The 56,058-nt window shown below is 62.1% G+C and carries 55 protein-coding genes and 1 pseudogene (2 of these 56 running past the window's edge); 27 read left to right on the forward strand and 29 right to left on the reverse strand.

Annotated features, from left to right (window positions below; translation table 11 throughout):
* The 3 genes from FFS09_RS31490 to FFS09_RS03545 all read left to right on the forward strand — a co-directional run.
* Nucleotides 1-189, forward strand: the end of a protein-coding gene (locus tag FFS09_RS31490; RefSeq protein WP_354595863.1) for an IS66 family transposase. Its footprint begins 309 nt before the window's first position; the window shows 189 of its 498 coding nt (coding positions 310-498); its start codon lies off the left edge, out of view; the stop codon is at nucleotides 187-189.
* 767 nt (nucleotides 190-956) lie between these two features.
* Nucleotides 957-2,081, forward strand: a complete 1,125-nt coding sequence (locus tag FFS09_RS03540) for a tyrosine-type recombinase/integrase (protein ID WP_137917480.1) — start codon at nucleotides 957-959, stop codon at nucleotides 2,079-2,081.
* 287 nt (nucleotides 2,082-2,368) lie between these two features.
* Complete coding sequence (locus FFS09_RS03545) at nucleotides 2,369-3,742, forward strand: tyrosine-type recombinase/integrase (protein ID WP_137917481.1); 1,374 nt, start codon at nucleotides 2,369-2,371, stop codon at nucleotides 3,740-3,742.
* Between the two features lie 28 nt (nucleotides 3,743-3,770).
* Here the strand turns inward: FFS09_RS03545 and FFS09_RS03550 are convergent, their stop codons facing one another.
* The 9 genes from FFS09_RS03550 to FFS09_RS03590 all read right to left on the reverse strand — a co-directional run bounded on the left by FFS09_RS03550 (nucleotide 3,771) and on the right by FFS09_RS03590 (nucleotide 13,521).
* Complete coding sequence (locus FFS09_RS03550) at nucleotides 3,771-4,178, reverse strand: hypothetical protein (RefSeq protein ID WP_212745046.1); 408 nt, start codon at nucleotides 4,176-4,178, stop codon at nucleotides 3,771-3,773.
* Nucleotides 4,160-5,269 (reverse strand): hypothetical protein, encoded by a 1,110-nt coding sequence (locus tag FFS09_RS03555; protein ID WP_137917482.1) that lies wholly within the window; start codon nucleotides 5,267-5,269, stop codon nucleotides 4,160-4,162. Before FFS09_RS03555 ends, FFS09_RS03550 begins: the two co-directional genes overlap by 19 nt.
* 173 nt (nucleotides 5,270-5,442) lie before the next feature.
* Nucleotides 5,443-6,177, reverse strand: a complete 735-nt coding sequence (locus FFS09_RS30540; protein ID WP_171019851.1) for a hypothetical protein — start codon at nucleotides 6,175-6,177, stop codon at nucleotides 5,443-5,445.
* A 20-nt stretch (nucleotides 6,178-6,197) separates the two neighbouring features.
* Entirely contained in the window at nucleotides 6,198-8,252 is a 2,055-nt protein-coding gene (locus FFS09_RS03565; protein ID WP_137917484.1) for a hypothetical protein, read from the reverse strand.
* 3 nt (nucleotides 8,253-8,255) lie between these two features.
* Complete coding sequence (locus FFS09_RS03570) at nucleotides 8,256-9,479, reverse strand: hypothetical protein (protein ID WP_137917486.1); 1,224 nt, start codon at nucleotides 9,477-9,479, stop codon at nucleotides 8,256-8,258.
* A gap of 311 nt (nucleotides 9,480-9,790) precedes the next feature.
* Nucleotides 9,791-10,243, reverse strand: coding sequence for a hypothetical protein (locus FFS09_RS03575; protein ID WP_137917487.1), 453 nt, complete (start codon nucleotides 10,241-10,243; stop codon nucleotides 9,791-9,793).
* Between the two features lie 119 nt (nucleotides 10,244-10,362).
* Nucleotides 10,363-11,868 (reverse strand): AAA family ATPase, encoded by a 1,506-nt coding sequence (locus FFS09_RS03580; RefSeq protein WP_252374216.1) that lies wholly within the window; start codon nucleotides 11,866-11,868, stop codon nucleotides 10,363-10,365.
* Nucleotides 11,869-12,221: 353 nt separating this feature from the next.
* A complete protein-coding gene (gene arsH, locus FFS09_RS03585) occupies nucleotides 12,222-12,938 on the reverse strand; it encodes an arsenical resistance protein ArsH (RefSeq protein WP_137917489.1) in 717 nt (238 codons plus the stop codon).
* On the reverse strand, nucleotides 12,925-13,521 hold the full coding sequence (locus FFS09_RS03590; protein WP_252374217.1) for an arsenic resistance protein: 597 nt from the start codon (nucleotides 13,519-13,521) through the stop codon (nucleotides 12,925-12,927). The genes arsH and FFS09_RS03590 overlap by 14 nt, the downstream gene beginning before the upstream one ends.
* A gap of 224 nt (nucleotides 13,522-13,745) precedes the next feature.
* Here FFS09_RS03590 and istA point away from each other — a divergent pair, with 224 nt between their 5' ends.
* Together istA and istB are read left to right on the forward strand one after the other, a co-directional pair.
* Nucleotides 13,746-15,269: an IS21 family transposase gene (istA, locus tag FFS09_RS03595; RefSeq protein ID WP_137917491.1), complete on the forward strand. Its 1,524-nt coding sequence runs from the start codon at nucleotides 13,746-13,748 to the stop codon at nucleotides 15,267-15,269.
* A gap of 84 nt (nucleotides 15,270-15,353) precedes the next feature.
* Entirely contained in the window at nucleotides 15,354-16,157 is an 804-nt protein-coding gene (gene istB, locus FFS09_RS03600; RefSeq protein WP_008904314.1) for an IS21-like element helper ATPase IstB, read from the forward strand.
* Nucleotides 16,158-16,217: 60 nt separating this feature from the next.
* On the opposite strand, the gene FFS09_RS03605 is transcribed toward istB, so the two are convergent.
* The 5 genes from FFS09_RS03605 to FFS09_RS03625 form a co-directional block, all read right to left on the reverse strand.
* Nucleotides 16,218-16,796, reverse strand: a complete 579-nt coding sequence (locus FFS09_RS03605; RefSeq protein WP_252374218.1) for an arsenic resistance protein — start codon at nucleotides 16,794-16,796, stop codon at nucleotides 16,218-16,220.
* 65 nt (nucleotides 16,797-16,861) lie between these two features.
* On the reverse strand, nucleotides 16,862-17,362 hold the full coding sequence (locus tag FFS09_RS03610; RefSeq protein WP_137917492.1) for an arsenate reductase ArsC: 501 nt from the start codon (nucleotides 17,360-17,362) through the stop codon (nucleotides 16,862-16,864).
* 22 nt (nucleotides 17,363-17,384) lie between these two features.
* A complete protein-coding gene (locus FFS09_RS03615; RefSeq protein ID WP_137917493.1) occupies nucleotides 17,385-17,711 on the reverse strand; it encodes an ArsR/SmtB family transcription factor in 327 nt (108 codons plus the stop codon).
* The gene (gene arsJ, locus FFS09_RS03620; RefSeq protein ID WP_137917494.1) at nucleotides 17,704-18,966 is read right to left on the reverse strand and encodes an organoarsenical effux MFS transporter ArsJ; all 1,263 of its coding nucleotides are present in this window, start codon (nucleotides 18,964-18,966) and stop codon (nucleotides 17,704-17,706) included. The genes FFS09_RS03615 and arsJ overlap by 8 nt, the downstream gene beginning before the upstream one ends.
* A 1-nt stretch (nucleotide 18,967) precedes the next feature.
* A complete protein-coding gene (locus FFS09_RS03625) occupies nucleotides 18,968-20,011 on the reverse strand; it encodes an ArsJ-associated glyceraldehyde-3-phosphate dehydrogenase (protein WP_137917496.1) in 1,044 nt (347 codons plus the stop codon).
* A gap of 182 nt (nucleotides 20,012-20,193) precedes the next feature.
* On the opposite strand from FFS09_RS03625, the gene cueR reads away from it, so the two are divergent.
* Together cueR and FFS09_RS03635 are read left to right on the forward strand one after the other, a co-directional pair.
* On the forward strand, nucleotides 20,194-20,742 hold the full coding sequence (gene cueR, locus FFS09_RS03630; protein ID WP_354595864.1) for a Cu(I)-responsive transcriptional regulator: 549 nt from the start codon (nucleotides 20,194-20,196) through the stop codon (nucleotides 20,740-20,742).
* An 18-nt stretch (nucleotides 20,743-20,760) separates the two neighbouring features.
* The gene (locus FFS09_RS03635; RefSeq protein WP_137917497.1) at nucleotides 20,761-22,962 is read left to right on the forward strand and encodes a copper-transporting P-type ATPase; all 2,202 of its coding nucleotides are present in this window, start codon (nucleotides 20,761-20,763) and stop codon (nucleotides 22,960-22,962) included.
* Between the two features lie 115 nt (nucleotides 22,963-23,077).
* On the opposite strand, the gene FFS09_RS03640 is transcribed toward FFS09_RS03635, so the two are convergent.
* The 5 genes and pseudogenes from FFS09_RS03640 to merT form a co-directional block, all read right to left on the reverse strand.
* Nucleotides 23,078-23,362 (reverse strand): CopK family periplasmic copper-binding protein, encoded by a 285-nt coding sequence (locus tag FFS09_RS03640; RefSeq protein WP_137917498.1) that lies wholly within the window; start codon nucleotides 23,360-23,362, stop codon nucleotides 23,078-23,080.
* Nucleotides 23,359-23,421, reverse strand: a pseudogene (locus FFS09_RS31665) (hypothetical protein); the annotation flags it as partial. The gene FFS09_RS03640 and the pseudogene FFS09_RS31665, both read right to left, overlap by 4 nt.
* Nucleotides 23,422-23,488: 67 nt before the next feature.
* Entirely contained in the window at nucleotides 23,489-23,713 is a 225-nt protein-coding gene (locus FFS09_RS31020) for a GDCCVxC domain-containing (seleno)protein (RefSeq protein ID WP_137917499.1), read from the reverse strand.
* Nucleotides 23,710-23,991, reverse strand: a complete 282-nt coding sequence (gene merP, locus FFS09_RS03650; protein WP_171019862.1) for a mercury resistance system periplasmic binding protein MerP — start codon at nucleotides 23,989-23,991, stop codon at nucleotides 23,710-23,712. The genes FFS09_RS31020 and merP overlap by 4 nt, the downstream gene beginning before the upstream one ends.
* Before the next feature lie 14 nt (nucleotides 23,992-24,005).
* Nucleotides 24,006-24,380 (reverse strand): mercuric ion transporter MerT, encoded by a 375-nt coding sequence (merT, locus tag FFS09_RS03655; protein WP_137917501.1) that lies wholly within the window; start codon nucleotides 24,378-24,380, stop codon nucleotides 24,006-24,008.
* Nucleotides 24,381-24,455: 75 nt separating this feature from the next.
* Between merT and merR the strand changes: the two genes are divergently transcribed.
* A complete protein-coding gene (gene merR, locus FFS09_RS03660) occupies nucleotides 24,456-24,875 on the forward strand; it encodes a mercury resistance transcriptional regulator MerR (protein ID WP_212745047.1) in 420 nt (139 codons plus the stop codon).
* A gap of 115 nt (nucleotides 24,876-24,990) precedes the next feature.
* Here merR and FFS09_RS03665 read toward each other — a convergent pair whose 3' ends face one another.
* Genes FFS09_RS03665 through FFS09_RS03680 form a run of 4 tightly spaced genes read right to left on the reverse strand, consistent with a single transcriptional unit; the run spans nucleotide 24,991 to nucleotide 28,401 of the window.
* Nucleotides 24,991-25,353, reverse strand: coding sequence for a copper-binding protein (locus tag FFS09_RS03665; protein WP_137917503.1), 363 nt, complete (start codon nucleotides 25,351-25,353; stop codon nucleotides 24,991-24,993).
* 35 nt (nucleotides 25,354-25,388) lie between these two features.
* Nucleotides 25,389-25,880 carry a cupredoxin domain-containing protein gene (locus FFS09_RS03670; protein ID WP_137917504.1) on the reverse strand — a complete coding sequence of 164 codons (492 nt, stop codon included), beginning with the start codon at nucleotides 25,878-25,880 and terminating at the stop codon, nucleotides 25,389-25,391.
* A 58-nt stretch (nucleotides 25,881-25,938) separates the two neighbouring features.
* On the reverse strand, nucleotides 25,939-27,327 hold the full coding sequence (locus FFS09_RS03675; protein WP_137917505.1) for a multicopper oxidase family protein: 1,389 nt from the start codon (nucleotides 27,325-27,327) through the stop codon (nucleotides 25,939-25,941).
* Nucleotides 27,328-27,357: 30 nt separating this feature from the next.
* On the reverse strand, nucleotides 27,358-28,401 hold the full coding sequence (locus FFS09_RS03680; protein WP_137917506.1) for a TolC family protein: 1,044 nt from the start codon (nucleotides 28,399-28,401) through the stop codon (nucleotides 27,358-27,360).
* Between the two features lie 208 nt (nucleotides 28,402-28,609).
* Between FFS09_RS03680 and FFS09_RS03685 the strand changes: the two genes are divergently transcribed.
* Nucleotides 28,610-29,293: a heavy metal response regulator transcription factor gene (locus tag FFS09_RS03685; protein WP_137917507.1), complete on the forward strand. Its 684-nt coding sequence runs from the start codon at nucleotides 28,610-28,612 to the stop codon at nucleotides 29,291-29,293.
* Between the two features lie 11 nt (nucleotides 29,294-29,304).
* A complete protein-coding gene (locus FFS09_RS03690) occupies nucleotides 29,305-30,681 on the forward strand; it encodes a heavy metal sensor histidine kinase (protein WP_354595865.1) in 1,377 nt (458 codons plus the stop codon).
* Between the two features lie 71 nt (nucleotides 30,682-30,752).
* On the opposite strand, the gene FFS09_RS03695 is transcribed toward FFS09_RS03690, so the two are convergent.
* Nucleotides 30,753-31,154, reverse strand: coding sequence for a DUF305 domain-containing protein (locus FFS09_RS03695; RefSeq protein WP_137917509.1), 402 nt, complete (start codon nucleotides 31,152-31,154; stop codon nucleotides 30,753-30,755).
* Between the two features lie 336 nt (nucleotides 31,155-31,490).
* Between FFS09_RS03695 and FFS09_RS03700 the strand changes: the two genes are divergently transcribed.
* From FFS09_RS03700 to FFS09_RS03725, 6 genes are all read left to right on the forward strand, one after another.
* Nucleotides 31,491-31,862 (forward strand): hypothetical protein, encoded by a 372-nt coding sequence (locus FFS09_RS03700; protein ID WP_137917510.1) that lies wholly within the window; start codon nucleotides 31,491-31,493, stop codon nucleotides 31,860-31,862.
* A gap of 97 nt (nucleotides 31,863-31,959) precedes the next feature.
* Nucleotides 31,960-33,303 carry a TolC family protein gene (locus tag FFS09_RS03705; protein ID WP_137917511.1) on the forward strand — a complete coding sequence of 448 codons (1,344 nt, stop codon included), beginning with the start codon at nucleotides 31,960-31,962 and terminating at the stop codon, nucleotides 33,301-33,303.
* 4 nt (nucleotides 33,304-33,307) lie between these two features.
* Nucleotides 33,308-34,918, forward strand: coding sequence for an efflux RND transporter periplasmic adaptor subunit (locus tag FFS09_RS03710; protein ID WP_137917512.1), 1,611 nt, complete (start codon nucleotides 33,308-33,310; stop codon nucleotides 34,916-34,918).
* On the forward strand, nucleotides 34,915-38,034 hold the full coding sequence (locus tag FFS09_RS03715) for an efflux RND transporter permease subunit (protein ID WP_137917513.1): 3,120 nt from the start codon (nucleotides 34,915-34,917) through the stop codon (nucleotides 38,032-38,034). Before FFS09_RS03710 ends, FFS09_RS03715 begins: the two co-directional genes overlap by 4 nt.
* A gap of 448 nt (nucleotides 38,035-38,482) precedes the next feature.
* Entirely contained in the window at nucleotides 38,483-38,995 is a 513-nt protein-coding gene (locus tag FFS09_RS03720) for a DUF305 domain-containing protein (RefSeq protein WP_137917514.1), read from the forward strand.
* Nucleotides 38,996-39,203: 208 nt separating this feature from the next.
* A complete protein-coding gene (locus tag FFS09_RS03725) occupies nucleotides 39,204-39,821 on the forward strand; it encodes a cation efflux transmembrane domain-containing protein (protein ID WP_137917515.1) in 618 nt (205 codons plus the stop codon).
* A 226-nt stretch (nucleotides 39,822-40,047) separates the two neighbouring features.
* On the opposite strand, the gene FFS09_RS30545 is transcribed toward FFS09_RS03725, so the two are convergent.
* The gene (locus tag FFS09_RS30545; RefSeq protein ID WP_171019848.1) at nucleotides 40,048-40,323 is read right to left on the reverse strand and encodes a hypothetical protein; all 276 of its coding nucleotides are present in this window, start codon (nucleotides 40,321-40,323) and stop codon (nucleotides 40,048-40,050) included.
* 274 nt (nucleotides 40,324-40,597) lie between these two features.
* Here FFS09_RS30545 and FFS09_RS03730 point away from each other — a divergent pair, with 274 nt between their 5' ends.
* The 7 genes from FFS09_RS03730 to FFS09_RS03760 all read left to right on the forward strand — a co-directional run bounded on the left by FFS09_RS03730 (nucleotide 40,598) and on the right by FFS09_RS03760 (nucleotide 45,563).
* Nucleotides 40,598-42,406, forward strand: coding sequence for a heavy metal translocating P-type ATPase (locus FFS09_RS03730; protein WP_502703716.1), 1,809 nt, complete (start codon nucleotides 40,598-40,600; stop codon nucleotides 42,404-42,406).
* Complete coding sequence (locus FFS09_RS03735) at nucleotides 42,403-42,804, forward strand: DUF3703 domain-containing protein (RefSeq protein WP_252374219.1); 402 nt, start codon at nucleotides 42,403-42,405, stop codon at nucleotides 42,802-42,804. The genes FFS09_RS03730 and FFS09_RS03735 overlap by 4 nt, the downstream gene beginning before the upstream one ends.
* Before the next feature lie 24 nt (nucleotides 42,805-42,828).
* Nucleotides 42,829-43,212 (forward strand): hypothetical protein, encoded by a 384-nt coding sequence (locus FFS09_RS03740; protein WP_137917516.1) that lies wholly within the window; start codon nucleotides 42,829-42,831, stop codon nucleotides 43,210-43,212.
* 112 nt (nucleotides 43,213-43,324) lie between these two features.
* Nucleotides 43,325-43,849 (forward strand): signal peptidase II, encoded by a 525-nt coding sequence (gene lspA, locus FFS09_RS03745; protein WP_171019853.1) that lies wholly within the window; start codon nucleotides 43,325-43,327, stop codon nucleotides 43,847-43,849.
* A complete protein-coding gene (locus tag FFS09_RS03750) occupies nucleotides 43,846-44,262 on the forward strand; it encodes a disulfide bond formation protein B (RefSeq protein WP_137917518.1) in 417 nt (138 codons plus the stop codon). Before lspA ends, FFS09_RS03750 begins: the two co-directional genes overlap by 4 nt.
* Nucleotides 44,259-44,915, forward strand: coding sequence for a DsbA family protein (locus FFS09_RS03755; protein ID WP_137917519.1), 657 nt, complete (start codon nucleotides 44,259-44,261; stop codon nucleotides 44,913-44,915). The genes FFS09_RS03750 and FFS09_RS03755 overlap by 4 nt, the downstream gene beginning before the upstream one ends.
* Before the next feature lie 24 nt (nucleotides 44,916-44,939).
* A complete protein-coding gene (locus tag FFS09_RS03760; RefSeq protein ID WP_502703713.1) occupies nucleotides 44,940-45,563 on the forward strand; it encodes an SCO family protein in 624 nt (207 codons plus the stop codon).
* A gap of 24 nt (nucleotides 45,564-45,587) precedes the next feature.
* Here FFS09_RS03760 and FFS09_RS03765 read toward each other — a convergent pair whose 3' ends face one another.
* On the reverse strand, nucleotides 45,588-46,073 hold the full coding sequence (locus FFS09_RS03765) for a MerR family transcriptional regulator (RefSeq protein ID WP_137917520.1): 486 nt from the start codon (nucleotides 46,071-46,073) through the stop codon (nucleotides 45,588-45,590).
* A 410-nt stretch (nucleotides 46,074-46,483) separates the two neighbouring features.
* On the opposite strand from FFS09_RS03765, the gene FFS09_RS03770 reads away from it, so the two are divergent.
* From FFS09_RS03770 to FFS09_RS03785, 4 genes are all read left to right on the forward strand, one after another.
* A complete protein-coding gene (locus FFS09_RS03770; RefSeq protein ID WP_137917521.1) occupies nucleotides 46,484-46,858 on the forward strand; it encodes a hypothetical protein in 375 nt (124 codons plus the stop codon).
* Between the two features lie 13 nt (nucleotides 46,859-46,871).
* On the forward strand, nucleotides 46,872-49,004 hold the full coding sequence (locus FFS09_RS03775) for a protein-disulfide reductase DsbD family protein (protein WP_252374220.1): 2,133 nt from the start codon (nucleotides 46,872-46,874) through the stop codon (nucleotides 49,002-49,004).
* Nucleotides 49,001-49,648, forward strand: coding sequence for a redoxin domain-containing protein (locus FFS09_RS03780; protein WP_137917522.1), 648 nt, complete (start codon nucleotides 49,001-49,003; stop codon nucleotides 49,646-49,648). Before FFS09_RS03775 ends, FFS09_RS03780 begins: the two co-directional genes overlap by 4 nt.
* 95 nt (nucleotides 49,649-49,743) lie before the next feature.
* Nucleotides 49,744-50,703, forward strand: coding sequence for an arsenic resistance protein (locus FFS09_RS03785; protein ID WP_137917523.1), 960 nt, complete (start codon nucleotides 49,744-49,746; stop codon nucleotides 50,701-50,703).
* 41 nt (nucleotides 50,704-50,744) lie between these two features.
* On the opposite strand, the gene FFS09_RS03790 is transcribed toward FFS09_RS03785, so the two are convergent.
* The 3 genes from FFS09_RS03790 to FFS09_RS03800 form a co-directional block, all read right to left on the reverse strand.
* Entirely contained in the window at nucleotides 50,745-51,467 is a 723-nt protein-coding gene (locus tag FFS09_RS03790) for a heavy metal response regulator transcription factor (RefSeq protein WP_137917524.1), read from the reverse strand.
* Nucleotides 51,468-51,710: 243 nt separating this feature from the next.
* Entirely contained in the window at nucleotides 51,711-54,911 is a 3,201-nt protein-coding gene (locus FFS09_RS03795; RefSeq protein ID WP_137917525.1) for a CusA/CzcA family heavy metal efflux RND transporter, read from the reverse strand.
* A 12-nt stretch (nucleotides 54,912-54,923) separates the two neighbouring features.
* Nucleotides 54,924-56,058 carry the 3' portion of an efflux RND transporter periplasmic adaptor subunit gene (locus FFS09_RS03800; RefSeq protein WP_137917526.1) on the reverse strand. The gene runs 176 nt beyond the window's last position, so only the last 1,135 of its 1,311 coding nucleotides appear in the window; the start codon falls outside the window, past its right edge; its stop codon occupies nucleotides 54,924-54,926.

Genomic DNA, 56,058 nt, shown 5'->3' on the forward strand with positions numbered 1-56,058 from the left:
CCATCCAGCGCGGATCGTCGTTTTGAGTATTGCGGACGGCACTCCTCAGATGACTCACGCCAGCCGTTTCATGGCAAAACACGTCCTGTCGCTTGCCTGGGCCACACGCAGTGGCGTTGTCGCCGAAACCATGAGACGCGGGCCAGCGTGAAACGCGATGGACAGTTGGGGCAGGCGTGCGAGCACTGACAAGCTCCAGCGCGCAGGACTGGTCGTGATCGATTGACCAGGTTCGGTCAGCACAATACATTTCTAGTCACCGTACGACAGTACGTGAAGGCACATGCCTTCCTTCAACTTGAGTTCACTGATTTTTATGAGTGAACTCCGCCCAGATCAGCGTTGTGACAAGTCTCGAATGAAAAGACTGGTCATGGTCGGCTGGTTGATTCTGATCTGACCCAGATGCCCGGGTCGGCGCACGCAAGTGCGTGAAGGCGAAATCCTTCAATCACCGCGAGCTAGCAGCCATTCACGCGCCAGCTTCGCACCGGCCGCCTTCTGCGTAGGCCACACAGGTATTTTCCGTTCCGCTCTTCGCAAAGCGGGCTCTTCATTTTTTTCCTTTTCATCAATTGGGCAAGTTGTCTGTGCCCAGGCTCGGCTTTGCCTCACTGGGGCGCTTGCGTACTGCCGTGCTCTTGACAAGTGACTGACCTATGCAATCTTGATCAGAGAGAACTACACATGAAAGAAAAACCACGGCCCGACTTAGACGATGAGCTCCCTAGGTATTGCATGAACCGCCAACACGCCATTCAAGCACTTTGCGTCAAGCCAAACTACTTCGACACGCACATCAGGCCGCGCCTGAGAACAACAAAGCAAGGCACTTCTCTCCTGTTCCTTTGCGAAGAAGTGAAGGCGATCGCATACGAAATGTTCAATGCACCCGGCACTGAGATCGCTCGCGCCGACGACATGCAGACAAAACCAGAAAAAACGAGTGCAACACCATGGGAAAAAAATCAACCGGCATCTACAAACGGCAAAACGGCAGCTGGGTCGTCGATAAGTTCGTCGAAGGAGTTCGGGTTTACCAAAGCTTTGGATCGTATGAAGACGCAGAAGCGTGGCTCACCCGGGAACTAGAGGCACTACGGCAGACGCGCGTCCATGGTGTCACCCCCCAGATTACCTTTGACCAAGCTGCTGGGCGCTTCATTGAAGAGAATGCGCATATGGCGTCAGTGGAGTCATCTGGCTATCACCTGAAGGCCGTGATGCCCTACATTGGCGACCTTCTGCTTGAGCAAGTTCATTCAGGAACACTGCAGCCTTTCATTGATGCTCGACGCAAGGCAAAGATCTCACACAAATCGATCAATTTGAGCCTGGGCGCGGTGCGTCGAGTCCTCAATCTGGCAGCGGGAACTTGGCGCGATCCCGAGTCGGGCAAACCTTGGCTGGTCTCTGCCCCCCTGATCACCATGTTGCCTTTGACAGGTCATCAGCGTCCTCCACGGCCGATCACTTGGGACGAGCAGGCGCTTTTGCTGAAGGAGTTGCCGAAGCATCTTCACGACATGGCGCTGTTTACTCTGCACAGTGGCGTGCGAGATGATGTGGTTTGCAATCTCCAATGGGCTTGGGAGATCCCAGTGCCGGAGCTCAACATCTCTGTTTTCGAGACCCCGCCAGAAAACGTCAAGGGGCGCCGCACTTCAAAGCTGGTGGTGTGCAACAGCATTTCCCAGGCCGTGATTGAGGAAGCGCGGGGGCACCACCCGACCCACGTTTTCGCGATGTCTTGGCGCCACCGTGAACTTGGACCAATCAAGGCCATGAACAACAGCGCGTGGCAAGCAGCGCGCTCAAGGGCGGGTCTGGGCGATCTGCATGTCCACGACCTTCGCCATACGGTGGGCATGCGACTGCGTGAGGCTGGCGTCAGTGAGTCGACCCGGCGGGACGTCCTGTGGCACAGCAATCGCTCCGTCACGGACCACTACTCCATGGCCCAGATCCGAGAGATTCACGAAGCTCTGGAGAAGATCACAAAGCCGACCAACGGCTGGAACAAGAGCCTCCAGGCGCTGAAAGCGGAGCATGCGCTGCGGAAAGCCGGCACACGGACTTGAGCCTCGGATGCTGATGATCAATTCCGAGTCCCGCAAAAGTCCCGCAGCAAAGAAAAACGGGCTAGCTCTTTTGGAGCTAACCCGTTGTTCTAGAACGATGTTCTGGTGCGGCTGGCAGGAATTGAACCCACGACCCCTTGGTTCGTAGAGAAAGGGCCAGCCATATTCGGAAGTTTCCGATTCGTTTCTTCGGAGCATTTTCCCTCTGTAGTTTGCACTTCGGTCATTTCGGAATCTTTCGTGAGTTCGCGGTATGCTGTTACCCCAACGTTACCCCGGGGAACACCATGGCTGAGAAACTGGACTTCACCATTCGTGCCATTGAGGCGCTGCCGACCCCCTCAGAGGGCCGCAACGAGTACAAAGACGCGCGGGTGCCGGGCCTGTACTTGAGGGTAACAAATCGCGGCGTGAAGACATTCTCGTGCGTTGGGCGCGCCAAAGGGTCAAGCAAGGTAGAGCGGGTCACTCTGGGCAAGTTTCCCGCCGTTAAACCCGAACAGGCTCGCACGAGAGCGCTGGAGATTGCCGGCCAGCAAGCTGGTGGCGTTAGCCCCGCGAGCTCAGCGCGAGAACGCCGGGGAGAGATGACCGTAAACGACCTCTATACCGAGTATCTGAAGCACGCCAAATTGAGGGTCCGCGCGGCAGAGAACATTGAAATCGTGCATCGCATCTATATCGCCCCTCAGTTCGGCAACCGTCGTCTATCGGAGGTGACCGGAAGAGACGTAGCAAAGTGGCACCAAGGCTTGCCCGAGCTTATTCTTCGCAGGCGCCAGGAGGCTGCGGACGAACGCGAGGCGCTCAAAGAACAAGCTCGGGAAGAGATTGCCGCTCGCCAGGCCAAGAGGCGGCACGGCCCGCTCCCGAAGCCCAAAGCATCTGAAAATCTGTCCACCGTGAAGGTTACTGGCCACGTCACGGCCAATCGTGCGATGGACCAACTGAGAGCCATGTACAACTGGGCAGCAAAGCCTGTTCGGGCCTATTTCACCGGCACAAACCCGGCGTCCGGTCACACCCGCTTTGCGCAAAAGTCTCGTGAGCGCTTCTTGCTCCCCAACGAGCTTGCGCCCTTCTTCAAAGCGCTGACTGAGGAGCCCAACGAGGCGGCGCGAGACGCCATCCTCACCAAGCTCCTCACCGGCGTCAGGCGAGAGAACGTCCACTCCATGCAATGGGCAGAGTTGGACTTGAACAGCGCCGAGTGGCATATCCCCAAGACGAAAAATGGCACGCCACAGACGGTGCCACTCGGGCCGGAGGTCGTCGTTCTCTTGAAAGAGCGGGAGCAAATGGCCAAGGAGGGTTGCGCGTTTGTCTTCCCCGCAGAGCGGAAGAGCAAGACCGGACACATCGGCAATTTGAAGTCGGTGTGGGCAAGGGTTCTCAAAGCCTCGGGCCTGCGCAACATCCGGCAGCATGACCTGCGTAGAACACTCGGAAGCTGGCAGGCAAGGACTGGAGCAAGCATGGTAATCATCGGGAAGACCCTGAACCACAAGCATCCGGGTTCGACCGCTGTCTACGCCCGCCTCGATACCGACCCAGTGCGTGATTCGGTAGGCCGCGCCGTAGCGGCAATGTATGAAGCTGCAGGCCTCAAGACACCCGCAGAAATCATCCAGATGTCCCCTAACAGGGCAGCTTCGCGCTGAGAACTGCTCAGCGCGTCTTCCCCGCCGACTAGGAGGGGAAGTAGGTCCAGCCGCGAAGCCTGGCTTTCTCCGCCAGTACCTGCGCTTTGGCTTTCAGCTTTGCCGAAGTCATGGGCTCCGTAAAGTCGATGACGACATGCTCGGGGAAGGGCTCAGGGTCTGGGCGTGATGGCAAGCCCACCAATGACACCTCCGCAGGTGTCACGCTTACAGTGCCACACGCCGCAAGCTTTAGCACGGTGGTGTAGTGGGCGAAACTGGGCTCTGGAGCAATCATCGCACCGTCGTACACGGACAGCAGACCTTCATCTTTGGGTGTGGGTCGGAAAGCCTGGCTCGTGACCCTTCCCTCTTGAACCCAAGAAGGATGAACTTGACGGTGGAACAATTGGTCGTCGCCTGCCATGCTGTGCAACTTCAGTTTTTCTTGTTGCACTCAAGCACTGCAGAGTTCAAATCAAGCCATCCTACGGGCTCGCCCAAGTCGAGCTCCAGCTCGTGCAGGACCTCACCGTTCTCTGTGAGCACCGAAAGAAACTCCCCTCGCTGAGTCTCAAGGTCCAGCTCGAAAGTGGCGGAGCACGAGCCAAAACTCCACTCCAACTGCACGCCTCCGTGTGGGGTTGGATATACGTATGGGAGCGGCGAGTCTTCAGGCCACAAGGCGGCCCATGCTCTCGAAAGCCAATCGAGTCCGGCCGAAAGTGGGCGGACTCCCTCGCCGTCCAGCCAGCCATCCCGCAACAAACCGATGCTCTCCAGCCGAGCTGGAACATCGAGCGGGTCAAGTGGCTCAATCCGAGTCACTTGCTCAATTCGTTTGCGATTGTCCAAGTGGTCGCGAACCACTGCACCCTCGACCATGACGAGGGACTCACCAAAGACCTGCAGCGCGCCTAGCGCGGCATCGCGCAGCTCGTCGCTAAATTGCCCGATTACCCTCTCTCCATCGACGAGCTTGAGGGTGAACGTCTTGTTCTCAAGGTTCAACTCAGACATCGACCCTCGAACAGACTCTTCAGTCCTGTACACCGCCGCCGACTTCAAGACGAGAATTTTCCGCACCTTGTTGTCATAAACGACTGTGTCATTCGCTGCCTCGCGCGAGAACTCAACCCTCTCGTCGTCCCGCAGCGAACGACCAAACTGGTCGAAATACGCAAGCAACGCCTTCGGCAGAAGGTCATCAATTGGTTGGCCCCGATTCGCAGCGTCGATAGTTGCAAGCACGCGGTCGCGGGCCTTTTCAAACCACGGGGCGAACTGGTCGGGGATGAGGGTTGGATGAGAGTATTCCAAGACCGCGACCGCGCTTCCGTCTTCAACCCGAGTGAGGTGTAGCTCAAAGCTCTGAGCGAAGCCACGGGGAGTCCGCTTTCGCTTCGGGTACTCCTCCAGGTAGAGCCAACGCGCAGCCTGCACCACCAGACCCTCGAACGCCGCCCAGTCCTTCAGGACTTCCACAGGTATCGTGTGGCCGTCGAACCGTTTGCCGACGAGGCGAGGTTTAAGGAACTCTGTTTTCACGGAGTGAGGGGTTTGAAACGGCCTGCTGCTGTGGGTATTACCGCCTATCGTAGCATTCAGCTCAGCAGGAGTGCTGTCTTCACCTTGCGTCACTTAGGCGCCCTCGCTGCTCCCTCATCGCACTGGCCAGGTCTCGTAACACCAGCCTAGTGCCACCCTTCCAGCCGTTGCGGCTAACCCTGGCCTTGCCGTCGGGGGTCCTTGGACCTGTGGACTGCTCCCACGGCTTCCAACTCTTGATGGCCACGCGTTGCCGCTCCCGTTGTTCCGACGTCCAAAGTCGTGCCGCCATTCAGCGTTCCTTCTAAAAGTTTGGTTGGCTGGTTTTCGATTTCTCCGCACGCCTGCGCGGGTGCATGTGCGCGCGTATTGGTCTCGAAATGCGTGGGCACCCCGTTATTCACCTGCTGCGGACCATTGGAGATGTTTGCCTGGCGAGCGAACACCACGGGAGGGTTCTTGATGGCGGCGAGCGTTTCGAGCGTGGCACGGCATTGGCCTTGAGCCTTCAGTGCAAGGCGCATGTACCGCTCCATGGCCTCCATGTGCTCCCCCACGTTCATGGCGGACCTTCGGGCCAACTCGGCGAAGATTGAGTTGAGAGACACCGCCTGAGCATTGAGCATCTGCTCCGCGCCCTTCAAGTCTCCGTTGTTCACTGCGGTCCCGCTCTCCTTCAGGCTGGCGACCATGTCTGTGAGAGACAACTCGCTCAGCTCCCAACGTGAGAACGTCGTCACCAAACTGGCGTTGGTGACCAGTCCTTGTGTGGCCATGTCAGCGTTAGCCCGGTCCAGCGTTACTCCTTTTGGCATCACCATCGTCAGGAGCCTGCTCTTAGGCGTTTCCGGTTTTGCCGCCACCGCCGGGGTGGTTGTCGAGACTTGCTTGGATTTGGTGGCTTTCATGGATTGCGCAATGCTCCTCTTCATTGACCCAGCAGTCCGCCGATGGGCTTGTCGCTCCCGAGGAGCCCTGCACCTAGCCCGTACAGCGCGCCAGACCGCTCCGCACGCGATGCGCGCTCCTCATTCAACCGCCCCAGCAGACCGCGAAGCGATTGCAGGTTGGCGGCCCCTTCCTGGCCTTGGGACATCAGGATGCGCCCCATGCTGTCGCGCACAGCCTCAGGGGTCTTGACCCTGTTCCAAAGGTTTGCAGCGCCCGTCAGCATTCCAGGAGCGTTGCCATGCGCCGCACTGGTCGCAAAAGTGGCGGTGTCGAGCAGCGGCGCAACATCAAGGTCTCCAGCGCCGTACATGCGCGATGCGGTTTGAGAGCCACGACCGACGCCCTCCAGGCCCTTGAGGCGGGCTTCCTTGGCCACTGCCGCCGAGAACTCGCGGAAGTCCTTCCCGAAGATGGCTTTCAAGCGGTCGCGAGTGGATGGCTCCATCCACATCTTCAGCAGGGAAGTCTGTCCGGACTGGGTGCCCGATTTCTCGCGCAGGGCCTGCAGGGCACCCACGCGAAACGCCTCGGCCTCCGACTGGCTCATGGAGCGCACAGCAGAAGACACATCAAACGTGTCGGCCTTCATGGCGGTCCTGCCCATCTCGGCCGCTTCAATCAACTGGGATGGCCCGGCGTAAGCGTCCCGAGCGAGTTTGTAGACCGACTGTCCATCCACCTGGGGCGCGATGCTGTCAAGCTTGCCGGTGAGCTGAACGCGCGCGTCATCAATGGCGCGGGCCATCTTGTTGTTCCCTTGACGCTTTGCGTTTTCAGCCGCGTCATAGAGAGACTGTTTGAGCGTGTCGAGCATGGCAAAGGGGACGGTGTCCCCCTTCTTCAGTCCGCCCAGGGGAAGGTCTTCGCCGGTCTGCAGGCGATAGAGCTTCTGAGCCTCCCCATGAATGCCCATGGTCTTACCAAGCAACGACATGACATCGTCATCTACCTGCGCAGTGAGTCCTTCGAGCTGACTGTAGTACGGCGCTGCAGCTTGCCGGCGTGCGCTGTCCAATGCCTCGATGGTCTGCTGAAAGCCCGCGCCTCGCGTGCCCAACGCATCATCAGCAGCCCCCACCAAGCGTCCGGCCCTACCGGACTGACGGTCTCGAATGAGCGTCTGCGCCCGGTCCTTGGTTCTGCCTGGCAAGGTAGCGAGCGTGTCGAGAAGCTGCCGCGTGTTCTCTCCACCCGCATCTGCGACGGTGCTTTCCGGCCCGAGCTTGCGAAAACGTGCGTCCACTTGACCAATCGGATTGATTGCACCCGACTCCACCACCGAACCACGACCATCTCTCACCAGCGACTGCGCCACTTTCTGCTGTGCGTAGGTATTGGCCGAGCCGTCCGAGACCCTCTGCGCCACGTTGCGGCCTACCGCACCCACACCCATCTGCACGGGCTGAAGAGCGCCTGCCGTCACCGCACCGGTTGCAGCGCCCTTCGCGGCATCACCCAGCACGCCAGAAAAATTCTCAGCCGTCGAGTCCCCTGCTCCGCTCACAGCACCATATCCACCGCCCGACGTGGCTGCGCGGACAGTATTGGCCCCAACGCCGGTCAGCTTCGTGGCTGGGTTCAACCAGGCCGCTGCTCGTGGCGAGACCATCGCAATTGAACGGTTGACCCCCGCACCCAAGGGGTTCAACACCAGCGTTGGAGCTGCACCCATGAACTGCGTGGCTACGGACCCAATCGGGAACTCCTCCCGGTACTGGTCCTGCACGCCGCGCATGTAGTCCCGAGTGTCCCGATAGTTCTCCTTAAACGGCTTATCGCCCGTGAGCGTCTTGTAGGCTCCACCGACAGCGCCAGCCAGTTCATCACCAAATCCGAACGTCGGCCCTTGGAGGACATTCGACAGACCTCGAACGACAGGATTGCCCTCTTGGCGACCGCTGTGATAGCTCTCGGTCTTGCTCTCACCCATCTGCGCCTGAGCGAAGGCGAGTACTTCAGCTTCACTCGCAGCATCGGGAGCTTCTACCTCGAACACCGCACCGTCAGGACCGGAAATCTCGTACTTGGCCATGGCTTACCTCACGCGCTTGATGGTGAACCCGTTGGCACTAGGCGCAGGGGCGCTCTGCTGTCCGAACAGCGGGTTCGCCGTCGAGTACCGCGTCAGTTCGTCATAGAACCCTTCGTCGATGGAGCCGTTTCGCTTTCTGTACTCGCGACCCAGGCGCGCAACTTCCATGTCTCGCTGAGCCAGCTTCTTCGCTGTCTCAAGCATCAGCTTCCTGCCATCGGGCGTTGTGGCAAGACCGGGAACCATGTTCACCAGGAACTGGCGGTCAGCATCGGACATTGCTCCAGGCATGCCCGCACCTCCCGAGGGATTGCGAAGTTCGAGAGCGATTTCGCCGGACAACGCCTGCGCGGCTTCCTTGTTGGCCATGTTGGGGTCCAGGTTGAACCCGAGCGAGTTGGCCGCCTTCGATACTTCGAGACCAGCGCCTGCAAATTTGCCGGTGTTCACTCCGTCCAAGAGCTGGCCCAACCGGTCGTAGCGGTTCACTTTGGTCTGCGCCGAGAAGCCAGCGTTTTGCATGTTGGCGTACGCGTCACCGAAGAACTTGCCAACCGACTTGGCTTCCTCGCCTTCTTGCTTCAACACCACGTTGGTGTTTGCGGCAGGTGCATGCGAGGTCTGCTTCTTGAGCCCGTCGAGGATGAATCGTTGACGAACTGCAGGGTCCTTGATGCCGGCTGCATCGAGCATCTCTTCGAGGGAAGTTCTCTTCTGCTGCTCGGGAACAGACGCAACTGGCCGCCCGTCAATCCCGTATCGCGTCTGCCCCGGAGAAAGCGTGAACGCTTCGCCCTGTTTGGGAAACAGCTTCTGTTCAAGCACCTTGTCAGCAAACGGAGACGCGGGGTCCATGAGGTACTTCTGCACAACCTCCTGAGACGGAGATTGAAGTTGAGTCGTGCCCGTGAACTGGTCGAGTTCAACGGGCTTGGGCTCCAACAAGGTGGGCAAGCCGGCGCGCCACTTATCCTGGGCCACCTGCTGCGCGCCCTTGCGTTCAAGTTCCTGCATCTGCATGTCGCGGTACTTGCGCTGCGTGGCGCTCTCCTGCTCTTGCGTGACTCGGTCTTGGGCCTGTGCATAGCCGGCCAATCCAGCCAGGCCACCTCGCCCGATGCTGTTCAACGGTTGCCCACGTCGGGCACCGGCCAAGCCACCGAACGCGGCAGAGAGCAAGCCCTGACCTTCTGGGGTGGAGACGAAATCGAGAAGACCCTTTGCCATTTGAGATTCCTTTTGCCTTGCGAATGTTTACTGAGGCGTCTCTTCCCGCTCAGCCCATGGGACCATGGGAATCAGTCGGGACATCTCGGGCACCTCGTGCCACTGCCCCGGCTGAGATGGCAACCGGAAGAAGAAGACCGAGGGGCCTACGTACAACGTCGCCGAAGCCTCTGTGAGCAACGGCATGAGCCAAGGGAATTGACCATTTGCGACATTCACGGCGTACTTCGAGAAGGCGTCATGTCGCTCCGCATCTGTCGTGGGAAGCGGCGTAGGTTGCTGATTGAGCCAATGGCTCAAGACTAAAACTGTCATCTGCTCTCACTTTCTGAACCTTGATTGCAATCCGTATCACGTTCTGCGTCCACCCCGAGAAATGGGCATTTTTCGGGATGCTCTCGGAAGAAGCGGCGAGCCTGTCCCAGAACGTTCTGCACGGTCTTCATGCTGTAGCCGATGGACAAGGCGTTTGATTCCCTGCTCTGGTCTGGCGCGAGTGACAGGGCGTAGGCGCGAAAGCTCTCAAAGAGTTCAACATCGGAGGTCGCCATGCGCCCGTGCTCCTTTTCAAACCAGTCGGCGATTGCGCGATGTCCACGAAGTACCTCCCCGAACAGCTCCTCAGTACGCTTCTTCGGGCGCCCTCTCCGCTTGGGAGTCGCCCGCTCCTTCGGGTGAAAGCCGCGCATGAATGTGGTGACCGCATTCGCGTGGAGCAGCTGCGAAAGCTCATCCTCCAGACTGGAACCCTGGCCCGCATTCATCGATTGGCCACGCTCCTGAAGTCCTCCTCCGGTTCGCTCCTCCCCCCTATAGGGGGAGCGGAGACTTTCGGAGACTCCGGCACTCTCCGGAAACGGAGAAAACGGCGAAGTTCGGAGATTCATGCCAACCATAGCCACCCCTCATTCAGCCCAAGCACGCCACGGGAAAGAAGGCCGGTAATCGCCTCCCTGGCACGGCTGTTTCGCTTGTCGGTAGGGCACGTCAGGCGAGCGGAGCCGGCAGCCACGGCAGCATCGAGTTCGACACATGGTCGCAATGGGGGCGCCCCGGGCTTCCCGCTCTGACCTTCCTTGAACAACGGGCGAAGCGCCTCCAGCACTAGCCGCTGATTGCCCCCCGCCGGAAGTTTGGCGCGCTGCACTTCCTCGCAAACCTTGTCACGCATCACCACGCACGATGTGATGGCGTCCCCGTATTCGTCGGTCCCGAGCATCTCGACTTGCAGCCGGAACGCTTTCACCTCCCCGTCCGCGCCGTCTTTGGACTTCGCCACCCGCCACTCCCTGCGCTCACCCTCTCGCGACACCTCGACCGCTGCATCCATGGCAGCGAACAGGGAACTATGCCCACGGAGCCCACGCGTTGCGTCCTTGCCGGTGTGATGCACCAGCACCACCAGTCCGGCGATGAGCGCCTGCAGGTGTTTGGCGGCTTCAAGAATTTCGCCCATGTCCTTTGAGCTGTTTTCGTCTGATGTGGGCGCGGCTCGATTCAACGTGTCGAGGAACACGACCGCGCCATGAGGAACCACAGCCGCCAGGTCATGCACGTCCCGCAGGTCGGTCAACTTGAATGGCTGGAGGAGCATGTGCAGGGAATGCGGAAGGCCACGCCCCCTGTGAGCCTCCCAAGCTGCGACCCGGAGTCGAAACCCGCCCTCACCCTCCAATGCTGCATAGACCACCGGGGCGGTCTCAGTGCGGCAATCGAACCAGCGCGCACCCTCAGCGATGGCGGCAGCCATGTCCAGGGCGAGGAACGATTTCCCCGAGGCGCTAGGTCCGTACAACCCCGCGAGGCCGACAGCAGGAAGGACACCACGAACGCGCCAGGCCAGCGGCGGGAGAGCAGCAAGGTCAGAAGCGCTCAGCAGCTTGTACCGCTGTGCCGGCGCCTTGGGGGTGGACAGAAGAGCCTCCACCGCATCCATGCCGTCACGCTGGGCCAAGTCATTGATGTCCGAATTCTGCGGCCAGCCTTCGGGCATAGCCATGTACTCGATGCGCAGGTCTTGTGCGAGTGCCTCCGCCTCGGGCTCCTTGCCTACATCCGGAACCACGACTAGGCATGCGGACGGGTCAGCGGCACGCAGCTCGGTCGCAACCGTCCGAACCCTGCCCCAGCCAAAGCACACCACCGCAGGCCGACCAGTCGCCTTCCACGCGGCCCATGCCTGACCGATGCCCTCGCACAGGTACACCAGCGCGCCAGGAGCGAGGTCGCCAACGACGTGCCACCCCTGCAAGCTCGCCCCCGGTAGATTCAGCTTGGCCGGCCTTCCGGCCGCCTTCAGGCGTGCAGCCGTCTCTGGTGCCGCGATAAGCTGCAGGCTGGAAATGGAGCCATCCGCACGCCGAACAGGAACGACCAGCGCCCCCGCCATGCGCTCGCCAGCGATGACCAGAGAGTCACCGTCAGGCACCACGCGCAGGCCATCGGGGACGCCCTGCTTCTGCTGGATGTAGGAGTGCGCCGTCGTAGCGGCCTCACAGCGTTCCCAGACCTCGGAGGGGTCTGCCCCATGCCGCGCTCGGTTCGGACGCTCCTGGGACCGTCTGGGGGCCAATGCACGGCCAGCCATGGGCTTCTGGGCATCCACGGTCCAGATGAGCTAGAGGGGTAAGCGACTCGGCGCACTTATGCCAAATTGTTGAATTGCGCCGATCTGTGACTGGGTCAGTGTTCAGTGGAAGACAACAGCTACTTCCTGATAGGGAGAAAATTCCCATTCTTGACCTATATCGCCAATTGGTTCACCCGCTGCATCAGTTGCTCGGCACTTTCCTTGCGTTCGCTGTAGCGGTCCACCAGGTACGGCGCCGCGTCGCGCGTGAGCAGGGTGAACTTCATCAGTTCCTCCAGTACGTCCACCACGCGATCGAAGTAAGCCGATGGCTTGAGGCGGTCGTGTTGGTCGAACTCTTGAAAGGCCTTGGCGATCGAGGACTGGTTGGGAATGGTGAGCATGCGCATCCAGCGTCCGAGCACTCGCATCTGGTTGACCGCGTTGAACGACTGCGATCCGCCGCTGACCTGCATCACCGCCAGCGTCTTGCCTTGCGTGGGCCGCACCGCACCCAGCGCGAGCGGTATCCAGTCGATCTGCGCTTTCATGATGCCGGTCATGGCGCCGTGGCGCTCGGGCGAGCACCACACCATGCCCTCGGCCCAGGCCGCGAGCTCTCGCAGCTCGACCACCTTGGGGTGAGTCTCGGGCGCGTCATCGGGCAGTGGCAGGCCGCTGGGATTGAACACGCGCGTCTCGGCACCCATGGCCTGCAGCAGGCGGGCCGACTCTTCCACCACCAGGCGGCTGAACGAACGTTCGCGCAGCGAGCCATAGAGCAGCAGGATGCGCGGCGCGTGCGTTGAGGGGTTCGCGGGGCGAAGACGTTGTGGGTCCGGTGTCTGGAAATGTTCGGCGGCCAGTTGCGGCAAATCAGCGAGAGGCATGAATGCGTTTTCCAATGTCGTCGTGTGATGTGTTGAGGAGTGTGCACGCCGGTCTCCAGGCGTTGACCAGTGCCACCAGCGACAGCATCACCGGCACCTCCACCAACACCCCGACCACGGTGGCCAGCGCCGCGCCCGAGTTCAACCCGAACAGCGAGATCGCGACCGCCACGGCCAGTTCGAAAAAATTGGACGTGCCGATCAGGCACGCCGGCCCGGCAATGTCGTGACGCAGCTTGAGCCACTTCGCGCCCCACCAAGTGATGAAGAAGATTCCGTACGACTGCAACACCAGCGGCACCGCGATGAGCGCAATGACCAACGGCTGCGCGACGATGGTCCGCGCCTGGAAGCCGAACAGCAGCACCACGGTGGCGATGAGCCCGGCTACCGACCAGGGCTTGAGCCTGGCCACGAAGGCGCCCAGAGCGTGATCGGATTTTCTGCCCAGCAGGTGGCGCGTGGCCATGCCGGCCAGCAGTGGCAGCACCACGTACAGCACCGTGGACAGCAACAGCGTTTCCCATGGCACGCTCACGTCGGTCACGCCCAGCAGGAAGGCCGCGTGGGTATTTCGGACCAACGTGACCGCTGATTTCGGTATCGTGACCGAGGATTTCGGCCCATCGTGACCGACTCCGTTTTCGGTTCATCGTGACCGGCCGTTTCGGCAACGTGACCGATCATTTCGGTCATCGTGACCGCCGTTTCAGCCCACGTTTTTGTGGGATCTGAAGCCAGGCGGTGCTGCGTAGAGAACTCAACCCGGGCGTCCTAACCTCGACGGCTTTTGCCTTCAGGAGCCGGATGCCCAAACCTCGAATTTCTCTACGCATGATCAAAGACGTTATCCGCCTGAAGTGGCAGGCCGACCTCTCTCACGAGCAAGTCGCCGCCACCCTCAACATCTCCAAAGGGGCCGTGGCCAAGTACGTTGGCCTGGCCCATGCTGCTGGCCTGGATTGGGAGACTGTCCAGGATTGGAGCGAGCAGCGACTGACCTCCGCCCTGCTGCCCAAGGCCACCACCTCCCAGCCCTACATCACCCCCGACTGGGGCCGCATCCACCGCGAACTCGACCGCAAGGGCGTGACACTCATGCTGCTGTGGCAGGAGTACGTGGAGGCCCATCCCCATGGTCGTACCTGGCGCTACACCCAGTTCTGCGGTCACTACAAGGACTTCGCCCAAACCCTCAAGCGCTCGATGCGCCAGCACCGGCGCGCCGGCGAGAAGCTGTTCATCGACTTCGCTGGCTCCACGGTGCCCTTGCGCGATGGCGCCCGTGCCCAGGTCTTCGTCTCGGCCATGGCCGCCTCCAGTTGCGTCTTTGCCTGCGCCACGCCCGCGCAGCGCCTGGATGACTGGGTCGAGGGCATGGTGCGCGCTCTGCACTTCTACGGGGGTGTGCCGCAGCTCATCGTGCCTGACAACGCCCGTGCCGTGATCGCCTCGCCAGACCGTTACGAGCCACGTGCCAACGAGACGGTGCAGGACCTGGCCCGCTACTACGGCACCTCGGTGTTGCCTGCACGCCCGCGCGCGCCACGCGACAAGGCCACAGCCGAGAGCTCGGTTCAGGTCGTCACACGCTGGATCCTGGCCAGGCTGCGCCACCAGCGATTTGAGAGCGTCGCTCAGGTTGACGCGGCCATTGCGCAGCTGCTCCCCAGCCTGAACGAGCGGCCGTTTCAGAAGCTGGCGGGCAGTCGCGCCAGCGTGTTCGCCGAGCTGGACGCCCCAGCCCTGATGCCGCTGCCGCAGCAACCCTATGAACTCGCGCGCTTCAAGACCGTGAAGGTCCATATCGACTACCACGTCGAGATCGACGGTCATCGTTACAGCGCACCGCACCCGCTGGTCGGTCAGACGCTGGAGGCTCGCATGACCGGACGCGGCATCGAGTTGCTCTTGCGCGGCCAGCGCGTGGCCGCCCACGCGCGCAGCGACAAGCGTGGGGGTTTCTCTACCGTGGAGGCACACATGCCCGCGGCCCACCGCGCCCACATGGAGTGGACGCCACAGCGCCTGATCGAATGGGGGCAGCGCATCGGTGTGGCCTGCGGTGAGTTGATCACCCGTTTGCTGCAGACCTACAAGCATCCCGAGCATGGCTACCGGTCTTGCCTGGGTTTGCTGAGCCTGTCCAAGAGGTACGGCCCGGTGCGGCTGGAGGCCGCCTGCGAACGGGCGCTGGCCTTGGGCACATTGCGCTACAGCCATGTGCGTGACTTGCTGGCCAACAACTGTGACCAGATCACGCCCCAGTCCGAGTCGGACTGGACCAGCCCGGCGCACGCCAATCTGCGCGGCCCGGGCTACTACCAGTGAGGTGGCGCCACCGCCGCCGCCACCGCCACCGCCACCGCCCCCATGGTTTCTATCTCCAATCCACGGCTTCAGGACATCATCACCATGCTCAACAACACCACCATCGCCCAGCTGCGCTCCCTCAAACTCGTGGGCTTCGCCGATGCCTTGCAACAGCAACACGAACAGGCCGACTGCCTGAATCTGTCCTTTGATGAGCGCCTGGCCTTGCTGGTCGAGCGCGAGGTCTACGCCCGCAGTGACCGCAAGCGAGCGCGTCTGCTGCAACAGGCGCAGCTCAAGTACCCCTCGGCCACCTTGGAGGACGCCAGCTTCGAGGGCATCCGGGGAATGGACCGTCCGGCCCTCATGGGCCTTGCGCTGTCCACCTGGATCGATCGCGGCGAGACGGTGACCCTGGCCGGTGCCACAGGCTTGGGCAAGACTTGGCTGGCGTGTGCGCTGGCCCAATACGCGTGCCGGCAAGGTCGCTCCGCGCTGTACTTGCGCGTGCCTCGACTGGCAGAAGAGCTGCGCATCTTGCATGGGGCCGGCAGCTTCCGACGCTGGCTACAGCAACTCGCCAAGATCGACGTGCTGGTGCTGGACGACTGGGGCATCGGACACCTGGACGCCGCCACGCGTGCCGATTTGCTGGAGGTCATCGATGACCGGGTGGGGCAGCGCGCCACCATCATCGCCCACCAATTGCCCATCGAGCATTGGCACGCCTGGCTGGGCGACCCCACCGTTGCCGACGCCATTCTGGACCGGTTGCTGCAGAGTTGCCGGCGCTTCAGCCTGGACGGTGAGTCGCGACGAACGGGCCGCACGGCGCGCACTGCAACTGTTTCAAAAACGACCATCAAGGACCCCCATGAAGACCTGACAGCCTCTCCAAAACCGTAAACTCAACCCCCTACGCAGCACCGCCAGCATCACGGCGGTCACGATCGCCGAAACGGGCGGTCACGTTACCGAAACGGCGCTGAGAACATCGCTCTGACCACCGGTCACGATGCGCCGAAATGACCGGTCACATTCGCCGAAATACGCAGCCGCGATGGGCGCATACGCCACGACCATGATGAGGTCGTTCACCGAGACCTGCACCAGGGTGTAGTTGGCATCGCCTTTGACGAGCCGGCTCCAGACAAACACCATCGCCGTACACGGCGCGACGCCGAGCAGGATCATGCCGGCGATGTACTCCTTGGCCGACTGCGGATCGACCCAGGGTGCGAAGAGGTATTGGAAGAACAGCACGCCCAGCGCTGCCATGGTGAAAGGCTTGATGAGCCAGTTCACCACCAGGGTGAGCACCAGGCCCTGGGGACGCCTGCCGACGCCCTTCACGGCTGACCAGTCGATCTGGATCATCATCGGGTAGATCATCACCCAGATGAACACGGCGACCACGAGGTTGACGTGCGCGATCTCCAGCGCTGCCACCGCCTCGAAGATGCTTGGCAGCGCCAAGCCCAGGCCCACGCCTGCAGCGATGCCTAAGGTCACCCAAACCGTCAGATAACGTTCGAAAAGTCCCATACCCGATCACCTTGAAACGAAAACACCCAGGGCGCAGATGGCGCCTGGGCGTGGATGTCAGAAATTCAGGCCTTGACGTGGCCGATGCTGGTGAGTTCCTTGTGCAGCGCGAGCTTGTCCAGCTTGTCCATGGGCAGAACCATGAAGAGCGAGATGCGACGGCTCAGCACCATGAAGCTGTCGTTGAACGCGCGACGGATAACCTCTTCACTCCCTTTCGCGGCGGCTGGGTCTTCAACCCCCCAGTGGGCTGACATCGGTTGGCCTGGCCAAACGGGGCATACCTCGCCAGCCGCTTTGTCACACACAGTCAACACGAAGTCCATCACAGGCGCATCAGGACTCGCGAACTCGTCCCAGTTCTTGCTGCGCAGACCCGTCGTCCTGAAGCGGTTGCGCTCCAGCAGTTCGATGGCGTGCACATTGACCTGGCCGGCGGGATGGCTACCCGCGCTGTAGGCGTGGAAGCGGCCAGCGCCTTGCTGGTTGAGGATGGCCTCGGCCATGATGCTGCGCGCCGAGTTGCCGGTGCAGGTGAACAGGACGTTGTAGGTGGGTTTCAACATGGGGATCTTTCAGTGTGGAAGTTCAGGGACAGTCGGTGCAAACGACCTGGTTGACTTCGCATGGCTGGCCTTCGCAGCAATGCGCGGTGAGAAAGCCCAGCAGCCCGTTCATCTGCGGAATGCTGGCGCGGTAGATCAGGTGGCGGCCGTCGCGCTTGCTGCTGGCTAGTCCGGCATACACGAGTTCCTTGAGGTGGAAAGAGAGCGCGGTGGGCGAGCTGCCCAGCGCTTCAGCCATCTGGCCGGGCAAGACCCCCTGCGGCCCTGCGACCACCAGCATGCGGAAGATGCGCAGGCGCGTTTCCTGCGCCAACGCCCCGAGGGCGCGGATCACTTCGGCTTCATCCATGGTGCAGTCCTTGATTTTTCGCGAGGGTATCGGCCTGCTTCTTCACAGGCAGTTGCAGGGTGAGCAGCCAGCAGATCACCAGCATCACGGCCGATCCCACCAGCGCGTAGAGCAGGCCACCCCACTGGTACAGCAGGCCGGACAACAGCGTGCCCATGAAGCGTCCCAGTGCGTTGGCGGCGTAGTAGAAGCCCACGTCCTCGGCGGCTTTTTCCGAGCCGGCGTACGCGAGGATCAAGTAGGAGTGCACCGACGAGTTGACGGCGAAGGCGAAGCCGAACAGGCCCAGACCGCCGACCACCACCCATTCCAAGTTCGGCACCCGCAGGTAGACGGCGATGGCGATGCCGACCGGGACCAGCGCCAGCAGTGCGGACCACAGGCGCGCGGCAGGCACCTCGGCGCTCAGGCCGTCGGCACTGCGGCGCACCAGTTGCGGCGCGAGCGCCTGCACCATGCCATAGCCAATCGTCCAGGCGGCCAGAAAACCGCCCACCATGGTGAAGGTCCAGCCTTGTGAGTACAGGAACACCGGCACACCTACCACGAACCACACGTCGCGCGCACCGAACAGCACGACGCGCGCCGCGGCCAGCGCATTGATGCCGGCGTTCTTCGCGAACAACTCCTTGGCTGATTTCGATGCCTTGCTCTTGCCCATCATCGCGGGCAGTGAGGTGACCACCCCGATCAGCACCAGCGCGAGCAGGCCCGCCATGCACCACAGCGACACCTGAAAGCCGAGCGATTCCAGCAGCAGCCCGCCCAGAAAGAAGCCCACGCCCTTCATCGCGTTCTTGCTGCCCGTGAACCACGCCACCCACTTGAACAGTTGGCTGGAACCCTGCTCTTTGGCTTGCGAAGCTGTGACCTTGATCGCCGACTTGCTCGCGGTCTTGGTCAGATCCTTCGCCACGCCGCAAATGCCTTGGGCCAGCACCACCCAGGCGACCGACATCGCGGCCGTCCATGCCGGATCGAGCATCGAGAGCAGTGTGAAGCCGATGATCTGCGTGACCAGACCCACGGTGAGCATGCGCGTGATGCCGTAGCGCGTGGCGAGCCAGCCGCCGATCAGGTTGGCCAGCACGCCCGCCGCTTCGTACAGCAGGAAGAGGAACGCGAGCGCGAACGGCGAGTAGCCCAGCTTGTAGAAGTGCAGCAGCACCAGCATGCGCAGCGCGCCGTCGGTGAGCGTGAAACCCCAGTAGGCGGCGGTGACGATGGCGTAGTTGCGGGCGGCGTGTTGCTGCATGTCAGATGCCTGCGGACTGCATGTGGCAGGCCAGGTCGACCATGCGGCAGGCGTAACCCATCTCGTTGTCGTACCAGGCGTAGACCTTGAGCAGCGTGCCGTCGGTCACCATCGTGGAGAGCGCATCCACAATGGAACTGCGCGTGTCGCGTGCGTAATCGGCGCTGACCAGTGGCCGCGTCTCGTAACCGAGGATGCCCGCCAGCGAGCCCTTGGCCGCGTTGGCGAACAGCGCGTTCACCTCCTCGGCGGTGGTCTCGCGTTTGAGCTCGAACACACAGTCGGTCAGCGAGGCGTTGAGCGCCGGCACGCGCACCGCGTGGCCGTTGAGCTTGCCCTTGAGTTCGGGGTAGATCAGCGCGATCGCCGTGGCGCTGCCGGTGGTCGTGGGCGCCAGGCTCATCAGCGCGCTTCGGGCGCGGCGCAGGTCCTTGTGCGGCGCGTCCACCACCAGGTTGGTGTTGGTCGGGTTGTGCAGCGTGGTGATCTGGCCATGGCGGATGCCGATGGCCTCGTGCACCACCTGCACCACCGGCGCCAGGCAGTTGGTGGTGCAGGATGCAGCGGTCACGATGCGGTCGCGCGCGGGCTCGTACTGCGTGTGGTTCACGCCGACCACGATGTTGAGCACGCCCCCCACCTTCACCGGCGCGGCCACGATCACGCGCTTCGCGCCCCGGTCCAGGTGGCCCTGGATGGTGTCGGGCGTGAGGAACTTGCCGGTGCACTCCAGCACCAGGTCCACGCCCAGATCGCCCCAGGGAATCTCCGCCGCCGTGCCGTGGGCGCTGAACGACATCCGCCGTTCACCGATGCGGATGGCGTCTTCGCCCTCGGCGGCGATGTCGGCGCGCCACTTGCCCTGCACGCTGTCGAAGGCCAGCAGGTGGGCGGTGGCGGCGGCGCCGCCCTTGAGCTCGTTGAGGTGCACCACCTCCAGCCGGTTGCCCGCGCGCGGGTCGTCGCTCTGCCGCTCGGCGGCCCCCATGGCGGCACGAAGTGCCAGACGCCCGATGCGGCCCATGCCGTTGATGCCAACCTTCATGCGGTTCTCCGTTGGGAAGTCAATACAATTATTCAATAAGTATTGAACTATTGCATAAACTTGTGACAACGGCGTGACGAGGGTGATGGGGGTCGGACAGCCGCCGAAGGGGTCTTGACCTTCCCATGGTGGCAAGGTGCATCCTTCACATTGTTCACAACCCTGCCTTCACGGAACGCACCATGACCACCCTGATGAACATTGGCGAAGCGGCCAACGCCGCCGGCGTCTCTGCCAAGATGATTCGCCACTACGAACAGATCGGCCTGCTGCCCGCAGCCGAGCGCAGCGAATCGGGGTACCGCCTGTATGGCGGGCGCGAGGTCTCGGTGCTGCGCTTCATCCGCCAGTCGCGCCGGCTGGGTTTTTCGGTGGCGCAAATCGCCGAGCTGATCGGCCTGTGGAGCGACTCGCAGCGCAGCAGCCGCGAGGTCAAGGCCGTGGCGCAGCGCCACCTCGCCGATCTGGAGGAGAAGCGCCGCGAGATCGAGCAGATGATGCAAGGTCTGTCGGTGCTGGTGCAGGCCTGCCACGGCAACGACCAACCCCATTGCGCCATTCTGGACAAGCTCTCGCTGCACAGCCCCGCCCAGCACCAGCCCGACCACAAACCGCAGCTTCGGAAAGGGCGCGTCTCGCGCGACGAGGCCGCGGCCGGCAGTTCCAGCACCATCGACCTCATGGCCTGGGGTGTTCATGTGCACCACGCCGACAAGCCCACCACCTTTTGACGTCAGGGAGAACAAGACATGGACACACACGCACACCACCACAACAACAACCATCACCACCACCCTGCGGGCCACGCGGCCACCCCGCCGCCCGCGCCGCCCGGCCCGCCCGGCACGCACTACACCTGCCCCATGCACCCGGAGATCCGCCAGGACCACCCGGGCAACTGCCCCAAATGCGGCATGTCGCTGGAGCCGGTCATGCCCGAACTGGAAGCGGACGAGAACCCGGAACTGGTGGATTTCCAGCGGCGGTTCTGGTGGACCTTGCCCCTCACGGTGGTGGTCGCCGTGCTGGCGATGTTCGGCCACAACCTCGGCTGGTTCGACATGGCCACACAGAGCTGGATCGAGCTGGTCCTGACCGTGCCGATCGTGCTGTGGGCCGGCTGGCCGTTCTTCGTGCGCGGCGCGCAATCGATCGTGAACCGCAGCCCCAACATGTGGACGCTGATCGGCCTGGGCACCGGTGCGGCGTTTGTGTACAGCGTGGTGGCCACGGTGGCGCCGCAGGTGTTTCCCGACTCCTTTGTGTCGATGGGACGCGTGGCGGTGTACTTCGAAGCGGCGGCGGTGATCATCTCGCTCACCCTGCTGGGTCAACTGCTGGAGCTCAAGGCGCGGTCGCAAACCTCGGCGGCCATCCGCTCGCTGTTGGGTCTGGCGCCCAAGACCGCGCGGCGCATCTCGGCCGACGGCCAGGAAGAAGACGTGCCGCTGGCCCACGTCCATGTGGGCGACCTGCTGCGCGTGCGCCCCGGCGAGAAGGTGCCCACCGACGGCACCGTGGTCGAAGGCAGCAGCGCGCTCGACGAATCCATGCTCACGGGCGAACCGCTGCCGGTGACCAAGCGCGTCGGCGACAAACTCATCGGCGCCACGCTCAACACCAGCGGCGCGCTGGTGATGCGCTCCGAGCACGTGGGCTCGGACACCGTGCTCTCGCAGATCGTGCAGATGGTCGCCATGGCGCAGCGTTCGCGCGCGCCCATGCAGCGCATGGCCGACCAGGTGGCGGGCTACTTTGTCATGGGTGTCGTGGTGGCGGCGCTGCTCACCTTCTTCGGCTGGGGCCTGTTCGGGCCCGAGCCGAGCTGGGTCTACGCCCTTATCAATGCGGTGGCCGTGTTGATCATCGCCTGCCCCTGTGCGCTGGGCCTGGCCACGCCCATGTCCATCATGGTGGCGACCGGGCGCGGCGCTACCCACGGCGTCTTGTTCCGCGACGCCGCTGCCATCGAGAACCTGCGCAAGGTCGACACACTCATCGTGGACAAGACCGGCACGCTGACCGAAGGCCGTCCGAGCTTCGAACGCGCCGTGGGCCACGGCAACTTTCCGGAAGACGAAGTCTTGCGCCTCGCCGCCAGCCTGGACCAGGGCAGCGAGCACCCGCTGGCCGCCGCCATCGTGGCCGCGGCGAAGCAACAAGGGCTCACGCTGGACAAGCCCGAGCAGTTCGATTCCGAGTCCGGCATCGGCGTGAAGGGCGTGGTGGGTGGCCAGTCGCTCGCCCTGGGCAACACGGCGCTGATGCAACAGCAGGGTGTGGATGTGACGCCGCTGGCCGCCGAGGCCGAGGCGCTGCGCGCACAGGGCGCCAGCGTCATGCACCTCGCGGTGGACCAGGCACTGGCCGGTCTGCTGGCCGTGTCCGATCCGATCAAGGCCACCACGGCCGCTGCGCTGGCGTCGCTGCGCCAGGCGAACATCCGCGTGATCATGGCCACGGGCGACGGCCTGACCACCGCACGCTCCGTCAGCCAGCGCCTGGGCATTGACGAGGTGCACGGCGAAGTGAAGCCCGCCGACAAGCTCAAACTGGTGGAGAAACTCCAAGCGGAGGGCCGTGTGGTAGCGATGGCAGGCGATGGCATCAACGACGCGCCGGCACTGGCCCGCGCCGATGTGGGCATTGCCATGGGCACGGGCACCGACGTGGCCATGAACAGCGCCCAGCTCACATTGGTCAAGGGCGACCTGCGCGGTATCGCCACGGCCCGCGCCCTGTCGGTGGCCACGATAGCCAACATGAAGCAGAACCTGGGTTTCGCCTTCGTCTACAACGCGCTTGGTATTCCTCTCGCGGCAGGCCTGCTGCACCCGTTCACCGGCTGGCTGCTCTCACCCATGATCGCTGCGCTGGCCATGAGCCTCAGCTCCGCGTCGGTGATCGGCAACGCGCTGCGGCTGCGTGGCGCGGTCATCCGGGAAGAGTGAAGCAGGCGCAGACATCCAACTGAAAAGACCTTCTCTCCAGCATTGGCGAGAAGGTCTTGAAGGTCTGGCTCGAACGCAGTGCAGGCTTGACCGCTGGAGCGCAAGTGGTCCAGCCTCAGTTGCCGTGGCCTTTGTTCAGCAAGACATGCAGACGGGCCACTTCGTTGCCCATCGTCGTGATGCTTTTCCCATCGGCCGTCTGGACGACTTCACCCTTGCTGAGGTGAATCACACCACCGAACTTGCCTTCTTTTGCCATCAGTCCGTCCTTGAAGACATAGAGCTTCTCGCCGCCCTGCAGCGAAATGACCTGCTTGGCCTCGGACTGGGCTGCGTCCATCGCGAAAGCGGGCGCCATGGCGGCCATTGAGAGGACGAGAATGTTGAGCTTGCGAATCATGAGTGTCTCCTGGGACAAGAATCACATTGGTCGAATGAATCAATGCGGTACAGCGTACAAGTCCAGTTTCACCAAACACCCCTGACCGCATGCTTGCGAATGCATTACATCTTGGTCAGTGCAAAGTCAGGATGTCTTGCAGCAACTCAATTGACCGCCCTCTTGGATCGGCGGGCAGGGCACCGTTCCGTAGGAGCAGTAAACGCAGCAGTCGCCGGCCTTGGGACGAAGGACCGCGTGGCATTTCTCGCACGCATAAAACCACTGGCAAGCGTCGGTGGGCATGGCTTCGGCTTTGCTGTGCCCGCATTCAGGACAGGTCAACACCGAAGTGCGTATCACCTCGGTCAAGGCCTGACTCCCGTGACGGTTGACGGGAAGCCGGCGTCCTTGGTCGCCCGGGTCAGGGCTTCCAATGAAACCTGGGTATCGTCGTAAACCACCGTGGTCTCCCGCCTGCCCAGGTTGGACTTCACGTCGACCACGCCGCCCAGTTTCGTCAGCGCCTTCTTGACCGTGATGGGGCAGGTGGCGCAGGACATACCAGGGACGGAGAGCGTGGCGATTTGCTGCGCTGTCCACACAGGCGCACTCAGCACAAATCCGACAGCGATCAAGATGCGTTTCACAGGCAGGCCCTTCATCAGTAGAACCAGTGGGCGATCAGCGGGAATCCCATCGCGGCGACGAGCAGCAGCACCACGACACCGAAGAGCAGTTTGTATGTGCGGTTGACGCGGGGAATCGCGCACACCTGGCCTGGTTCGCAGGCAGCCGCTGGCTTCCAGATTCTTCTTGCTGCAAAGAACAGCGCCACCAGCGATGCCCCCATGAACAGCGGCTGATAGGGCTCCAATGCCGTCAGATGGCTGATCCATGCTCCCGAGATGCCCACCATGATCAACACCAGTGGGCCGAGGCAGCAGGCCGATGCAAACAGGGCGGCAAGACCCCCAGACAGCAGGGCTTTGCCGCCCTGGTCGGTTGCGGGATCGGAGGTGGTGGGATGAGATGGCATGGGGTAACCTTAGTACCGTACCCAAGTACGGAGTCAAGCGGCGTGATCAACCCCCACACCCCCATCGAGACCGGCATGACGATTGGCAGTCTTGCCAAGGCTGCCGATGTCCATGTCGAGACGATCCGGTTCTATCAACGCAAGGGATTGATGCCCGAACCGCAGCGCCCATCGGGAGGGATTCGGCGCTATGCGGAAGCTGATCGATCTCGACTCCATTTCATCAAGACAGCCCAGCGCCTTGGATTCAGTCTGTACGAGATAGCGGAGTTGCTTCAGCTCGAAGACGGAGCCAGTTGTGCCCAGGCCCGAGCTAAAGCGCAGGTCAAGCTCCAAGACGTGCGGGCCAGGCTCGAGGACTTGCGACGAATGGAGGGAGCGCTGGAGGGATTGGTTCGCCTGTGTGGCGCTTCCAGAGGCAAGGTTCGATGCCCGCTGATCGTGGCCTTGAAGGACGATGCGTCGTTGAGTGCCGGAGCCGGCGTTTGCGCTTGAGACTAGCGCGTTGCCTCATTTCTAGCCACCAAATCCGGGCACAAAAAAAAGACAGGGCCCGGTTGAAATAACCAAGCCCTTCGCGAGAGGTGTCTCAGTAGGTCGGCGAGTCAGATCATTTACCGGATTGAATGTCGGTGACGATCATTTTTCCGGCGTCCTGAATGACGACGAACTGAATCTTCTGTCCCACCTGGACCTTGTCCAGCATGGCCTTGTCCTTGACATTGAACACCATGGACATCGGGGGCATGTCCAAGTGTTTGATCTCGCCGTGCTTGATCGTGATCTTGCCGTTTTCCTTGTCAATCTTGCGAACTTCGCCGTCGGTCATACCCGGTGTGGCTGCCGTGCCTGTCTTGCCTTGGTCCACGCCCATCTTGTTGTGGTCCATGGTCATCTGTGCCATCGACGGCAAGGATAGTGAAAGCGCGGCAGCAGCGAGAAGTTGCGCCACTGTTTGGGTACTTTTTTTCATGATGTCATTCCTTGAATCAAGATTTCGCGAAGGGTTTATTTGGCAACGACCTTGATCTTGCCAACCATGCCTGCCTCGTAATGGCCAGGCAGCAGGCAGGCGAAGTCAAACTCGCCGACCTTGTTGAAGTTCCAGATGATCTCCCCTTTTTTGCCAGCCGCCACGTGAGCCATGTAGGGCTCGTCGTGTTCCATGCCGGGGAACTTCTTCATCAGCGCCGAGTGCTCATCGAGTTCCTTCTTGGTTCCCAAGACGAATTCGTGCATCACCTTGCCGTTGTTGACGTGAACGAACTTGATCGTTTCGCCTTGCTTGACCTCCACGAGGTCGGGCGTGAAGCGCATGTTGTCCGTCATGCGGATCTCCACCGTGCGTTTGACGGCATTCGGCAGGCCGCCGATGCCCCATTCCTTTTGCTCCATTTTCACGGGAGCCGTTCCCTTGGCATGTTCTTTTTCGCCATGGGCAAATGAGGCCGTTGAGGCTGCAAGAATTGCGGCCACGATCAGGGTTTGAGTGATTCGCATACGAGGGTTCCTATCGACGGGTGGGGGGTGATATGAGGGAGGGAGGTGAACAACGTGATCAGTGCTTCATGGCCGCGCCACTGGGCTTGACCGCTGTCGCCTTGGCAGGCGCTGTGTCTGCGCTGGCCTTCGGCCTGACAGCTGGCAACGGTGCGCCGGTCCATTCGTGCGCAACGGTGCCTTCAGGGAATTTGTAGGGCCCTGGGTCCTTGTAGTCGCCGGGCTTCTGATCCTTGCGCACCTTGAACACCGTGAACATGCCACCCATTTCAATCGGGCCAAATTGCCCAGTGCCGGTCATCATGGGGGCGGTGTTCTCGGGAATAGGCATCTGCATTTCGCCCATGTCGGCCATGCCGCGTTCGCCCATCAGCATGTAGTCAGGCACCACCTTCTGGATCTTGTTGACCAGACCACGGTGGTCCACGCCAATCATGGTGGGCACGTCGTGGCCCATGGCATTCATGGTGTGGTGGCTCTTGTGGCAGTGCATCGCCCAGTCGCCTTCCTCATCGGCAATCAGCTCGATCTGGCGCATCTGCCCGACCGCCACATCGGTCGTCACTTCGTACCAGCGCGTGCTGGGTGGCGTCGGACCGCCGTCAGTGCCCGTCACCAGAAATTCGTGGCCGTGCAGGTGAATCGGATGGTTGGTCATCGTCAGGTTGCCCACGCGGATCCGGACGCGGTCGTTCAGGCGCACGTTGAGCGTGTCGATGGCCGGGAACACCCGGCTGTTCATGCACCAGATGTTGAAGTCGGTCATCGTGGCGGTTTTGGGTGTCTTGCTGCCGGGCTCGACGTCAAACGCATTGAGCAGGAAGCAGAAGTCGCGGTCCACCTCGCTGATGTGGGGGTGCTTGGCCCTGGGGTGGGTGACCCACATGCCCATCATGCCCATGGCCATCTGGACCATTTCGTCCGCGTGAGGGTGGTACATGAAGGTGCCCGGGCGGCGCGCTTCGAATTCGTACACGAAGGTCTTGCCCACGGGGATGGCGGGCTGGTTGAGGCCGCCCACACCGTCCATGCCGTTGGGCAGCCGCTGGCCATGCCAGTGAATGGTGGTGTGCTCGGGAAGCTTGTTGGTGACGAAGATGCGCACCCGGTCGCCCTCGACCACTTCAATGGTCGGGCCCGGGCTCTGGCCGTTGTAGCCCCACATGTTGACCTTGAAACCGGGCGAGACTTCGCGCACCACCGGCTCGGCCACCAGGTGGAACTCCTTGACGCCGTTGTTCATCTTCCAGGGCAACGTCCATCCGTTGAGCGTCACCACAGGGTTGTAGGGTCGGCCGGTGGTCGGCACCAAAGGGGGGGCGGTTTCCACGGAGGTCTGGTAAACGGGTTCGGGCAAAGCAGCCATTGCAGACCTCGCGACGGCCAAACCGGCTACCGAAGCAGCAGCACCTGCGAAGAATTGACGACGTGAATTGAGGAGGCTCATGCTAATTTTCTTTCCGTGCTTTCAATGCGTTCAGTGACCGGCAGCGTTCGCGGGCTCACCCCCGCCACCGCCCAGGGAGACAAAGCTGTCCGGAGCGCCACCTTGAAGAACCCACTGCAGGTCGGTCTCTGCGATCCAGAAGTCCCGCTGCGCTTCGATGGCGCTGGCCACCGCTTGCGACTGGCTGGAAACCTCTCCTAACAAGTCCCACACGCTCTTGAGCATGCCGTTGTAGTGAAGAACGGATTCTTCGGTGATGAACTCACGCACCTTCAGCACCTCCTCGCGTGCACTCGTGGCCAGGGCATGACTGGACAGGTAGGCCTGGCGCGCCTGGCGGGCATTGGCCCCGTTTCTCATGCCCTCTGCACGCGGCAGTTGTGCCGCGATGGCCGCAGCCCGTCCGTCCAGAACCTGTAGCGACAGAGCCTGGGCAGGCAAGTCTGGCAATTGATCTGGGAGGGCGACTGCGGTGTGCATTCCCGTGAGTCCCAGTGTCCTGATCAGAGCAGCCTCGGCCTGCGTGGCAGCATAGTGCGCTCGTCGCACATTCATCCGGGCGGACGACTGCGCCAGTTGAACCTGGGCCTGCTGGAGCTTGCTCCAGTTGCCCACGCTCACCATCCGGCGACCCAACTCGTTACCGGCCTCGGCCGCCTCCTGAGCATTGCGGTGTTGCTTGAGCACCTGACGGGCGGCGACGGCTTGAAGCCACGCCTTGCGGCCCTGTGCGGCGACTTCCAGCAGCTCACCCAGATCGTCCACCTTGCGCTGCAGGATCGGATCAAGCTCGGTCCACTGCCCTTTGGCAATCAGATCCACGTTTGCTGAACCGATGCGGTTCATCGGCGTGACCAGTTCACGGTGAAACAGCCATGCTTGGCGCACTGCGTCTTCGGGTGACATGAGGCTCAGACCGGCCACAGCCTGTTCCTGGCTTTGCGCAGCGGGCGCATTTTCTTTTTCCCATTTGAGAATGTCCGCATGGCCACGCTTGTACTGCCCAACGGCGTCGTTTGCCTCACGCCAGTTCTTCTCGGCGGGCGCGGGTGCGATCTGGGCAAATACGACCAAGGGGAGGGACAGCACAGCCAGAGCGATTGCCCGCAGTGCTGGGGAGGGATAACGTCGATGTATCACTGATTTGCTCCTGTAAACCGTTTCAAGCTGCCGGCAGTTTGCAAAAGGCACCCCGTCGGGAACCTTTCGGCTTCCTTACAAAGTTGTCAGGTCCGGTTTCGAACTGCCGCTGACGGCGAAAATCCCCTCGCTAGGAGTGCACGTGAAAATTCTGATTGTTGAAGATGAACCCAAGACAGGTGACTACCTCCGCCTAGGTCTGCGCGAAGCCGGCTACGCCGTTGAGTGGCTCACCAACGGGGTTGACGGGCTGCACCATGCTCTGGAGGGCGACCACGACCTCATCATCCTGGACGTCATGCTTCCAGGCATGGTTGGGTGGCAGATCCTCAAGGATTTGCGCGAACAAGGTCGCCAGATGCCCGTGTTGTTCCTGACGGCCAAGGACCATGTGGATGACCGTGTAAAAGGGCTGGAACTGGGTGCGGATGACTATCTGGTCAAACCTTTCTCGTTCTCCGAGCTTCTGGCACGGGTGCGCACCCTCCTGCGCCGGGGGCGCTCGGGTATGGAGCCCACCACCCTGCAGGTCGCGGATCTGAAGCTGGATTTGCTGCGCCGTCGGGTTACCCGCGCGGGCAAACGCATCGACCTGACCGCCAAGGAGTTTGGTTTGCTGGAGCTGTTGATGCGCCGCAAGGGTGAGGTTTTGCCTCGCTCGCTGATCGCCTCTCAGGTGTGGGACGTCAATTTCGACAGCGACACCAACGTCATAGAGGTGGCCATGCGGCGACTGCGTGCCAAGGTGGACGATGGGTTCGACTGCCGTCTCTTGCAGACGGTTCGAGGTATGGGTTACGTGCTAGAAGAGTCGGAGCCATCTTGATGATCCGGCGCTTGACCCTCACCGCCCGCCTGACTGTTCTCTACACCCTGGTTTCAGCCTCGGTTCTCCTTGGCCTCGGAGTCCTGGTTGCGTGGTCCACCCATTTGCACTTCGTCGATCTCGACCGTCACTATCTGCAGGACAAGGTGCAACTGATCCAGAGGATCGTGGATGAGACGCCAAGCACCGCCGAGCTTACCGCCAAGCTTGATGAAATGCTGGACAGCCACCACGGCCTGTTCATCGCAATCACTCGTGACAATGAACAACTGTTTGGGACAAGCCGCATCTCTTTTCCACCCGAGCTCGCCGCTCGAAGCACCATAGGCCAGCCCATGGACTGGGCCGATGGCGAACGACAATTGCGCGGATTGAGCACTGAGTTGTCGACAGACCAGGTGCCTGGCGGACTTGCAAGTTCAATGAAGCGCATTCGCTTGTCACTCGCCCTGGACACGCAACACCACGACCATTTCATGCAGGTATTGCGCCAGCAGTTGGCGATATACGTGCTGATTGCCACCCTGCTCAGTGGTTTGCTGGGTTGGTGGGCTGCGCGCCGCGGCCTGGCCCCACTGCGGATCATGAAGGAGCGAGCGCTCAAGGTGACCGCCCACAAGCTCGACCAGCGGATGCCTATCGAGGCGGTGCCTGTCGAGATGGCAGAACTGGCCAACAGCCTCAACACGATGCTGGAGCGATTGGAACTGGATTTTGCGAAGCTGATGGAGTTCTCAAGCGACCTCGCACATGAGCTGCGCACACCCATCACCAACTTGTTGACACAGACCCAGGTATCCCTCTCACAACGCCGCGATTCAGACACCTACCGCGACATCCTCGCCTCCAACGCCGAAGAGCTCCAGCGCTTGGCGCGCATGGTGTCCGACATGCTGTTTCTTGCGAAGACCGACCACGGCATCCATCTCCCGAATCGAGAAAATGTCGCGCTGGACGGCGAGGTAGCGAGCCTGCTGGATTTCTACGATGCCGTCGCTGAGGAAAAAGAGGTTCGCCTCAGAGTGGCGGGGTCCGGCTCAGTGGCGGGCGATCGCCTGATGATCCGGCAGGCCATCAGCAACCTGCTCTCCAACGCACTGCGGCACTCGCACCCTCGCAGCGATATTGAACTGGCCATCAATCCTATCGAGGACGGCATCACCTTGTGTGTGACCAATTCGGGCGACCAGATCGATGCTTCTGATCTGCCACGGTTGTTCGATCGGTTCTACCGAGTAGACAAGTCGCGCACCCATCCTTCATCGGATGGCGCTGGCCTGGGCTTGGCCATCACCAAGGCCATCATGCTCGCCCATGGCGGCAGCGTATCGGTCACCTCGACAGCAGAAGAAACGAAATTTTGTTTGCGGTTTCCGCGTCAGCGCTGAAAGGGCTTTGTCACTCTATCCACCGCCAGCCTTGCCGAGCTGGAGGCAACCTACATCATTGCCTTTGCCGATCATTTCTGTTTCGCGAGCCAATTGTCGAACTGTGCAATCTCCTTCTTTTGCGCTGCGATGATCTGCTTGGCCATGGCCTTCATTTCGGGAGACTTTCCATTCTTGAGTTCCATCTCGGCCATGTTCAGGGCTTGTTGATGGTGAATCTTCATCATCATTGCGAAGTCCTTGTCGGTGTTGCCGGTCATCGGCATCCTCTGCATCTCCTCCATTCCCATCATCATGGAGGCCTTCATGTCTGCAACACCAGCTCCACCCTTGTGCATGTCCCCCATGGGCGTGCTCACCGAAGGGTTTGTTGCCGGTGGGCTTTGGGCCTGAGCGGAAGCCGACACCCCCCAGAGTGCTGTCAGTGCGACGAGACACAACGCGTGCAATGGAACAAGCTTGGCGCGTTTCATCAGGGACTCCTTAAGGATGAGTTAGGTAGAGGATCATTGCCAAAGCGACGCAGTCTGACTGTGCGCCTTCGCACACCCCGATATGGGCGGGGCACCAAATGGCATGCCTGACCGACCAGCACGTGTGGCGGGCGGGGAAACAGGCATTAGCCTGCGCGCTCAAAGTTTTGACAGATGACGAGGACCTCTCCCCCCGAACAATTGCGCGAGCGTTGGGCCTTCCTACAGAAAAATCGTCCCCCCAACAATCGGGATTCGTGACCTCAACGAAACATGGTTTTCTCATGGCATTTGAAATGCCACCCCGACATGGTCTCTCGCCATAGAATCCCGTCCATGCGTCGTTTTCTAGCCCTCGTTCTGTGTCTGCTGATCCCTCTGCAGGGGTTTGCTGCGCCGCAGAAGATCGAAGAGCCGCCGTGTCCGATGCAGGCCATGATGGCGATGCAGCCGGACGTCGGCAACGCGGTGGACGTCAACGCCCAGGCAAATGCCTTGCCTGACTGCTGCAACGACCTCGCCACCTTCGAGCGCACCGGCCAGGCCTGCAAGACCGGTCAGGCCTGCACGGCGCCCGCCGTCTGGATGCCGCCGGTCGCCGTGCCGCGGTTCGAGCCCCTTGCGGCCGCGGCCCCGCCAACGCCGATCCTGCGCGCCCGGGCTCCCGGCGCGCCCGCCAGTCTCTGGCGCCCGCCCTCCCTGATCTGACCTCCCCGCACAGCGCAGACCGCCCCGACCCGGGCGGTTACTGCCATCGCGCGTTGACCGGGCTGCTGCCCGCGAGCGCACGCTTCGGAGCTCAGACATGGACCACCGCGCCTCTCTCTCGCCCTCACGCGGGCGCCTCGCCCGCTTTTTCAGACACCCGTCATGGCGCCGGCCCCTTCTGGCCACCGTCATCGCCGGGCTGGCTTTCTCGACGACGCCCGCCGCAGCGGCCACGCCCGAACCCCTGAGTCTGGACGCGGCCGTGCGCTCGGCGCTGGCGCATTCGCGCGGCTTGCAGGCGTCCGACGCCGCCGCCGCAGGCGCGCGCGACATGGCCGTCGCCGCCGCACAGCGGCCCGACCCGGTGCTGCGCCTTTCGCTCGACAACCTGCCGGTGAACGGGCCTGACCGATTCAGCACCACACGCGACTTCATGACCATGCGCTCGGTCGCGCTCATGCAGACACTGCCCAACGCCGACAAGCGACGGGCGCGCGGTGAACGTTTCGAGCGCGAGGCCGACGCGGCACTCAGCGAGCGCACGCAGCGCCTGGCCGAGCTGCAGCAGGCGGTGGCGCAGGCTTGGCTGGAGCGCCGCCTGCAAGAGCAGCGCGCCCGGGTGTTGCAGGCGCAGATCGACGAAGCCCGCGTGCTGGTGAACACCACCGAAGCCACCACCCGCGCTGGCCGCAGCACCACCACCGACTGGATCGCCGCGCGCGAAGCGCTGGCGCAACTGGAGCAGTCCTTGATCGGCGTGCAGGCCAATGTCGCCAACGCGCGCCAGACGCTGGTGCGCTGGACCGGTGGCCCGCCACAGCAGCCACTGGCCGAGTTGCCGGCGATCTCGCACACCACGCTCGACGCGCACGCCTTGACCGGAAGGGTGGAGGAGTTGCCCGATCTGGCGGCGCTGCGCTCGCGCGAGGCGGTGGCGCGGGCCGAGGCCGAGCTGGCGCGCCAGGAACAACGTCCCGACTGGACCGCCGAACTCATGTTCAGCCAGCGCGGTTCACAGTACTCGAACATGGTGTCGATCGCCGTCTCGGTGCCGCTGCAGTGGGATGCGCCGCGGCGCCAGCAGCGCGAACTGGCCGCCCGGCTGGCGCGCGTGAACGGGCTGCAGGCCGAGCGCGAGGAGCAGGCGCGCGAGCGGCGGCTGCAGGTCGAACGCTGGCAACAGGACTGGCACGCCGGCCTGGCCCGACTAGCGTTCCTGCAACGCGAACGCCAGCCACTGGCCGAGCAGCGCACGGAGGCCGCGCTGGCCGCCTACCGGGGCGGGCGCGAGGGCTTGGGTGCGGTGCTGCAGGCGCGCCGCCAGGTGCTCGAACTGCAGCTTGAGCGCATCAACCTCGAACGCGAAACCGCGGGCCTGTGGGCGCAACTCGAGTACCTGATCCCCGACACCGCGGCCATGCAGGCCGTCCGCCCGGAGTAAAACCATGAAACAGACAACACACTTGAAGTGGGTGGCCGCCGTGATCGCGCTCGCGGCCGTGGGCAGTGGCGCCTGGTGGCTCGGCATGCAGCAGGGCATGGGGGCCCGTGTTCCAACCAGCACGGGCACCATGGCCGACGGCGCTGCGCCCGCCACCACCGACCCCAGCCAATGGACCATGGCGCAGGGCGAGGACGCCACGCGGCGCCACATCCAGAGCGGCTTGAAAGCCGGCGACATCGACCCGTTGACGGGGCAGCGCATCCTCAACTACCACGACCCCATGGTGCCGGGCAAACACTTCGACGCACCCGCGAAGTCGCCCTTCATGGACATGATGCTGGTGCCACGCTACGCGGGCAACGGCGGGGCGGACGCGAGCAGCGTCACGGTGAGTCCGCGCGTCCAGCAGAACCTCGGGCTGCGAACCGTGCCGGTGGTGCAGGGTGCGTTGGTGTCGGAGATCACCGCCGTCGGCAGCGTGGCCTGGAACGAGCGCGACCAGGCGCTGGTGAGTTCGCGCGCCATGGGCTATGTGGAGAAGCTGCACGTGAACGCCGTGCTCGACCGCGTGGCCGCAGGCGCGCCGCTGGCGGAGCTGTACGTGCCCGACTGGGTGGCCGCGCAGGAGGAATACCTGGCGCTGGCGCGCACTGGTGGGCCAGGCCTGGAGCCGTTGCGCGACGCCGCGCGCCAGCGCATGCGCCAGGCCGGCATGGAGTCGGCGCAGATCCAGCAGGTGGTGAACAGCGGGCAATTGCAACCGCGCGTCACGCTGCGCGCGCCCATCGCCGGTGTGCTCACCGAGCTCGCGGTGCGCCAGGGCAGCACCACCACGCCCGGCATGGTGATCGCGCGCATCCAGGGCACGCGCACCGTGTGGGCCGAGGGCGAGGTGCCCGAGAGCCAAGCCGCGCTGCTGCAGCCCGGCGCGCCGGTGAAAGTCACAAGCCCCGGCGCGCCAGGGCAGAACTTTGAAGGTCACCTGCAGGCCTTGTTGCCCCAGGTGAACCCGGCCACGCGCACCGTGCGCGCGCGCCTGGAGCTGGCCAACCCGGGCGGGCGGCTGGTGCCCGGCATGTCGGTGCAGATGCGTTTTGCGCGCTCATCCGCCGACAGCACGCTGATGGTGCCGAGCGATGCGGTGATCCACACCGGGCGGCGCAGCGTGGTGATGCTGGCCGCCGAGGGCGGTCGCTTCAGTCCGGTGGAGGTGGTCACCGGGCTGGAGAGCGGCGGGCAGACCGAGATCGTCTCGGGCCTGCAGGTGGGGCAGCGCGTGGTGCTCTCCGGGCAGTTCCTGATCGACTCCGAAGCGAGCCTGCGTGGACTCGAAGCGCGGTTGAACCAGGCGCCCGAGGCCGCCGCGCCGCCGGGGTACCGCACCGACGCGGTGATCAACGCGATCAGCGGCGACACCGTGAACCTGACGCACCCACCGATCGGTGCGCTGAAGTGGCCCGAGATGACGATGGACTTCCAACTGCCACCGCGCGAGCGCCAGCCGCGCAAGCTCGAAGCCGGTGACCGGCTGCAGATCGAGTTCCACCTGCAGGAGGGTGATCTGCCGCAGATCACCGAGATCCAGCGCGTGGCACCGGAGCCGCGCAAATGATCGCGCGCCTGATCCACTGGAGCATCGCCAACCGCTTTCTGGTGCTGCTGGCCACGCTGATGCTGAGCGCCTGGGGCCTGGTGTCCCTGCAGCGCACGCCGCTCGACGCCCTGCCCGATCTGTCCGACACACAGGTCATCATCCGCACCACCTGGCCCGGCCAGGCACCGCAGATCGTGGAGAACCAGGTCACCTACCCGCTGACCACGACCATGCTCTCGGTGCCCGGCACGAAAGCGGTGCGCGGCTTCTCGATGTTCGGCGACAGCTTCGTCTACGTGCTGTTCGACGACAGCGTGGACCTGTACTGGGCGCGCTCGCGCGTGCTGGAGTACCTGAACCAGGTGCAGGCGCGCCTGCCCGCCACCGCCAGGACCTCGCTCGGACCGGACGCCACCGGTGTGGGCTGGATTTACCAGTACGCACTGGTGGACCGGACCGGCCAGCAGGACGTGGCGCAGCTGCGCGCGCTGCAGGACTGGTTCCTGCGCTTCGAGCTCAAGACCGTGCCCGATGTGGCCGAGGTGGCCAGCGTCGGCGGTATGGTGAAGCAGTACCAGATCGTGCTTGACCCCGACCGCATGGCCAGCCTCGGCATCACGCAGAAGATGGTGGGCGACGCGGTGGGCCGCGCCAACCAGGAGGCCGGTGGCTCGGTGCTGGAGCTCGGTGAGGCCGAGTACGCGGTGCGCGCCAGCGGCTACCTGAAAACGCTGGACGACTTCCGCGCCATTCCGCTCACGACCACGCCGGCCGGCGTGTCGGTGCGGCTGGGCGACGTGGCGCGCGTGCAGACCGGGCCCGAAATGCGGCGCGGCATCGGCGAACTCAATGGCGAGGGCGAGGCCGTGGGCGGTGTGGTGGTGATGCGATCGGGCAAGAACGCGCTGCAGACCATCCAAGCCGTGAAGGCCAGGCTGGCCGAGTTGCAGCGCGGTCTGCCAGCGGGCGTGGAGATCGTGCCGGTGTACGACCGCTCCGGCCTGATCGAACGCGCGGTGAAGAACCTGGGCGAAAAGCTGCTGGAAGAGTTCATCGTGGTCGCGCTGGTCTGTGTGGCCTTCCTGTTCCACTTCCGCAGCGCGCTGGTGGCCAGCGTGTCGCTGCCGCTTGGCGTGCTGATCGCGTTCGGGGTGATGCAGCAGCAGGGCATCAACGCCAATGTGATGTCGCTCGGCGGCATCGCGATCGCCATCGGCGCCATGGTGGACGCGGCGATCGTGATGATCGAAAACGCGCACAAGCACCTGGAGCGCTGGGCGCACCAGCACCCCGGTGAAACGCTGCGCGGCGAGGCGCACTGGAAGCTGATCGCCACCGCCGCGGCCGAGGTCGGGCCAGCGCTGTTCTTCTCGCTGCTCATCATCACGCTGAGCTTCATCCCGGTGTTCACGCTGGAAGCGCAAGAGGGCCGGCTGTTCGCGCCGCTGGCCTTCACCAAGACCTACGCGATGGCCGCGGCGGCCGGGCTCGCGGTCACGCTGATCCCGGTGCTCATGGGCTACCTGATCCGCGGGCGCATCCCGGCGGAAAACGCCAACCCGCTGAACCGCGGGTTGATCGCGCTCTACCGGCCACTGCTCGACGCCGTGCTCAAAAGACCGAAGCTCACGCTGGCGCTTGCCGCGTTGCTGCTGGCCCTGAGCCTGTGGCCGCTGCAACGCATTGGCAGCGAGTTCATGCCGCCGCTGGACGAGGGCGACCTGCTCTACATGCCCACCGCGCTGCCCGGACTCTCGGCGTCCAAGGCGGCCGAGCTGCTGCAGCAGACAGACCGCCTCATCAAGACCGTGCCCGAGGTGCAGAGCGTGTACGGCAAGGCCGGGCGCGCGGACACCGCCACCGACCCCGCGCCGCTGGAGATGTTCGAAACCACCATCCAGTTCAAGCCGCGCGACCAGTGGCGCGCCGGCCTCACGCCCGAGGCGCTGGTGGCGGAGCTTGACCGCACCGTGCGCGTGCCCGGCCTCTCCAACATCTGGGTGCCTCCGATCCGCAACCGCATCGACATGCTGGCCACCGGCGTCAAGAGCCCGGTGGGCGTGAAGGTGGCCGGGGCCGACCTGGCCACCATCGACCGCCTGACCCGCCAGATCGAACAGGCGGTGAAGGACGTGCCCGGCGTGAGCAGCGCGCTGGCCGAGCGGCTCACCGGCGGGCGCTACATCGACGTGGACATCCGCCGCGCCGACGCCGCGCGATACGGCCTGAACATCGCCGACGTGCAAGAGATCGTGGCGGGCAGCGTGGGCGGCATGAACATCGGCGAGACGGTGGAGGGCCTGCAGCGTTTCCCGATCAACCTGCGCTACCCACGCGAGTTGCGCGATTCGCTGCCCAAGCTGCGCGCGCTGCCCATCGTCACGCCCACCGGCCAGCGCTTGGTGCTGTCGGACGTGGCCGACCTGCGCATCAGCGACGGCCCGCCCATGCTGCGCAGCGAGAACGCGCGTCTCGCCGGTTTCGTGTACGTGGACATCCGCGGCCGCGACCTCAGGGGCGCGGTGCTCGACATGCAGCGCGCCGTGGCCACTGCGGTGGAGTTGCCTGCGGGCTACTCGGTATCGTGGTCGGGGCAGTTCGAGTTCCTGGAGCGCGCCACCGCCAAGCTCCAGCTGGTGGTGCCGCTCACGCTGCTCATCATCTTCGTGCTGCTCTATCTGGTCTTCCACCGGTTCGACGAGGCCTTGCTGATCATGGCCACACTGCCGTTCGCGCTGGTGGGCGGCGTGTGGCTGTTGTGGCTGCTCGGGCACCACCTGTCGGTGGCCAGCGCGGTCGGCTTCATCGCGCTGGCCGGCGTGGCGGCCGAGTTCGGCGTGATCATGCTGATCTACCTCAAGCACGCTTGGCAGGAGCGGCTCGATGCCGGGCTGGATGGCGACGCCTCGCTGCTGGACGCGATCCGAGAAGGCGCGGTGTTGCGCGTGCGGCCCAAGGCCATGACGGTGGCCACCATCGTGGCCGGGCTGCTGCCGCTGTTCTGGGGCCTGGGCACGGGCAGTGAAGTGATGCAGCGCATCGCCGCGCCCATGGTGGGCGGCATGATCAGCGCGCCGCTGCTCTCGCTGTTCGTGGTGCCAGCGGCCTACCGGCTGATGCGGCGGCCGCGTTGATGGCTTCTGGGAAGTGGCTACACCGCTGTCTAAAGAATGCCAGGCTTCAGCACCTCGCGCAGGGAATGGATCTTCTTTGGCAAAGCACAAGCGCATCACGCTGGTCGATGCCGGCAGCGTAGACGCCCGATAGAAGGTGAGCGGCCATGCCGATCTTGCGCGTGATCCCTTGAAATGTCGTCTTCGGAGCGACGCGTGTTGGAGCACGGTGGCATCGGGGGCTGCGCATTCGATGTGAAGGGACGACGCCGTTGCCGAAAGCACGGGTTTACAGGTGCGAGTTGACTGCTGACATCCCACTGGTTTGTAGCCGATGCCGACTTCATTCACCGGCAATCTCCTACAGACTGGAACTTTGGATTGTGGTCAACTATTTTGTCGACGAGCGACAAGAGCAAAGGATCGTGACGGCCTTTTGGACCGTTTCTGTCAGGGCAAGGAGAAATCAATGAAGAGCAACAAACATGATTCCCCGCATGGAAGCATGCAACACGAAGGCATGAGCCACTACGCGTGGTTCGTGGTCAACATGGTGCTTAGCTTGATCGTCATGTATTTCGTCATGTTTTCCATGATCGATGGCTGGTCTGATTTCCGTAACAACCTAAATATGTTCTACATGGCTCTGACCATGGTCGCCCCAATGGGCGTCATCATGCTTCTGACCATGCGCGGGATGTATGCGAGGAAGGCGCTCAATTGGGTGCTTCACGCTGTCTTCGCCGTGGTCTTCATCGCGGCACTGGCCGCCACGCGTCAGCAAAGTGCGATCGGCGACAGCCAGTTCATTGCATCCATGATCCCGCACCACTCCGGCGCCATCCTCATGTGTCGTGAAGCGCGCCTCCGGGACGTTGAGCTTACTAAGCTATGTGAGGAAATCGCGAGTGCGCAGCGCAGGGAAATCGAGCAGATGAATGCAATACGGGCTCGGCTGGAGTCAAGGGCGCGGAACTCGTAGACTTTTCGTGAAGTGACGATGAGGATCATGCTGCACGCATTTGGAATGCTCTCAGGCGGAATACTCAAGTCAGTTCAGGCGATTGATCAAACGACTCGTGAATCGCTCCAGGATGAACTGACCTCACGTATCGGAGTGTCGTTGCCACCAATCAGCGGTGTACTTAGCCGGTGCAGGCCCCAGCATCCCGCAACGTGAAGAGAACCTCATGGCTGAAAGCAAAGACGACGACATCAGCGGCCTGGATTCAAGCAATGAGGCGGATCGCAAGATTCTTCAGTCCGTGTTGCTGATCAACCTGAGTCAGTCTGCCGCAGGCATCGGCCTTGGCATTTGGGCTGCCTCGACCGCGCTGATCGGCGCCGGGCTGGACAACCTAGGCGACGCGTCGGTCTACGCGGTTAGCCTGTACGCCGTCGGCCGCGCGGCAATGGTCAAGGTGAGGGCGGCTCAGTTGTCGGGCTGTTTGCTTATCGGCCTCGCCGCGTTGCTGCTATTGGAAGCCCTGCGCCGCTTCGCTGGCGGGGAAGAGCCTGTCGGCCCGGCCATGATGGCCATGGCGGCGCTAAATGCGGCTTTAAACCTGGTGTGCCTCAGATTGCTGCGCCGCCACCGCGGGGAAGATGTGAACTTCAAGGCGTCAGCGATCTTCACCAGCAACGACTCCATCGTCAACGGCGCGATTGTGCTGTCCGGGGCGCTGGTGATGGCGTTCGGCACGAACATCCCGGATCTGGTGTTGGGCATCGTCGTAGCTGCGATCGCAGCGCGTGGGGGGCGGGAAATCTTGCGCGCAGCATCGGAAACACGTAAGACAAGCAGATAACGGTTCATTTGCTTCGCACTTTCTTGCGCTGGCTGCAGCGGTGAGCTCGAGCAGTTCAGCCACTTGTAGGTAGTCTCGCAGCCACCTCATTCCGGCGCCTGGCGTTATACGGTCGGCCGGCTGGTTTCCATGTCTACGAGGGCACTTGACTCTGTAGCAGGTACAGGGTGTGCAATACCTCTTAGAAAGCGAGAAACCTCATGACCAGACCCGAACATATACGCGATCAAACGTCTAACGATTCCTGTGGCGCTGCCGCATGCTGCTCACCGGTCGAGGCGCCAGTCTCCTTCGATGCGGATACCTGCTGTGCGCCCGCTGCGGTCACCTCTGCGCCGCCGGGCGGCCTGCCTGTGGCGAGTTGCTGTTCGCCTCCGGTCCTGACAGGCAGGGAGCTGGCCGACAGCGAGCCGGTGGCGCCAAACACCTTTCGCATCTCGACGATGGACTGCGCGGTCGAGGAGTCCGAGATCCGTCGAATGGTCGAGCCGATCTCTGGCATTCGAGGTTTGCATTTCAGGTTGCCCCAGCGAACGCTGCGGATTGATGGCACAGAGGACGCCGTCACCGCCGCCTTGACGGCTATCCGCAAGGCCGGCTTCGCGCCCGAGGCCATGACGGCGTCGACGGCAGCGGGCAGCGCCGCCGACGATCACACACATGACCACGCGCCCGGCGCCGGCTACGCGCGCTACGCCGCCGCGCTGGTCTTCGCGACGGTCGCGGAAGGCATCTCCTACTTCGCCCCCGAAACCATGGTCTGGAAAGTGGCGGGCATGGTGGTTGCTGCCGTAGCGATCTGGCTGGCAGGTCTCGAAACCTACACCAAGGGATTGACCGCGCTGCGACACGGCAAGCTGAACATCAATGCGCTCATGTCGGTCGCGGTCACGGGGGCGTTCATCATTGGCCAGTGGCCCGAAGCGGCGATGGTGATGGCGCTGTACGCCATCGCGGAACTCATCGAGGCGCGTGCCGTGGACCGTGCGCGCAATGCCATCAAGGGCCTCGTGGACCTGGCGCCCGACGACGCGGAAATCCTGCAGCCGGACGGCAGCTGGAACCGCATCAAGGCCACCGAAGTCGCGCTGAATGCCATTGCACGAGTCAAGCCCGGCGAGCGCGTCGCGTTCGACGGTGTGGTAACCAAAGGCAACAGCAGCATCAACCAGGCCCCCGTCACGGGCGAGAGCATCCCGGTGGACAAGGAGCCGGGCAGTCAGGTTTTCGCGGGAACGATCAACGAAAACGGTGAGCTTGAGTTTCGTGTGACCGCGGCGTCCAGCAATTCCACCCTGGCGCGCATCATCCATGCCGTGGAGGAAGCACAAGGCACCCGCGCGCCGACGCAGCGGTTCGTGGACCGCTTCGCCGCGGTCTACACACCGGCCGTCTTCGTCATGGCACTGGCGGTCGCCGTGCTGCCGCCCTTGCTGCTCGACTGGCCATGGCTGACCGCCATCTACAAGGCGCTGGTGCTGCTCGTGATCGCCTGCCCTTGCGCTCTGGTGATCTCGACGCCGGTAACCGTGGTGAGTGGCCTTGCAGCCGCCGCACGCCGCGGCATCCTGATCAAGGGCGGCACCTACCTCGAAGACGCCCGCCTGCTCAAGGCCGTGGCCCTGGATAAAACGGGCACCCTGACCGAGGGCAAGCCGAAACTGGTGGCCTTCAAGGCATGGGGTGCCACGGACGAGGGTCAGGCACAGCGCTGGGCAAAAGGCCTCGCAGCCCGCTCTGACCACCCCGTGTCCAGGTCCATTGCGGCGGGCATCGAAGGCGCGGCAGCGGATGTCGATCGGTTCAAGGCGTTGCTGGGTCGTGGCGTTGAAGGCACAGTGGACGGCAAAGCCATGGTGCTGGCCAATCACCGCCTCATCCGCGAACGCAACCAGTCCGACGAACAACTCGATGCCGAGTTGCTGACCCACGAAGCGCAGGGGCGTACCGTCACCTTGCTGGCGGACGACACGGGTGTGCTCGGCCTGTTCGCCGTGGCCGACACCATCAAGGCCAGTTCGGTGGCGGCGGTGGCGCAACTCAAGCAACTGGGCGTCACCCCTGTCATGCTGACGGGCGACAACACAGCGACTGCACATGCGGTGGCGCGCGAGTCGGGCATCGACGATGCCCGCGGCGGATTGCTGCCCGAAGACAAGCTCTCGGCCATCAAGGCCATGCGCGAGCGCTACGGCCCGACTGCCATGACGGGTGACGGCATCAACGATGCACCGGCATTGGCCCAGGCCGACATTGGCTTTGCCATGGGGGGTGCCGGAACGGACACGGCGATGGAGGCGGCCGATGTCGTGATCATGAACGACAACCTGGGACGCATCGCGGAGACGATCCAGCTGAGCCGCCGCACGCATGCGATCCTGTGGCAGAACATCAGCCTGGCGCTCGCCATCAAGGCGGTCTTCTTCGTCCTGGCGGTGTTCGGCAGTGCAACGATGTGGATGGCCGTGTTCGCGGACATGGGCGCCAGTCTGCTCGTGGTGGGCAACGGCTTGCGCCTGCTGCGTCGTGCACAGCCTGCAGCGGTCGAGCAGACCACAGGCCGTCTGGCTACCCACGAGGCATGAACGCCATGAATGCCGGACTCTCTGGACCCGCCCGGACATTGTCTGTTCTCTTCACCATGCTGGAGGAAACACCGCCGACGAATAAACACCACCGCTGGCAGCTGCTGGAGGCCGCTCACGTGGTTGGACAGGGACAGTTCGTCCCGCACCTGCAGACGCACGCCTTGATGCTGCGTGAGGCCGTGCGCCAGCGCGACGGAGGTGAGGCGGCCGGACAGCTGTTTCGCCTTGCCTTGGTGCCCCTGGGACATCTGACAGGTCGACTGCCCATCGGCAACATCGGTCGCGCCACCGTCAGTGCTTTTCAGCCCATGGAAGTAGCGCCGGCCACCGCAGAACTGATCGCCCAGGCTTCTCGCCGCGCAGATATGGAGAGACGCGGCGACACGCGACTGTAGATTCCGAACTTCTACAATCACCCCATGCGTTATGTCGTGTTGGTCTTCATGTTCCTGCTGCCGCTGCAGTTCTCCGCAGCAGTTGCGGCGGGCTATTGCCAGCACGAGGTCAGCGCAGGCGTTTCCCACCCAGGCCACCATTCACACGATCATGCACTTGCCCAGGGCAGTGAAGTGCGAAGCGAGCCTGCGAAATCAGCGAAGGTCAGCGGCCTTGACCTGGACTGTGGAACTTGCCACGCCAGTTGCGCTTGGGCGCCTGTAACGGCCCTTGAGCCGATGCCGAAAGCGAGGCAACTGGTGGTGTATCCGCACCAGCTTGGCGTCATGAAAAGGCCGCGCGGGGATCGTCCCGAGCGGCCCAAATGGAACGCCCCGGCCAGACCGGGGATCTCGCACCGCGCCTGACGGAACAGGCGCATCGGGCGCATCAAGCTCTCCCCCCCTCTGTCCGAACCCCAACCGTTCCTGCGAGCAAGCTCGCAGGCAAGCTTGTGCGATGTTTCCAGAGGATTTCTTCATGACGATTCCATGGCTGAAAGGCCATCCACGCTGGGCGTGGTTCACGGCTGTGGCCGTTTTACTGCTGGTCGACCAGATCACCAAGGCCTACTTCGCCGACTTCTTGGCGCTCGGTGAATCGATGCGGGTCACCGATTGGCTCAACTTTGTGCATGTGCTCAACACGGGTGCCGCTTTTTCGTTGTTGGCCGATGCAGGTGGATGGCAGCGCTATTTCTTCATCCTGATCGCTTTGATCGTGGTGATTGCCGTGTCCTTTGTCTGCCTCACCCGCCGGGCTGAGGTGATGGACCGCTGGGTGGGCGCGTTTGTGGTGGCAGGCGCCGGAGGCAACTTGATCGACCGCATTCAAACGGGCGCGGTGGTGGATTTTCTGGATTTCCACTGGCGCCAGATTCATTGGCCGGCGTTCAACTTCGCCGATGTATATGTGGTCTGCTCGGTCTTGACGTGGAGCGTTCTTGCATTGAGCGCTCCAAAGAGAAAAACCGATCCTTCATTGTCCGAAGGAGGCTCGTCATGAAGATGCGCTGGCTTTTCATCCTGCTGGCATGGCTGATCTCGCTTGTCGCCACATTCGGTGCACTCTTCATTGGTGAAGTGATGTTGATGGTGCCCTGTCAGCTCTGCTGGTATCAGCGGATTTTCATGTTCCCGCTGGCCATTGTTTTGGGCATCGCTGCCTTCGCTGAAGACCGGCGTGGCGCCATCTATAGCCTGGTGCTGGCGCTGGGCGGCGGTGCCGTCGCGCTTTACCACTCGTTGTTGATCGAGGGGTGGGTGCCAAAAACCTGGGTTCCCTGTGGCCCAGGGCCTTCCTGTACCGATCAAAAACTTGTCATCCTGGGCAACGTCCAGATTCCCTGGTTGTCTCTGGCCGCCTTCGTGGCCATCACCGCATTGCTCATCACCTATCTCAGAAAGACCCGCACATGAACTCAAAGAAATTTACCGTCGGAGCGCTACTGGCCATTGTGCTGGTGGCCTTCCTGTTCGGCGCGTACAACTATCAACGCCGGCTACAGAACTCCCAGATGGAGAAGGTCGCGCAAGATCAGGCCCGTCTGGTGCGATTCCACTCTCCGACCCTGGGATTGGCCCAGGCACCCGTGACGATCGTCGAGTTCTTCGACCCGGCCTGCGAAACCTGCCGTGCCTTCTATCCCATCGTCAAGGACATCATGAGTCAGTACCCGAACGAGGTGCGCCTGGTCATTCGCTATGCGCCATTCCATCAAGGGTCCGATCAGGTGGTCAAGCTGCTGGAGGCCTCACGAAAGCAAGGAAAGTACTGGCCGGTGCTGGAGTCGGTGCTCGCCGCTCAGCCGCAATGGGCGGACCACGGCAATCCCAACGTGCAGCTGGCGTTCCAGGCAGCGGCGCAAGGTGGCCTGAACATCGAGAAAGCTCTCGCAGACAGACAGTCTCCAGACATCGATGCGATCCTCAAGCAAGACATCGAAGACCTCACCGCACTCGAGGTAACGAAGACTCCCACCTTCTTCATCAATGGCCGCAATCTGCCCAGCTTTGGCGAGCAGCAATTGCGCGCACTGGTGGCTGAAGAAGTATCGAAGGCAAAAAAGTGACCCCCAATCCTGGAGTGACAAGCTGTGAGTGAAACTCTGCAAAACGTTCAACGTCGAAGCCTGCTGCTGGCTGGAGCTTCTCTCCCCATACTTGCCACGCTAGCCGCCTGCTCACCGGAACCCGTTTCGTTCCAAAGCACCGACATCACGGGAGCATCATTTGCGCAGTCCCTGCGGTTGAAGGACCACAACGGTGTCGTGCGCACCTTGGCAGACTTCCAGGGCAAGATCGTGGTGATGTTCTTTGGCTTCACGCAGTGCCCTGATGTGTGCCCAACCTCCATGGCCACATTGGCCGAGGTCAAGCGCCTTCTGGGCACGGATGGGGAAAAACTCCAGGTGGCCTTCATCACGGTGGATCCGGAGCGAGACACCCCGGAGTTGCTCAATGCCTACATGCAGAGCTTCGATCCCACGTTTCTTGCTTTGCGCCCAGAGCCTGCTGAACTCGAGGGTGTCGCGAAAGACTTCAAAATCTACTACCGCAAGGTGGACGGACCGACGCCTACCTCGTACACCATGGACCACTCCGCGGGCAAGTACATCTTCGACACCGCGGGCCGTGTTCGGCTCTTCTCGAATTACGGCACCACACCCGAAGTGATCGCGCAGGACATCAAGGCCCTTCTCAAGAGCAGTGGAAATTGACGGCTGGCTCTGTGGCTCGTTCCGTCAACCGCAGCAGCGCCTGGAAACGGCACTGCTTTGCGCGGCCCGCTTGGTCGCAAGCGCCGAGTCGCTAAGGCTCAGATCCTGAAGGATCGTGCACCGGGCCGCTGGCCCGCCTGCACACTGCTCGGTGCACGCCGTCACGAACCTGCTCAGGCTGCGTTCAAGGGAACCTAGTTCCGCCAGCTTCGTGCGCACAGCATCGAGATGGACCTGGGCGATTTCGCGTGCTTCCACGCAATCTTTGTCATCGCTGGAGGCAAGCGACACCAATGCCTTCGTGTCATCGACAGAGAATCCGAAGTCCCGGCAGTGCCGGATCAGCGTGAGCAATTCTTGCGCTTCCGTGTCATACACCCGGTGGCCACTGGGCCGGCGCATGGCTTCAGGAATGAGGCCGACTTCCTCGTAGTAGCGGATCGCGGAAACGGCCAGCCCAGTGCGCTCAGCCAGCGCTCCGATGGTCAATTGGGCGGAAGGGTTATTCATCAGTAGTCCTTGCATCTCAAGTTGCTTGAGGTTCTAGAGTCAGTCTATCTGAACTGCTCTTTCGAAGGTAATGCGATGAAAAAACCCCTTCTCACCACCCTCGGCCTGGCCGGCGCCTGCGCGGCGTGCTGTGCTGTGCCCCTTCTCGTGCCCCTTGTCTCGGGTTTGTCGGTGGCGGGACTGGTCGGACTCGACTGGGAGCGACTGGCCATGAGCCGAGAGTACATGGCCATTGTGGTGGGTATCGCGGTTGCATTCGCGGTGGCTCTGGGACTCTGGCTCGTCTGGCGCCAGCGCGCGTCAAGAGCGTGCGCGGCCCCGGTAGTTGCACACAGCAGTGCAGCCGCACAGCCTGCATCCTCATGCGGGTGTAGCGGGCCCGCAAAGCTCACATCGACAGGGAGTTCGCTGTGACCCCCGTTGCGACACCTCAAACCTCCATGGCGTGCAGCCTGGACAACGACAAGCTCTCCAGCAGGCTCGGCCGCATTGCGCTCTTGGCCAAGCGCCACTTGCAATCCGAACGCCAGGATGGCCAAACGCTGCAGCTGCAGTACGCGAGCGCAGCGACGGACGAACTTCGGAGCATCGTGGAGCTGGAGCGCCAGTGCTGCCCCTTCCTGGTCTTTGACCTGAAGGAGGCGCACGGCGCCATCGAACTCGCAATCACTGCGCCGACGGACGCCGGCACGTCCGTCGCCACGATCTTCGACCACTTCCGCGGGGCCATCGCCGACCAGCCCACGCGCAGCTGCGCCGGCAGCGGATGTGGCTGTGCTGCCTAGTTTCCCCACCTACATGACCCAGTTTCGACATCTATTGCTCTGGCTCATCCTGCTTGCAGGAATGCCGCTTTCCGCTGCGGCGAGCGACGTCGTATCTACGCCTCAGGTTCACACGCAGTTGTTGGCGCACGCCCCCGAAGGGCTCGGCGCGGGCAAGACAGCCTGGCTTGGTCTTGTGATCAGGCACCAGCCCGATTGGCACACCTATTGGAAGAACTCAGGGGACTCCGGTCTGCCCACCCAGCTCACGTGGCAATTGCCAGCCGGCGTCACGGCGGGTGAGATCCAATGGACCACGCCCAAGCGCATGGTCATCGGGCAATTGGCCAACTACGGCTACGACGGCACCGTCTTGCTGGCAGTGCCACTGACGATCCCCGACGATTTTGGCGGTCAAGCGCTGACCGCGAAGCTCAAGGCAGACTGGCTGGTCTGCAAGCAGGAGTGCATTCCCCAGTCCGGCGAGTTCGAGCTGACCGTGCCCGCGAACGGATCATCAACAACCCACGCCGCCTTGTTCGAGAAGGCATTCGCCTCCGCACCAAAGCTGCTTGCGGGTGTCATGGCGCAGGGGGAAGTCCAAGGTGAGGTGCTGACCATCACCATGGGCGGACTGCCCGCCGCATGGACCGGCAACACCTTCGAGTTCTTTCCCGAAGACCCTGGTGTCATCGAGCCAGCGGGCGCCATCACAGCATCCCGGCAAGGAAGCGACCTGGTGCTGCGCATGCCCTTGTCTGCACAGCGAAGCGAAAGTCCGGTGGCCATGAAGGCTGTCCTCGCCCGTCCCGGCGACGAGGCCGGCATCGCCATCCAATTCCCCGTGTCGGGTTGGTTGGACTCTGGCGCTGCGCCCGGAGTTGGGACCGCGTCGCCGGAAGCCGCGGCTGCGGGCGGGACTGGACTGTTGCTCGCGCTGGCACTGGCTTTTGGCGGAGGGCTGCTTCTCAACCTGATGCCCTGCGTGTTTCCCATCCTGTCGCTCAAGGTGCTCTCGTTTGCCCAGCATGCCGGAGACCGCAAGGCTTTGGTTGCAGGTGGCCTGGCCTATACCGCGGGCGTCGTGGCTTCCTTCGTCGCGCTGGCTGGCCTGCTACTTGCGCTTCGGGCGGGTGGTGAGGCGTTGGGCTGGGGTTTCCAGTTGCAATCGCCGCTGGTGGTCACGGGCCTGGCGATTCTGTTCACGTTGATCGCGCTCAATCTGCTGGGTGTCTTCGAGTTCGGCTCCTTCATGCCCAGCGGTTTTGCGACCATGCGTGCGCGCAGCCCGTTGCTGGATCATGGCCTGACGGGGGTGCTGGCTGTCGGTGTCGCCTCACCTTGTACCGCGCCGTTCATGGGCGTTGCCCTGGGCGCCGCACTCACCATGCCCTTGCCCCAGGCGCTCGGCGTGTTCGCGTCGCTGGGTCTGGGCATGGCGGCTCCCTACCTGCTGGCAAGTGCCTGGCCGGGGTTCTCCGATCTGCTTCCCAGACCGGGCGCGTGGATGAGCCGATTCAAGGTGCTCATGGCCTTCCCGATGTTCGCCACCGTGGTGTGGCTCGTCTGGGTGCTGGCGCAGCAGATCGGCGTGGACGGCGCGGCGGCCGTGCTGGCCCTCCTGGTTGCCGTCTCGTTTGGCGCGTGGACCTATGGCCTTGCCGGTGTCGGACCAAAGCATGCGCGGTTCTACAAGCTGGCAGGCGGCCTGGTGGTTGCCTCGGCCTTAGTTTGGGCGTGGCCCCTCATGGGAGCGAAGCCCGATGCCATTGCTGCTACGGGTGCTCCGGCATCGGCGTGGCAAGCGTGGACACCTCAGGCGGTCGCTGAGGCACGGGCGGCAGGGCAACCCGTCTTTGTGGACTTCACGGCCGCCTGGTGCGTGACCTGCCAGGTCAACAAACGAACAACGCTCAACGATACAGCGCTGCAAGCCGAACTCGCAGCCAAAGGTGTGCGCCTCTTGCGTGCTGACTGGACGAACCGGGACCCCGTGATCACGCAGGAGCTGGCCCGATTGGGGCGCAGCGGCGTTCCCGTCTACGCGCTGTATGGCCCGGGTGCTGCGCAGGTTGTACTGCTGCCCGAAATTCTGACCGTCACCAAGGTTCGTGAGGCCATTGCAGGCTGGCCCGCCACTTCATCCATCCCAAAGGAGTCCCTATGAAAAACCTGATCGCCGTCGCCGCTGTTCTCATGGCGGTGTCTGCCGCTCCTGTCGTGTATGCACAGGCGGTCGTTGGACAACCCGCTCCGGCCTTTCAAGCGACCGATGTCAACGGCAAGCCCGTGCAGTTGTCTGATTTCGCGGGAAAGCACGTTGTGCTGGAATGGTTCAACCCGGGCTGCCCGTTCGTGCAGAAGCACTACAACAGCGGCAACATGCCCGCCACGCAAAAAGCGGCCTTGGCCAAAGGGGCGGTGTGGATCTCCATCAACTCGGACGCGCGGGAGCCGGGCGACAAGAAGGCGGCCACCACCTTCCCCAACTGGCTCAAGGACAATGGCGCATTGCCCACCGCCGTGATACTCGATGGCGCAGGCACCATCGGCAAGGCGTACGGTGCGCGGGCAACGCCACACATGTTCGTGATCGATCCGACGGGCAAGCTGGTCTATGCCGGTGCCATCGACAGCAAGCCCAGCACGAACCCGGATGACATCCAGACGGCGACCAACTACGTCGGGCAGGCGTTGAATGAGTCGATGGCCGGCAAGGCCGTGAGCAAGCCCAGGTCCCAGGTCTATGGCTGCAGCATTCACTACGGCTGGGGGAATGCCGTAAAGAATCTGCTCAGGCCGGCGGGTTAATCTCGCAACCTGCAAGATGGGGACTTCCATCGTCTTGCGGATTCAAAAAAGCTCTTTGCGAGACATAGCTTGGCCTGATCCGAAAACCACAGAATATGCAAAACACAAGAGATGCGCTGGAACGGCATCAGGTTTCGATTTACTTCGTGGCGGTTGTGATCGCCACAGTTGTGGCCTTGACCATCTCAGGCACTTCGGTCCTTGAAGGCGCCATCAATCCAGCCCTTGCGCTGATGTTGTACGTCACCTTCCTGCAGGTCCCGGTCGCGGAACTCAGGCGCGCGTTTGGGCAGGTGCGTTTTCTGTCTGCGCTGCTGGTCGCCAACTTCGTTGTCATTCCGCTGCTGGTCGCAGGTCTGATTCATTTCCTGCCGGGAGACCCCATGCTCAGGCTGGGTGTGTTGCTGGTCCTGCTCACACCCTGCATTGACTATGTGGTCACGTTCGCCCACCTTGGCCGCGCAGACGCGCGCCTGCTGCTGGCGGCGACGCCTGCCTTGCTCATCACACAGATGATCCTGTTGCCGGGATACCTGGGCCTGTTCCTCGGCGAAGATGCGGCCCGTCTGGTCAAGGCGGGGCCTTTCATTCACGCATTCCTGTGGTTGATCGCTGTGCCATTGGTGCTGGCGGCATTGACCCAGCTGTGGGCAGCCAGGAGCGAACGAGGAGCCCGCGCTTCGGCCCTGCTGGGCCTGCTTCCCGTCCCAGCAACCGCCATGGTGCTCTTCATCGTGGTCGCCGCGATGGTGCCGCAGCTGGGCCCCGCAGCGGGCGCAGCCTTGCGCGTGGTGCCGATCTACATCGCGTTTGCTGTCCTGGCTCCCCTGCTTGGCTGGTTGATAGGCCGCTTTTTTGGGTTGGAAGCCACGGCCGGACGTGCCGTTGCCTTCAGTACCGGCACCCGCAACTCACTGGTCGTCCTGCCACTGGCGCTTTCCGTGCCGGGAGCCATACCCATCCTGCCGGCCGTCATCGTCACGCAGACACTCGTGGAACTCTTGAGTGAGCTGGTGTACGTTCGCTTGATTCAGAAGTTGAGATGTGACCTCTGACTGAGGAAACGTCTCCATGTCCCACACAGCGGCTTCTGCCGTTAAGGTTCGGGTTCGGGTTCGGGTTCGGGTTCGGGTTCGGGTTCGGGTTCGGGTTCGTCAAGCATGTAACCCATGCCTCGAACCGTTCTCAACAGCTTGGCGTCGAATTCGTCATCGATTTTTGATCTTAGGCGCCCCACTGCCACCACTATCACATTGCTTTCGCAGTCGAAGTTTATGTCCCACATGAGCGAAGCAATCAAGGACCGAGGCAACACTTCACCACGACGTCTCATAAACAGCTCGAGAAGCCCGAACTCCTTAGTGGTCAGATCCAGCAAGCGACCAGACCTAGACGCCTTTCTACGCACTAGGTCCAACTGCAAGTCAGCCACTTGGAGTGTGGTGGACTCCTGGGACTGGGCACCTCTGCGGAGAACTGTTTTGATTCGTGCCAAGAGTTCCGAAAACGAAAATGGCTTTGCCAGGTAGTCATCAGCGCCCAACTCGAGGCCTTTCACGCGGTCCTCTATGCTGTCTCTGGCAGTCAAATACAGAACGGGCAAGTGAGGCTTCTTTCGCCTCAAAGAACGAAGGACCGACCAGCCATCGATTCCTGGCAAGTTCACATCCAACAGAACGAGATCGTAGTCACCTTCCGTGGCCTCAATCAAACCATCGATGCCATCACGCATCAATTCAGTGTAGTAGCCGGCCTCTCTCAAGCCCTGCTTCAGGTACTCGCCCGATTGGACTTCATCTTCCACTATGAGTATCTTCATATTGCGACTGTCTCCAAGGGCGACAGTTTGGCAGTTGAAGGACGCCAATCATCGGAAATGACGAACATGTAATTCAGCTGACACTCCGCCAGGTAGTGACGACGATGCAAGTGCTCTCACGCGATGGAGCGTGAGACGTTCGAGCTAGGCCAGCCGTCCAGACGAGCCTCTGCGGTTGATATGTACTGTCTCCATTGCTACGAGCTCATGGCCTTGGCAAGTCCCAAGACCATGAGCGACGCATCATGTTGGTTGGTGCGAAGAGGACGGCAGAACGGGAGACGCCAATTCGTCTTCAGCCTCGTCATCTTCTTCACGCCGATACGCCATCCGATATAGGACCGGCAGCACCAACAGCGTGAGTGCCGTTGACGACAAGATGCCTCCAATCACCACTGTTGCGAGCGGTCTTTGCACCTCTGCACCGGTGCCAGTTGCGATGGCCATGGGAACGAAGCCGAGCGATGCCACCAAGGCTGTCATCAGCACTGGGCGAAGTCGCGTCAAAGCGCCTTCGAAAATCGCGTCATCTAGTCTCGCGCCACCCTCCCTGAGATTTCGGATAAACGAAATCATGACCAGCCCGTTCAGCACGGCCACGCCAGACAACGCAATAAATCCGACAGCAGCTGAGATGGATAGGGGAATATCCCTCAGCCAAAGCGCGAGGATGCCGCCCGTAAGCGCAAAGGGAATTCCGGTAAACACGATGAGCCCATCTCGCACGTTGCCGAACATAGCGAACAGCAAAACGAACACAAGGAGGAGTGCTACCGGGACCACGATCTGCAAGCGCTGCGTGGCGGATTGAAGATTCTCAAACTGTCCACCCCAAGTGGTCCAATATCCAGTTGGAATGACCACCTTCTCCTTCAGAGCGGCGCCGGCTTCCTCCACGAACGAACCCAAGTCGCGTCCGCGCACATTGGTGCTTACGACGATTCTTCGCTTCCCATCCTCTCGGCTGACTTGATTCGGCCCGGGGGCCAAGTCAAGTGTCGCCAACTCTGACAGCGGGATAAAGCTCACACGAGAGCTTCCGTTCGCCTGCGTGGTCGCCGGGAGCGTCACTGGCAGACGGCGGATTGACTCCAGATCCCCTCGCATTCTTTCGGGTAGTCGCACGACGATGTCGAATCGGCGGTCTCCCTCAAAGAGAGTCCCAGCATTGCGGCCGCCAATGGCAGTAGCAATGGTGTCCTGGATGTCCCCCACATTGACGCCATAGCGTGCCGCCTTACTTCTGTCGATGTTGATGGAGAGCATGGGCAGGCCCGTGGTTTGTTCCACGTTAACCTCACTCGCTCCGTTGATCGACCCAAGAACTTCAGCGATTTCCTGGGCCGTTTTGTTCAGCACGTCCATGTCATCACCGAATACTTTGACGGCCACATCCGCGCGCACACCCGAGATCAACTCGTTAAAACGTAGTTGAATCGGCTGCGAGAACTCGTAGTTGTTGCCAGGGATTTTGCTCACTCGCTCTTGAACAGCTTCAACGAGTTCCTGGCGCGTCCGCTTAGGACTTGGCCATTGATCCTGAGGCTTCAACATCACATAGGCGTCTGAGATGTTGGGCGGCATAAGATCTGACGCGATCTCGGCGGTCCCAGTGCGGGCGAAGACGCGCTCAATTTCAGGGAACTCTGCCACCAACGTTCGCTCAAGTTGCTGCTGCATCTGAACAGACTGAGACAAACTGGTACCTGGAATTCGCAGCGCCTGGATAGCGAAGTCACCCTCGTTGAGGCTGGGTATGAACTCACTGCCCAAGCGAGTTGCCAAAAGCCCCGACAACACAACGGCCACAGCTGCAGCGGTCAGAACGACGGCCTTCGCGCCCATGGCTCGCTTGAGCAATGGGTGGTAGGCGCGACGAGCCCAACCCATAAGACGGTTTTCCTTTTCACCAACCTTGTTGCCAATAAACATGGCCACAGCTGCAGGGATAAACGTGATTGAGAGAATCATGGCACCCAACAGCGCGATCACGACTGTCAGAGCCATCGGATGGAACATCTTTCCCTCCACGCCTGTAAGGGCGAAGATGGGCAAATAGACGACCATAATGATGAGCTGGCCGTAGAGCAATGGCCTGCGAGCTTCCTGAGATGCGGCGAACACCTCGTGGAATCGCTCCGCCTTGGTCAATGGACGACCATGGCGCTCCTGGGCATGCGCAAGACGACGAATGCAGTTTTCCACAATCACCACCGCACCGTCGACGATGATCCCGAAGTCCAGCGCTCCGAGACTCATTAGGTTGGCGCTCACCTTCTGATTCACCATCCCTGTGAAGGTGAAGAGCATCGAGAGGGGGATGACCAATGCGGTCAGCAATGCCGCTCGGATGTTGCCCAGGAAAAGGAACAACACCGCGATAACGAGTACGGCACCCTCAAACAGGTTCTTCTTGACCGTAGAGATCGCCTTATCCACGAGAACGGTTCTGTCATAGACCGTAATCGCGTGTACACCTTCTGGAAGGTTTTGGTTGATCTCCTCCATCTTCTTCGCAACAGCTTGGGCGACCGTCCGACTGTTCTCTCCTAAGAGCATGAACACAGTGCCCAGCACGACTTCGCGACCGTTGTCCGTGGCTGCACCAGTTCTCAAATCCTGGCCAATCTCGACCTCCGCGACGTCGCGGATTCGAATCGGAGTTCCGCTATTGTTCGCGAGAACGACATTGCGAAGATCCTCAAGGCTGCTGACTTGACCAGGCGCTCGAATCAGATATTGCTCGCCACGTCGCTCGATGTAGCCGGCGCCCACGTTGGCATTGTTGCGCTCAAGAGCTTGAACGACGTCAGGCAAAGTTAACCCGTAGGCCAGCAGGCGCTCTGGTATCGGCGCAACCTGGAACTGTCGCTCATAGCCGCCGATGGAGTTGATCTCGGTCACACCTGGCACATTGCGCAGCTGCGGTTTGATGATCCAATCCTGAATCACACGTAGGTCGGTCGGCGTGTACGGTTTACCGTCCGCATTCGTCGCCCCTTCTTTGGCCTCCACTGTCCAGAGGAAGATTTCGCCCAAGCCGCTAGAAATTGGTCCCACAGCAGGGTGAACGCCTTCCGGCAGAGAGCTGACGGCTCCCTGCATTCTCTCGTTCACCAACTGGCGTGCGAAGTAGATGTCGGTGCCATCTTTGAAGACCACGGTGACCTGAGATATGCCGTAGCGCGATATGGAACGTGTTTGCTGAAGGCCAGGTAGCCCAGCCATGACCGTCTCAATCGGGAACGTTACGCGCTGCTCTGTCTCAAGAGGAGAGTAGCCAGGTGCAGCCGTGTTGATTTGCACCTGGACATTGGTGATGTCCGGCACGGCGTCAATGGACAACCGTTGGAAGTTGTACACCCCGAGCCCAACCATTCCGAGCACGGCCAACATAACCAACCATCGTTGTTCGATGGCGAAGCGGATGATGCGTTCAAACATAGTTGGCGGCCTTTAGTGCGCGTGCGTCGCCGAGCTCTTGCCCTGCTCAGACTTGACAACGAAGCTGCCGTCTGCGGCATAGGACTCACCAGCCTTCAGGCCATCTAGAATTTCAACGCGCTGACCGTCAGTGCGTCCGACACGGACAGGTTTTGCGACGAATCCGCCATCAACCTTTGTGAAGACCGAGGTCTTGTCTTCCACTGTTTGAAGTGCATTTGCGTCTACTGTTACCGCAGATGCCTTGTCATTTTCATTGGTAAGCACTTCAACGGTCACGAATAGCCCAGGCCGCCAGGCGCCCTGCGGGTTGCTCAACTCAACCCGAGCGGGAGCTGTTCGAGTTTGCGCACCAATCAGCGATCCGACGAAGGCAATCTTCCCCTCAGCAACGACATCTGCGGCATCGGCCTTCACTCGTACACGCTCACCAACTCGAACCTTGGGAAGGTCACTTGCTCCCACACTCATCTCAGCCCATACCGTTGAAAGGTCGGACAAAGTGAACACGTTTGCATCCTCGCGCACCGCCTCGCCGATGGCGATGTGCTTTTCCACAACCATCGCATCGAAAGGTGCCCGAAGCTCAACTCGACCTAGAGCCCCGGAACCGACTGACGCCCCTAGAGTTTTCAGTTTTTGAGTGGCATTTGCCACTGCAATTTCTGCTTCACGTAGCGCTTGGCGGGCTTGCAATACATCCTGCTCCGGCGAGATCTTCTGCTCCCACAGGGTGTATTCACGTTCGTATGTTGTCTGTGCAAGCTCACGGCGCTTTGCCGCCGCTTGAAGTTCAGACCTGACCTCTGACACGGTGGAACTGGAAACCACAGCCAAGATTTGGCCGCGAGACACCTTCTGTCCAAGATTTGCGCTCACACTCTCGACGACGCCTGCTGCTCGGGGCACGATGTGCGCGGTGCGGTCCTCGTTAAATCGTATCTCTCCAGGGAGCTGCAGCGTGGTCCGAATCACAGCAGGACCACTTTCTTTAATCACGATACCGGCTGCCTTTACCTGCTCGTCCGTCAAAGACACCTTTTCATCTTCGTCTTTATGTTCCTCTTCGCTTGCGCCGCCAGGTGATTTGCCATGCTCAGTGGAAGCGTTGGACCCACCTACCTCCTTGGCCTCAGCTTTTACGGCA

The organism is Hydrogenophaga sp. 2FB (genome assembly GCF_005503365.1).
In the GTDB taxonomy this organism is placed as follows: Bacteria; Pseudomonadota; Gammaproteobacteria; order Burkholderiales; family Burkholderiaceae_C; genus Hydrogenophaga.

Coding starts and splice junctions, on each gene's coding strand:
- FFS09_RS03540 (WP_137917480.1), top strand. CDS start 957: ATGGGAAAAAAATCAACCGGCATCTACAAACGGCAAAACGGCAGCTGG.
- FFS09_RS03545 (WP_137917481.1), top strand. CDS start 2,369: ATGGCTGAGAAACTGGACTTCACCATTCGTGCCATTGAGGCGCTGCCG.
- FFS09_RS30540 (WP_171019851.1), bottom strand. CDS start 6,177: ATGAAAGCCACCAAATCCAAGCAAGTCTCGACAACCACCCCGGCGGTG.
- FFS09_RS03565 (WP_137917484.1), bottom strand. CDS start 8,252: ATGGCCAAGTACGAGATTTCCGGTCCTGACGGTGCGGTGTTCGAGGTA.
- FFS09_RS03570 (WP_137917486.1), bottom strand. CDS start 9,479: ATGGCAAAGGGTCTTCTCGATTTCGTCTCCACCCCAGAAGGTCAGGGC.
- FFS09_RS03575 (WP_137917487.1), bottom strand. CDS start 10,243: ATGAATGCGGGCCAGGGTTCCAGTCTGGAGGATGAGCTTTCGCAGCTG.
- FFS09_RS03580 (WP_252374216.1), bottom strand. CDS start 11,868: ATGGCGGGGGCGCTGGTCGTTCCTGTTCGGCGTGCGGATGGCTCCATT.
- arsH (WP_137917489.1), bottom strand. CDS start 12,938: ATGCCTCTCGCTGATTTGCCGCAACTGGCCGCCGAACATTTCCAGACA.
- istA (WP_137917491.1), top strand. CDS start 13,746: ATGCCCAAACCTCGAATTTCTCTACGCATGATCAAAGACGTTATCCGC.
- istB (WP_008904314.1), top strand. CDS start 15,354: ATGCTCAACAACACCACCATCGCCCAGCTGCGCTCCCTCAAACTCGTG.
- FFS09_RS03605 (WP_252374218.1), bottom strand. CDS start 16,796: ATGGGACTTTTCGAACGTTATCTGACGGTTTGGGTGACCTTAGGCATC.
- FFS09_RS03610 (WP_137917492.1), bottom strand. CDS start 17,362: ATGTTGAAACCCACCTACAACGTCCTGTTCACCTGCACCGGCAACTCG.
- FFS09_RS03615 (WP_137917493.1), bottom strand. CDS start 17,711: ATGGATGAAGCCGAAGTGATCCGCGCCCTCGGGGCGTTGGCGCAGGAA.
- arsJ (WP_137917494.1), bottom strand. CDS start 18,966: ATGCAGCAACACGCCGCCCGCAACTACGCCATCGTCACCGCCGCCTAC.
- FFS09_RS03625 (WP_137917496.1), bottom strand. CDS start 20,011: ATGAAGGTTGGCATCAACGGCATGGGCCGCATCGGGCGTCTGGCACTT.
- cueR (WP_354595864.1), top strand. CDS start 20,194: ATGACCACCCTGATGAACATTGGCGAAGCGGCCAACGCCGCCGGCGTC.
- FFS09_RS03635 (WP_137917497.1), top strand. CDS start 20,761: ATGGACACACACGCACACCACCACAACAACAACCATCACCACCACCCT.
- FFS09_RS03640 (WP_137917498.1), bottom strand. CDS start 23,362: ATGATTCGCAAGCTCAACATTCTCGTCCTCTCAATGGCCGCCATGGCG.
- merT (WP_137917501.1), bottom strand. CDS start 24,380: ATGCCATCTCATCCCACCACCTCCGATCCCGCAACCGACCAGGGCGGC.
- merR (WP_212745047.1), top strand. CDS start 24,456: ATGACGATTGGCAGTCTTGCCAAGGCTGCCGATGTCCATGTCGAGACG.
- FFS09_RS03665 (WP_137917503.1), bottom strand. CDS start 25,353: ATGAAAAAAAGTACCCAAACAGTGGCGCAACTTCTCGCTGCTGCCGCG.
- FFS09_RS03670 (WP_137917504.1), bottom strand. CDS start 25,880: ATGCGAATCACTCAAACCCTGATCGTGGCCGCAATTCTTGCAGCCTCA.
- FFS09_RS03675 (WP_137917505.1), bottom strand. CDS start 27,327: ATGAGCCTCCTCAATTCACGTCGTCAATTCTTCGCAGGTGCTGCTGCT.
- FFS09_RS03695 (WP_137917509.1), bottom strand. CDS start 31,154: ATGAAACGCGCCAAGCTTGTTCCATTGCACGCGTTGTGTCTCGTCGCA.
- FFS09_RS03700 (WP_137917510.1), top strand. CDS start 31,491: ATGCGTCGTTTTCTAGCCCTCGTTCTGTGTCTGCTGATCCCTCTGCAG.
- FFS09_RS03705 (WP_137917511.1), top strand. CDS start 31,960: ATGGACCACCGCGCCTCTCTCTCGCCCTCACGCGGGCGCCTCGCCCGC.
- FFS09_RS03710 (WP_137917512.1), top strand. CDS start 33,308: ATGAAACAGACAACACACTTGAAGTGGGTGGCCGCCGTGATCGCGCTC.
- FFS09_RS03715 (WP_137917513.1), top strand. CDS start 34,915: ATGATCGCGCGCCTGATCCACTGGAGCATCGCCAACCGCTTTCTGGTG.
- FFS09_RS03720 (WP_137917514.1), top strand. CDS start 38,483: ATGAAGAGCAACAAACATGATTCCCCGCATGGAAGCATGCAACACGAA.
- FFS09_RS03725 (WP_137917515.1), top strand. CDS start 39,204: ATGGCTGAAAGCAAAGACGACGACATCAGCGGCCTGGATTCAAGCAAT.
- FFS09_RS30545 (WP_171019848.1), bottom strand. CDS start 40,323: ATGCCAGAGATCGGCTCGACCATTCGACGGATCTCGGACTCCTCGACC.
- FFS09_RS03730 (WP_502703716.1), top strand. CDS start 40,598: ATGGTGGTTGCTGCCGTAGCGATCTGGCTGGCAGGTCTCGAAACCTAC.
- FFS09_RS03735 (WP_252374219.1), top strand. CDS start 42,403: ATGAACGCCATGAATGCCGGACTCTCTGGACCCGCCCGGACATTGTCT.
- FFS09_RS03740 (WP_137917516.1), top strand. CDS start 42,829: ATGCGTTATGTCGTGTTGGTCTTCATGTTCCTGCTGCCGCTGCAGTTC.
- lspA (WP_171019853.1), top strand. CDS start 43,325: ATGACGATTCCATGGCTGAAAGGCCATCCACGCTGGGCGTGGTTCACG.
- FFS09_RS03750 (WP_137917518.1), top strand. CDS start 43,846: ATGAAGATGCGCTGGCTTTTCATCCTGCTGGCATGGCTGATCTCGCTT.
- FFS09_RS03755 (WP_137917519.1), top strand. CDS start 44,259: ATGAACTCAAAGAAATTTACCGTCGGAGCGCTACTGGCCATTGTGCTG.
- FFS09_RS03765 (WP_137917520.1), bottom strand. CDS start 46,073: ATGAATAACCCTTCCGCCCAATTGACCATCGGAGCGCTGGCTGAGCGC.
- FFS09_RS03775 (WP_252374220.1), top strand. CDS start 46,872: ATGACCCAGTTTCGACATCTATTGCTCTGGCTCATCCTGCTTGCAGGA.
- FFS09_RS03780 (WP_137917522.1), top strand. CDS start 49,001: ATGAAAAACCTGATCGCCGTCGCCGCTGTTCTCATGGCGGTGTCTGCC.
- FFS09_RS03785 (WP_137917523.1), top strand. CDS start 49,744: ATGCAAAACACAAGAGATGCGCTGGAACGGCATCAGGTTTCGATTTAC.
- FFS09_RS03790 (WP_137917524.1), bottom strand. CDS start 51,467: ATGAAGATACTCATAGTGGAAGATGAAGTCCAATCGGGCGAGTACCTG.
- FFS09_RS03795 (WP_137917525.1), bottom strand. CDS start 54,911: ATGTTTGAACGCATCATCCGCTTCGCCATCGAACAACGATGGTTGGTT.